The sequence below is a fragment of the Wolbachia endosymbiont (group A) of Anomoia purmunda genome (assembly GCF_947251545.1).
Classification (GTDB): Bacteria; Pseudomonadota; Alphaproteobacteria; order Rickettsiales; family Anaplasmataceae; genus Wolbachia.
In genome coordinates, this window is record NZ_OX366362.1 from 403,576 (window position 1) to 460,916 (window position 57,341).

Here is a 57,341-nt window from a genome sequence, read left to right on the forward strand (position 1 = left end):
AGTGCCCTGTTCTCTTTTTTTTGTTCTTTGCTTAACGGATTCTTTTTCGTTTTCCTGTGCGGTAATACAACATTTTTGTGTATCTTCTGCATTCCCCTGTAGCCGGCATCAGCTAAGATTTTAGTTTGCGGCAATACTGCTACCTTTGATTCTCTAAACATCCGTGTTTTCTACCATTCGAGAAAGATGTGCATATGACTTTTCTACTCTTCTTCTCTGTTACTATTTGTGTTTTTATAGTATGCCTTTTTTTCTTTCCAGAGTAGAAGGGCTTTTGCTTTTTTTTGGTCTCTCTACTGGCGTTTCAGTTCCGTCTATTACTAAAACTTCATATTCTACATCACTCTTTAATAGCTCTTTTTTTCCTGGTAATGCAAAATCTGGATGTTTTATTAATATGTCTTCTACCCATCTTATTATTTTAAAACTGTTACTTTCACTCATGCCATAGCTTTGCCCAATATGAAAATATGTACGATATTCTCTTATATATTCCAGTGCCATAAGTAGCCTGTCTTCTATGCAAAGTTTACTTTTTCTTCCACTTCTAGCTTTTTTTCTTTTATCCTCCACTTCTAGAATTTCTACCATTCGCTCAAATGTTGCTTTTTTTACCCCTGTTAAACGTCGAAACTTTTCTCCTTCTAACTTTTCTATTTCCTTATATTTCATGCTTTCAAATACTTCATCTTACACTCCCTCTAACAATTTTGAAAGAAGTCTAATGATAGCATTATTGTGATGAAAATGCAATATTATGAATATTTTAATACAATTTATATTGACAGTTACAATTCTAAATTGTTTTATTGCAGCGTTAGCTGATTAACATTTTTAAGATGAGGTCAACTCTCATAGAGAGAGGATTTTTTTATTTTCTCATTCTTCTCATTTTCCTCTCTAACAATTTTTTTTCCATTTAATATGTCCTTTATTTCATCTCCTGTTAAAGTTTCAAACTCCAGTAGATTTTCGGCAATGAGATCTAAGCCTTTCTTATGCTTGGTCAAAATCTCTTTTGCTTTTTCATAGCAAGAAGACACAACTTTCTTCACTTCTTCATCTATAAGTTTTAACGTATCTTCAGAAATTATGTCAGAACCATGCATGGTTTGTTCGCGATTGTGATAGATTGGACCTATTTTGTCGCTCATTCCCCATTTTGTTACCATAGAACGTGATAAATCTGATGCTTGTTTTATATCCGAAGATGCACCGCTTGTGACTTTATCATAGCCAAAAATTAGCTCTTCTGCCACTCTTCCACCCATAGCAACAGTTATATCTGCTAGCATCTTTTCTCTTGTGAGGGACACTCTATCTGTTTCTGGTAGTCTCATCACTAAACCGAGTGCCCTACCGCGTGGAATAATTGTTGCCTTGTGTATAGGATCAGAAGCAGGCATATTAACAGCAATTATCGCATGACCAGCTTCATGGTATGCAGTAAGTCTCTTTTCCTCTTCTGTCATAATTAGGGATCGTCTTTCTACGCCCATCATCACTTTATCACGTGCATATTCAAAATCGTCCATGGTAACAATCTTCTTGTTTCTTCTTGCAGCAATAAGTGCAGATTCGTTCACTAAATTTGCTAAATCAGCTCCAGAAAAGCCTGGTGTTCCTCTTGCAACTGTTTTCACGTTTACATCTGGTGCTATTGATATTTTCTTTATATGAGTATTTAATATCTTTTCACGCCCATTTATATCGGGTAAAGAAATAGTAATCTGTCGGTCAAAACGACCAGGTCTAAGCAGTGCTGGATCTAAGACATCCGGACGGTTAGTCGCAGCAATTATTATTACACCTTCATTAGACTCAAAGCCATCCATCTCAACTAATAACTGATTTAATGTTTGTTCTCTTTCATCATTGCCGCCACCAAGACCAATGCCACGATGTCTACCCACCGCATCTATTTCATCTATAAAAATTATACAAGGAGCATTTTTCTTGCCTTGATCAAACATATCACGAACACGACTTGCACCAACACCCACAAACATTTCAACAAAATCAGATCCAGAAATGCTAAAGAATGGCACATTAGCTTCTCCTGCAATTGCACGAGCAAGTAAAGTTTTACCAGTTCCAGGAGAGCCAATTAAAAGGCACCCTTTTGGTATTTTTCCACCTAATATTTGAAATTTTTGCCTTTGTTTAAGGAAATCAACAATCTCTACTAGCTCTTCTTTTGCTTCATCAATTCCGGCAACATCATCAAATGTTACTTTTTTTCCACTAGTCATGAGTCTAGCCCTTGACTTGCCAAAGCTTATAGTTCTGTTGCCCCCCGCTTGTGTTTGTTTAAGAAAGAATAGCAAAAAGCCAATAAAGATAAATGTTGGGACCCATGAGATAAGTAATCCACCAATTACGCTCATGGCAGAATCTCCAGTTGAAAAGGAGAATCTCACTTTTCTATCATGTAAATTTTTTATTAGGTCGCTATATATGACACCGTTTGAATTGAAACTTGAACCATCCCTGAACTTGCCTTCAATGCTCTGGTTTTTTATGACAATATTTTCTACATCATTGTCTTCTAGTCTAGTTAAAAATTCCGAAAAAGGTATAATTGTTTTACTTTTACCTACATTTCCGCTGAACTGAATATAAGCAACTGAAATAAGAACAATAATTACTAACCAGATCAATAAGCCTTCTAAAAATTTTTTCATTTCTATTTCTAACTAAATACTAATCAAGCTTACCAAATTTTGTTTTATCGTGCTATTAATAATGCATTGAACCTTATCGTCATTGGTATTTTTTCCGTTATAATTTACATCAGGATAAGCAAGCACCTTTCTATCTTTTTGTACTGTAGGCAAAGAATAGAAAACTTCAGAGCAGCAGTTGTAATCCTTCAGAAATTCAGGAACTTTTTGTGTTTTTTTTAATGGAGCGATGATAACTGAACACTCTTGATTTCCGAGTATTGTGCAGCTAAATCTGTTATCCCATTCAATAGGTTCATTTAAAGGTAGGTTTACGGTAATTTCTTGTATCCTTGACGATTCTCTAATTATTAAGATATTTTCTCCATGTTTTCTTATTTTACACCCAGAAAGTGTACAGTTAACATTACTATCCTTTTGCAATATTTTATTAGATATTACGATAAGGCTGTTGTACCTTGGTTTATAATGTTTACTGGCAATTGCCATTATAGAGTAAAGAAGAAGCCTCAAGGCTATTTCCTCTGGCAATTGATAAAATTCACTTAGTTTAATTTCAATATAACCAAGATCATGAACATTAACACAGTCATTAAACGCAAGGCGTGTGTAGTGCATCAATGCTTTTGCAGCTCTTTTCATATGAAGGGCTGTGAGGCATATTCGCTCTGTTAAAATCTCTTGATTGTCACTTGCTTTAAGTAAGTTACGGTATAAAGTTCGCCTGTATTTCAAGTCATAGTTGCTTCTATCTTCGATCCATTTTAACTGGTGAAGCTTAGCGTACTTTTCTATTTCACTACGACTAAAATTTAACAATGGCCTAAATATATAAATACCATTTAAGAAAGACTTGTAGTCCATTGATGATAATCCATCTACGCCGCTACCTCGCTCTAATCTTAATAAGAACGTTTCTGCTTGATCATCTTTGTGATGAGCGACGAGCAAACATTTAACATTATTGTTTTTACACCACTCTGCTAGTAACTTATACCGTGCTTTTCGTGCCTGTAACTGAATATTACCTTTAATGTTTTGCTTTTCCCAATTTAATATGAACGATTCCTTTGCTCCAAGTTCTTTTGCATAACTTATAACAAAATCAGCTTCTTTTTGAGACTCTGAACGTAATCCATGATTTACTGTTAATGCTATAGGAAGTGAAAGCTTGTTTTTTTTTGCCCAGTTAGTCATTAAGTGCAGTAAGACTATACTATCTACACCACCTGATACTGCAACTGCAACTTGATTGTTATAGAAAGGAAAACTATTAACCACATTTTGAAATAATAACTCTAATTCCATTATGTCTCTTGATGGCCAGATAGGTCAGATCTCTTACGTCATACCGCGACTTATTTGTGGTATATATAGATCCCGCTAACAAGCAAAGAAATATGACAAGTTTGTCCTTTTTTGTCTACCCGAGTGCCCTTTCTTTATGTCATCCCAGTGCTTGACACTGGGATCCAGGTTTTAATGCAAGAAACTATTTCTTTATTCCAGAAAATGAAAATTCCACTCTACGATTTTTAGCATGCTCTTTTTCATATTTAGAATTTCTAGAATCATCTTTTACATTAACCAAAGGCTCAGTTTCACCTTTAGAAGCAGTTTTTATTCTGTTTTCTATGTAGGGTGTACAACTAACCATAAATTTTTTAGCTGCATCTGCCCTTCTAGCGCCTAGCGCAAGATTATATTCATGAGAACCACGGTTGTCAGTGTGACCAGTTAAAGTAACCTTCGCGTCAGGGTTATCTTGTAACACCTCCATTACGTCAAGTAATGCATCTGCACTTACTTCAGTAATATTAGATTCATCATAACCAAAGAAAACTCTTTTATCACCTATCTGCTTAACAACAGAATTTATTTTATTTGTTGTATTTGCTCCTTTTTTTGGGCAAGAACTTACACCAGTAAGTAATAAACAAAAACAGCACATTATAACCAGTCTACTCCACATTACTAAACCTCCATAAATTTTAAATAGTGCGTAACTTTAATTTCAGTAGCTAATATCTCTCCATATTGTAATATAGTCAAGAGAAATAAAATACTAAATACTTTTTCTACAACCTTACAATTAATTTTCTTATAATATGCTGGACTCTGAGTAGAAAAATCCAATGAAGGAATAAAAAGTACAATTTTTTATTGTACTTTAAGCAAATATACTTTTAACTTTATTATTAATCTATCACGATGTTAAACAGATGTTTTCTAAAATAATGAACAAACATGAAATCTTATAAATTTTTAGAGGAAGTATTATATAGGGTAAAGAATATCGAAAATACGCTAAAAGTACTAAACCAAAGCCAATTGAATATAGAGGACAAAGTTGAACAAATGAGTCTTCTAGAAGAAATCAGACATGAAATTATCTCTCATGACGTAATAAAGGAATCATTAGCAGATGCTCTTGGTAACAAAAAAAGTGCAAATACTCAGCAGCTCAAGTTAATAGAGAGAATACATAAAAGCAACAGTGCTGTTCCTATTGATTTAGTAAAGTCTTTATCCAAAGCTAAAGTTGAATGCCAAAATTTATGGAAGCTATCTCATTCTGAAACCAGTAACTTAGAAAAACTAAAAGAACGTTTTACTGATTTAATCAAACTCATTCGCGAAGTAGCTTCTATAAAATCGCAGCAATTAAAATGCTCAAAATACGACTCACTGCTTGCTGACTCTGACTCTGATATCACAGAAAAGAATATAAAGGAAGTATTCCCCAAGGTAGGCAAATTTTTTAGCGAAAATGTAGATAAAATAATTGAAAAGCAGAAAAAGGATAAGGTTACTAATATACAAAAAATTGCTACTCAGAAACAGATTGAACTTGGCTCATTATGTTTACAGCAAATGGGTATTGCACTAAATGAGATTCGTACTTCTTATTACCACCATATAGATTACGATGAATCTGATTTTTGTTATGGTTTATTTTCACTTTTACGGCATAGTGGTTATGCAATTTATCAAAAATGTTTAGCGCAAAATTCTATAAGTAGTCCAATTACGAGACATGTTATGTATGAAACTCAAGGGTTATTCATGGAAAGGATGATTGGAACATCCAGAGAATTTATTGAGTTCATTCAACCACACATAAAAGAGAAATTTACTATAAAAGGCAAAACTAATAGCAGTGTTGAAAATTTGTGCTTGGTTTTCAATGAAATAAACCTTTCTTCTTTTTTAAAAAATGCAGATGAATTTAGTCTGTTAGCTCATATTATGTTGAGAACTAAGTTAGAACAGGATATAATAAATGGCACATTGGAAGTCAAAGACCTGCATGATGCGTGGTTGGAAGGTATGAAGCACTATAAAATTCCAGTAAAAGCTAAAAATGAGCTAAACACTTATTTTCAAGATGAATATTGGGCAAGCGGTGTTATGGGCTACTTTCCTATAAAAATTATTGCTTTAATTGCTGCTGTGCAGATTTTCTCTTTCGTTAAAAAGAATCATTACGAATCATTAAGTGCTATAATAAAAGGAGATTTTAGTTTACTTATCAGCTGGTTATCTCAAAATGTATACAGTGCAAAGTGTGGCCTGGAACTGCTAAAAAAAGTAACAGGTAAGGGTTTAGACGTTGAGTGTGTTACTTACTACTTATCTGAAAAGTATAATTTGTCTTAATAAATGGTTTTCTTGAGTTATGTATGAATTTTGTTCGAAAATTAACCGGAAAGTTTTATAGCCTTTTTACTTTCAAAGGTTTGTTTGCTAGCGATATTGCTATAGACCTTGGTACTGCAAACACTTTAGTTTATCAGAAAAATCAGGGAATAGTGCTTGATGAGCCTTCAGTTGTAGCAAGAATAAAGGAAAAAGGAAGCTACGTTCCTTATGCTTTTGGTAAAAAAGCTAAAATGATGCTCGGAAAAACGCCTGGAGAAATAGAGGCGATAAGGCCCTTAAAGGATGGAGTTATTGCTGATTTTAAAAGTGCGGAAGAAATGCTAAAATATTTCATACGCAGTGCAAACACAAGATTCACTGTTAATAAACCTAATATTATCATATGCGTTCCATCTGGATCCACGCCAGTTGAAAGGCGTGCTATACAAGATGCAGCAGAAAGTGCTGGTGCAAATGAAGTATTTTTAATTGAAGAACCAATGGCTGCAGCAATCGGAGCTGGGCTCCCGGTTACTGAACCTGAGGGTTCTATGATCGTTGATATAGGAGGCGGTACAACTGAAGTTGCAATTATTTCTTTAGGCGGAATTGTTTATTCACGTTCTGCCAGAGTAGGTGGTGATATTATGGATGAAGCAATAAAATCGTATATTCGTGAAAATCATAAGTTATTAATCGGTGAAACAACTGCTGAAAAAATTAAGAAAAACGTAGGTTCAGCCAGTCTGCCAAGCGAAAATAACAAAGAGGGAATGATAATTAAAGGCAGGGATTTAGTGAGTGGCATGCCAAAAGAAATGCTTTTATCAGAACACCAACTTGCAGAGAGTTTAATAGAGCCTGTACATCAGATAATTTCTGCTATTAAAACAGCATTGGAGAGCACTCCCCCCGAACTTTCTTCTGATATAGTCGATAGAGGAATAGTTTTGTCCGGTGGCGGCGGATTATTGCGTAACTTGGGCAAAGTTATCAGTGAAACAACAAAATTACCGGTTCGTGTTGCAGATGACCCACTTTGTTGTGTTGCCTTAGGTAGTGGAAAAGTGCTTGAAAACATGGACTACTTCAGTCATGTTTTATTTAAGCAAGATTAATCACGATAATTGTTTTTGTATCCGTTCAGCCAATGGCGTCAACTTAAGAGCCTCCATTAGCAAACTCTCCTATGGATTTTCTGAAAAGTTTTTGAGTATATTGTATTTTTAATTTGTAGAATAAGATTTTTTCCTTTCTGCACGTCTCGTCTAAAAAGGACACATTTTAAACTTTTTTGTTGCAATAAAATAGAAACAAAAGTGCTGTTTATTGCACTTTTTGGATAATTTAATGATAAAAAATTTAGAGAGAAATTTTACACACTATCGCTTATATTTTTCCTTAAGTTGACGCCATTGGCTGAACGGATACGAATTAAGTTTCTGGATCCCAGTGTCTGGGCACTGGGATGACACCTTTGTGTTTGCATAGCTGTACGAACATTGTGATTTGAGAGCAATTTCCACAAGGGAGGATGTCATTCCAGTGCTTGACACTGGCATCCAGCTTCTATACAACTTCATCAAAAACATTCATTTAGTGTAAGATCAGCTACTTTCCATGCTAGTTTGCTTGTTCACAAGCAAACTTTTCTGGATCCCAGTGGGCTTTGTTGCATAGCAACCGAAAAAACCTGGCAGTTACTGACAAAATTCATTATAAAATAGCCATTTAACCGCTTAAGGAAAAATATGCCACAGAAAATGAAAGTCTGTAACCAAAACGAATATAACAAATTCCTTGAAAAAAGAGGAAATATTTTTCGTTACATCGATGAAGCTATCGAAAATTGGTATGAAAATAGTCCAAAAATGCAGGGTGGCAACTATATTTATAGTGATAAAGTTGTGATTTTGGTGCATATAATCGTTAATCTTTTTAGAATTGGCTTAAGACAAACAGTCGGGTTTATAAAAGGATATTTGCAACAAATAGGAAGAGATTTGGCAGTTATCAGCTATTCACAAGCATCAAAAGAAACTTAATATTAAGATCAATGATTGCAGAGTTGATAAAAATAATATGGAAGATATCGAAATTGCTATAGACAGTACAGGAATTAGTATATACAACAACACACAGCAAGGAAAATAGATATAAAGACAAAAATTCCACCAATAAACAATGCGGCAGAACATCCAGAAATAGATTATATGTCTGACAGGAATGCTGCTATTAGGTTAATAAAATTATACGGTGAAGATGGCATGAAAGAATGGAAAAAAGAAGTAAATTATGGCTTATGTTGAAGGGTTTTTCTCAAGATTAAAGCAAATATTTGTTTAGCCGAAGTAAATCGTGAAAAAGAATTGCTGATTAAGTGCTATTTGCTTAATCAATTTACTGACATTGGTATAGCTAAATTCGAAATGGCTACATGAATTTATCGTAAATTACTACCGCATAAGGTGCGGTGCAACAAAGCCCACCGATTCATTCTACTGCAACGCAGAAAATTCGTACAATTGTGCATGATGTGGGGCTTCTGGCTACATTTTTCTATTAAACTCACCTTTCTTTATGTAACAGATTTCGTGCTGAATTTCAAATTTAATGCGCCTAGATATACAAGCATTCCTAGCAAAACCATAGGTATAGAAAGCAACTGCCCAATAGTTAAATTAAGCCACAAATAGCCAATTTGATAGTCTGGTTCGCGAAAAAACTCAACGAAAAAACGTGCTATTCCATACCACATAACTGCAATACCAGTTAACGCACCGTGATACAGTCTTATTCTAGTCAAGAAAAACAGTGAATTTGCAACTGCAAAAAGTAGCAGTCCTTCAAAAAGTGCCTCATAAAGCTGGCTTGGATGACGCAGCAAATTATCACCACTCTCTGGAAATACCATACCCCATGGCATAGTTGTAACTCTGCCAAATAACTCTCCGTTTATAAAATTGCCCATGCGCCCTAAAAATAAACCTATGGGAACTCCGCAAGAAACTAAGTCCAGTGCATAAAATGTAGGGATATTATGTCTTTTACACGAGATTATTACTGCAAGCAAAACTCCTATAGCACCACCATGAAATGACATCCCTCCTTCCCAGGTCTTCAATATCTCGATAGGGTTGCTTATATAAAGAACTGGATCATACATCAATACGTAGCCAAGTCTACCTCCAAGGATAATACCTACAATAGTGGCTGTTAATAACGAATCGTAAAAATTCTTAGTAAATATTTTTTGGTCATCTAGCTTATGTAAATACCAATATGCAAACACTATACCCAAAACGTAGGCTAAGGAATACCAATATATAGAAACAGGACCGATGCTGAAAATTACTGGATTTAAAGACATATTTTGCTATAAATTATTCTTAGACAATCTACTTTTTTCACGATCCCACTCTCTCTGTTTTATGGTTGCTCTCTTATCGTAGAGTTTTTTTCCTTTTACAATGGCAATTTTAGTTTTTGCCAATCCTTTATCGTTAAAATAGACCGAAAGCGGCACAACAGTTATCCCAGCAGTCTTGATTTGACCAATTAGTTTATTTATCTCCTTTTTATGCAAGAGTAATTTACGTTCCCTTTTTGGTTTATGATTTTTTCGGTTCGCAGCTTTATATTCTGCAATATGCATATTGTGCAGCCATACTTCGCTATTCTTTTCGACAACGTAGGCGTCGGAAATATTTACTTTTCTTTCTCTTAGCGATTTAACTTCACTGCTTAATAAGACCATACCCGCTTCAAATTCTTCTAAGATGAAATATTCAAACCTTGCTTTCCTATTTTCTGCAATAACTTCCATATCTAAAGATATCTTTAAGCTTCAATATATTACAGAGTTTTTGACTTAATTCATAATAAAACAGTTATCCCAATAAATATAAGGTGCCAGGCTAGTCTGATAGCAACAGGATAACAAAAATCAAGTAAGTGCTTTTTTTGTCTCTCTAGGCACAAGTTCCTGCTTTACTCCTTTCATTTTAGTTTTAGGCTTTGACATTATATATTGACCAGCACCAACTATGAGCACAGATCCTGCAGCTAGCCCAATTATTGCTGGTACAGATAGGGCAGTAGCAAATGCAAGTGCAACACCAACTATCACTGCAGTTACAAAACACACAACAACACCTTTTACAATTGCATTTTTTGCAGACTGTTCTTTTTCTTTCACAATTGCATTTTTTCCAACCTGTTTTTCTTCCTTTTTCTCTGGAAGCTGCATTACATCTTTATTTTCAGTAAGATCCTTTGGCGTTTTTTTATTCTCATTTTTTAACGTCTGTTTTTCTTCCGCTTCCTTTAAAAGCTGAACTATACCTTGATCTTTAGTAAGGTCTCTTGGCGTTTTTCCATCAACATCTTTTAATGAATGGTCTGCTCCAGCTTCTAGCAGAACTTTTACTATACCTTCGTGGCCATTTTTAGTAGCAAAATGTAAAGGAGCCCATCCTTTATCATTTTTTGCATTAACATTTGCTTTGTTTGCAATTAGAACTGTTACTACCCCTGTTTTGTTCGCTAGAACAGCAAGATGCAAAGGAGTATATCCACCATTTTTTGCATCAACGTTGATTCTTTCTGCTTTTGATAGAGCTCGTACTATCTCTTCGCGGTCATTTACAGCAGCACGATGTAAAGGAGTCCATCCTTTATCATCTTCTGCATTAACATTTGCTCCCTTTCCAATTAGAAAGTTTACTACATCTTTGTGGCCATTTACAGCAGCAATATATAAAGGAGTATATCCATCACTATTTTTTGCATCAACGTTGATTCCTTCTGCTTTTGATAGAGCTTGTACTATCTTTTCGCAGTTCTTTTCAGCAGCAAAATGTAAAGGAGCCCATCCTTTATCATTTTCTGCATTAACCTTTGCTCCTTTTCCAATTAGAGTGTTTACTACAGCCATACGCGTCAAGTTAAGGAAAAGTGTAAGTAAAATTGATAGAGTGAAGGAAAAGAATAAGGTATAAGTTCTCTTGGATATGTGAATGAGAGAACTTACAATGGACAGAATAGCTTGCTTATCAAAAGACCTCAATGAATTCTTTAATGAAAAAGCAGACGAAATATCAATTGCAGTAGGTTTTATAAAAAGAAAGAGAAAACTTAATGGCTCATCATTCATAAAAGCTATGGTTTTTGGTAACATAGGAGTTGGTGATTGCAGCATAGAAACAATGTGCCAATTGCTAAATGAAGACTCGATAGAAATTACAAAACAGGGTTTGGATTTTAGATTTACTGAAGAAGCAGTGGAATTTATGAAAAGAATGTATAATGAATCTTTAGTTTTATTTAAAAACAGCTTACAGGTTGATTGCAGAATTTTGAAGCAATTTAGAAGCATTAAGCTATTGGATAGTAGCTATATTAGCCTGCCCAGTAGCATGGAAGATATGTACAAAGGATATGGGAGTAGCTATAGAGATTGTGAGAGTAATACCAAATCAGGAATAAAGCTGCAGTTAGTCTTTGATTACCTGAACCAAGCGCTAGATAAGTTAAATTTAATAGAAGGAATAAGGTCGGATCAAGGTTATAGGGATTATCTGAACGGTTTATCAGCCAATGATTTGCTAATATTTGATTTGGGCTACTTTGTGCCTAGTTCTTTTAAACAGATTGATGAAGCAGGTGCATATTTTGTTAGTCGTTATAAGTCTGATACCAATATATATGATATAGAAACAAATCAAAAAATAGAGTTGTTGGAATGTTTAGAAGGTCAATCCCTTCTAGAGATGGAAGTGCTATTAGGAAAAGAAGTAAAAATTAAAGTGAGAATTATATGTCAAAAATTAACTGAAGAACAGTCTATAATTAGAAGAAGAAGGGCTAATAAGTTAGCAAAATCACATGGATATACATCTTCTCAAAAGAATCAAAAATTGCTGGATTGGTCGATATTCATAACTAACGTTCCAGAGAGTAAAATCAGCGCTGAACAAGTATTAACAGTTTACAGGGTAAGATGGCAGATTGAATTATTATTTAAATTGTATAAGAGTCACATCAGGCTTGACGAACTTAAAGGAAAACCATACAGAGTATTATGTGAACTATACGCTAAATTGTGCGCAATTCTTATATTTCATGGAATAGTTGGTTGTATAAAACTGAAAGAGAATACAGAGCTGAGTTTAACAAAGGCATTCATTGAATTAAAAAGAAGGATTAGGGAGTTGTTTTTAGCGTTAAGCAGTAAAATTAATAATTTGAGAATTTTCCTGAAAAAACTTACCACAGACTGGTCACAATTTTCTGTGAAAGATAGATATAGAAAAACTAGAGTATCCACCTTAAGTTCATTGAATTTTCTTACCCTTTTCCTTAACTTGACGCGTATGGCCCTGACAACCGTCATCCCGCTACTTGTTAGCTGATGAGATACCGCGAATGAATCGCGGTATGACGGTTCGCGGCGGTATAATGAAGCTTGAAAGCAGATCACCTTTCACGACCCGTGTTTACTTCATTCACTTTAGGAGTATTAACAGGCGTTATTGCCGGGTTCTCAAGCTTTGTTGCCTGCCTCAAACCCTCGCTTACACTTTTGTCCTTTAAAATTTCATCAAGCTGCTTACTCTTTTGTTGCTCTTCGTTATTTGACGTATCTCTTTGAGCATCTTCTTTCATGCCACGAGCATTCTCTACATCCTTTTCACCTTCACCTAAAAGTTTTTCTAATATTTTCTTAACAAAGCGCTTCAGAAGACTCAAAAATCCTTCTTCTTTTTGATTTTCTTGTGGTTGAGGTGTGTTATCTTTTTTGTCCAGCTCAGTATTGAGCTTCTCTTTTACAGAACTTTTGCTCACTGAGGGATTAACGGTTTGTGAATCGTGCTCTGATGCTGTTTGCACAGAAGCTTCAGTAGTTTGCGTGCCTTGCCTAACTTCTTGCGGTATTACACCTAATCTACTTCTTTTACTTGTACCAAACTCTTTCCTTAACTCCTGTGTTGATCGTCTAAGTTTATCTATTTCTTCGTCGTTCTGTTTTTGTCGTTTTTCAAGTTCTTTGTTTAACTTTGCAATATTTTCCATTTTATTCTCAAGCTCCTTATTTTTCACAGCTTTTAGAGCCTCTGTTCCTTTTGCGATATAATTAACCTTCTCTTCTAATGAGGTACCTTCTGGAAAAGCATCTGGAGAACGTTCAAAAACATCTTTAAACTTTTTTTCAACACTTTCTTTAGATGTCTGGGCCATACCTGTTACCTATTAAAACATATCATATAACCAGTATATTAGCTAATTATATAAAAAATAGTTAACATAACTTGTGGTAAAGAGTAAGAGCGTCCTATTTATATCTTTTTCATTAAAATGCTATTTACTTATTAAGTTAAAATGTATAATTATATAAGAAATGAAAGATAGCCCATTAGCAGTAGTATTCGATTGGGATAATACCTTAGTTGACACTCAAGATAACATTTTTAATGCTATTAAGCATACCATAAACTCAATGGGGTATAGTAATAAAGCTGCTGATAGAAATTCCCATGAGTCGAGAAAGAGCTATATGGTCAATTTGTTTGGCGATCAGTGGAAAAAAGCAAATCAGATATATCAACAATACTTAGATAATGCTCTATTACAAAACATTGCTCTGAATCAAGGAGTAGAGGAAATGTTGCAGACGTTGAAAAGCCACAATGTTTATCTAGCAATAGTAAGTAATAAGAAAAATACTAATTTACGTGAAGAAGTTACCTATTTTAAACTAGATTCTTACTTTGAAAGAGTGGTTGGGTCATGCGATACTGCAGAAGATAAACCATCTGCAACCCCACTGCTATTTGCACTAGAAGAGAGTACGTTGCCTATAAATAGAGAAAATGTGTTTTTCATTGGTGATAGCATCACAGATGTTCTGTGTGCACAAAATGCCAATTGTTTACCTATTATATACGGTCAATCAATAAGCGATTATGAAGATTTGTTATGTTTTCAACATTTTGATAAACTTACAGATTTTATAATAAAGTATTTAGAAGATAGGTAATGACCACTGTTACAGAGATTGCCAGTATAACAAGACGCTTTTGCGCGTATTTAATAGATGTAGCAATTTTATTAATTCCAACTTTATTAATTATACTGCTATTAGAGGATTCTCCGTTGATCTTACATCTATCATACATGTGTGTAAATTGTAGTTACTTCACATATTTTATATCTTCAAAGGCCCAAGCAACTCCCGGTCAACAGTTAATGAATATGTATACTATCAATTTAGATAATTCTAAAATAGACTTGAATTTAGCGTTTGACAGAAGCTCTTCCCAGTTTTTTCTTCCTTTGTTAAACAGTGTAGTAGTTGTCCTTACTGAATTTTTGCAAGATCAGGAAGTATTAGTGAATGTCTTGAGTGCATTGAAAGTAATTATAGTACTACTCACTCTCTGCTGTTATCTAGTTGCTTGTTTTTCTAAAAAGAAACAGACATACCACGACATGCTATTTAATACGGTTGTTATCAAAGGAACTATTAAATGAGTTGCTATAACTATCGTTATCATATAAATTATGCTGATAAATTGAACTAAGGGAAGATTATGAATGAAGAGATAGTAAAACATTTGAACAAATTATTGACCAATGAGCTGACTTCTGTACGCCAGTATCTTTTGCATTTTGCGATTCTCAAAAACAATGGAATTAATAGACTTGCAGAAAAGGTAAAAAATGAGCTTAACGAAGAACTTGAACATGCAAGCAAGTTGGCAGAAAGAATTTTGTTATTTAAAGGAGTCCCAAATTTTCAGGATACAAACGAAATATCAAAGTATGATGGAAAGTTTACAAAAGACATAATACGGAAAATCTTAGAAGCTAATTTGAAATTAGAGGGAAAAGGTATTAAGGATATCAAAGAAACGATTTCTATCGCTGAGAAAGAAAAAGATTTTGTTAGTGTAATGTTATTAGAAGAGATGTTAAAAAATGAAGAAGAGCACTTCCATTGGATTGAGAAACAGATCGATCTTATTGAACTAATGGGTGTTGAAAACTATTTAAGAACACAAATATAGAGTGTTAAAAAAAATAGTATTTATTTTAATTATACCTTGCTCACTTCTTTTTTTATTAGGATTATGGCAAGTATTCAGATTGAACTGGAAGAATAATATTATCAAAAATATGAGTCTTCCAGTTGTTCATCTATTGCCCAATAACGACCTTGAAAAATTTAACTATAGGCATGTCAAGATTGGTGGGATTCTAAGTAGCATAGAACTATATGTTTTTGCAGGGCAACACGGCTATCACGTGCTGTCTCCTATGTTGCTCACCACTGGACGTTACATGTTGGTGAATAAAGGAATAGTCAGAGAAAAAAAGGAGAAAAAAGTAAAAATTGAAAAAGTAGTTGCAGATGGAACTTTATATTGCGATAGCAATAAAAGCAAAAATTGGTTTATCAAGAACGATACTGCTTCGAATACATGGTTTACCCTGAGTACAGAGGAAATTTCCAATGAGTTAGGTATTAAGCTAGAGAAGTGTATATTGTGGCCGAACAATTTTGGCAGCAAATTAGCTATACAGCCAATGAAGCATTTGGAATATGCAATCACTTGGTTTGCACTTTCCTTAACTTGGTTGATTATGTGCGTAATTTACTATAGGCAAAACCTCAATGTATCTGTTCAGCAGGGTGGCAAAATAAGGTAGACGAAAAAAGACAACTATAGGAACAAATGGGTGTCATGCCAGTGCGTGACACTGGCATCCAGTCCTTTTGCACAGTTCCATCAAAAACGTTGTAAAGCGCTTTCGTGTTTACCAACTTAGTGCCCAATCTGGATCCCAGTGTCAAGCACTGGGATGACAAGAAAGGGAGCACTGGAATTTTTGTTTCAGTATTTATACATTAGCCATGCATCTGACCTCAACAAAGCTTGAAGCTTTTTGTACATAAAATTAAAGAAGTAGTTATTCATCTTTATCACTACCAAGGTCTTTTAACATACTGTAATTGCCTTTTCTGAATCTACTTTTTAAAGACGTAACTCCACTTTCGCTAATACCACTGAGGCTCAGTGCAGCTCCACCTAGCTGCAATCCTATCTCAGATGTTTCAGGAATAATTTTACTAGCTCCTAGATCTCTGTAAACCTCCACATTACTCAGATCTGGTAAGCGTATTACAATATTTACATGCGGAAAATTTGCAGCAACTAAAGAAACAACTTTTTTTATAGTAACTTCATTCTTTATTGAAATAACGAGAGCTTGAGCTCTTTCTATTCCTACCGATTTTAAAATTTCACATCTTGTAACATCTCCAAGATATATAGGAAAACTATCACTTTTTCCTTCTTTGACTATTTTCGATTGAATATCTACAACAACGTAACTTAAATGCTCTGCAGTAAGCATTTTTGTTACCATATATCCCACTCTACCAAATCCAGCAACTATCACATGGTTATAAAGATCTTGTGTATCTGTTTCAACAGCTTCATCATCTAATATTGTTTTCTCAGTGCTAAATGAGTTTGCTATCCAATCTCCAAGCCCCGATAAAAGAGGAGTGAAAGCCATGGTTACTGTAGTTACCATCATAAGTACTTGAGCGATTTCACTTGGTAGCACATTTAGCTCATCTGCTAAGCGAAATAAAATAAACGCAAATTCACCGCCTTGTGAAAGCAGTAACCCAGCTTGTATAGCAGGTGCACTCTTAAACCCAAAAAATCTACACAATATATATATGATAGATGTTTTTAAAACGATAAGGATAATCGATAATAAAGTAATTAGTGGTAACTTATTGAGTAAAAGTTCGGTATTGATGGACATACCAACAGTCATGAAAAATAAGCCAAGAAACAAATCTTTAAATGGCAATACCGCATGTTCCACTGAGTGTCTATATTCTGTTTCTGCAACTAACAATCCAGCAACAAATGCACCTAATGCCAACGATAAATGGAATTGCTCAGTAATAAATGCTGCTCCTAATACTATTAAAAGCGTTGTTGATATAAAGACCTCATTACTTTCCATTTTAGCAATAACCGAAAATAAAGGTCTAAGCAATAATCTACCAGTTATAAATATCAGCACTAATGCAATAGCTGCTTGCACTAATGAGCCTGCCAATGAGCTTATCAGGCTGTGCTCAGAATTGCCAGTAAGTAAAGGTACCAATACTATTAATGGTACCACTGCAAAATCTTGCATTAATAGCACTGCTATCGACAACCTACCAACCTGACTTGCTTGAGAACCTTTTTCTTGCAGAACCTGCAACACTATTGCTGTTGAGGATAGCGCAAGCCCACCACCAATAACTGTTGCTATATTCGTATTCACTCCGAAAGCAAGAGCGATGCACCATATTGCTACCATGGTAACTATAACTTGAAGAGAACCGAACCCAAATACATGAATACGCATAGCGATCAGGCGTTCAAATGTCAATTCAAGGCCTATAATGAATAATAGAAAAACTACACCAAATTCTGCAAGATTATCCATTGCTTCAGCTGAGTGTATCAGATTAAATCCATGAGAACCAATAACTGCACCTGCAACGAAGTAACCAAGCACTGGACTAATATTCATTTTCCAAAATGCTATGACTATAAACACAGCAGCAGAAAGTAAAATTATAATATCAAACAAATGCTGAGAGCCACTGTGCATGATATTTAACCTGTAGAATTAGACCATTTAATTGAGCAGCCAATACTTGATTTTTGGTCAATTGGAGAATTACCAGTTTCTGCAATAAATTTCATAGCTTGAAATAAGTCACTACTTCCTGCTTCATAGCTTTGAACCTTTTCTTTTTTTGTGTCGTTAAAACGTCCACGATAGCAAAGGTTTAAATTGGAATTAAAGCCGAAAAAGTCAGGAGTACAAACAGCCCCGTATTCTTTAGCTATTTTCTGTGTACTATCAATTAAATATGGAAATGTAAACTTATTTTCCTTGGCAAAATTAATCATATTTTCAAAGGAATCTTCTGGATATTCATTTACATCATTTGGCATTATTGCAATGGTGTTTATCTGATAATCTTTTTTCAATTGATCAACATCGCTTACCAGATTGCTAATAATTGACTGAACGTAAGGACAGTGATTGCATATAAACATTACAATAAGACCATTTTTTCCACAACAGTCACTTAATGTATAGTATTTATTGTCTACTCCCAAAAGATTAAAATCTTTTGCAGTAAAACTAAAATCGACTTTAGGAGTATTCAGAGCAACCATAGACTATTATTATACGATATGTAATTTACGGTCTTATTATTTAAATGTCAAACGGTTTCTATGTATACTGTTTGCATATTCTTTTTTAGTATTATAATTATAAAACTTATGTTCATAACTTTCGAAGGAATAGACGGCTCTGGTAAAACAACACAATCTAAGCTACTTGCAAATCATTTTAAGCAAATTCACGGCGAAAATAATGTGGTATTGACTCGAGAACCAGGTGGCACTAACTTTGCAGAAAAGATAAGAGGAGTGTTGTTAACGAATAATATTGATCCTATTTCTGAACTCTTGCTACTTATCTCGATGAGGCGCGAACATATGAAAAAATTAATATTACCAGCTCTTGCAGAAGGAAAAATAGTGATTTGTGATCGGTTTATTGATTCAACCATTGCATACCAAGGATATGGGTTTGGAGTTGACTTAGGGCTAATAAGGGACTTACATAAGCTAGTGGAAATTAAATATCCAGATATTACATTCATTCTAGATATTGATGTTAAAGTTGGGTTAAATAGAGCAAAAGACAAGAATAAATATGAAGAAATGGATGTTAATTTTTACAATAAGGTCAGAAAAGGGTTTCAGGAAATAGCCATAAAAGAGCCCGTTAGGTGCAGTGTTATCACTGAAATTGAAACAAAAAATGATAATCACGTACACAATGAAATTATTGATAAAATCACCTAGCTTGTGATAGAAAATTATCAATTTCAGGTAACATTATTTTATATGAATAACTTTTTGTTTGAGTAGCTAAAAAATCCTGTATTTTGTCTGGATCTTCTTCACTTATCATCTTATATGCCCTTGCGAGGTTCATTAATTCACTTCTACTTTTTTTATTACTTACTTCAGTCATGGTGAAAAATTGATCAAAATGGTCTAAGAGGTCTTTATTTTTTATTGAAGACACAATATCGTCAATTTCTTTCACATATAATGCAAGTTTGTGTGCTTTACTACGATCTTCAAAACAAAGATTAACAAGCACGTTGCAAAACCTATCTTTCGTAGTACTTCTCACTTCTGCTAATAAGGATTTAATATTTTCTTGGCAATGCACTCTCTTTACCGATTCAGCAGGTTCAACCATACCAAGAACATTCTTTACCAAAGATTTTTCTTCACAACTAAATATGAACATGTAATAACCCATAGATAGAGTAAAGAACAAGAATAAGGCTGGGAGCAAGAATGGCACTAGTACATTTTGTGATACAGGAAAGATAAACCAGACAGCAGTTGCTGCTGATACAACAAGAAATAGCCCTAATAAAGTTAATTGCGCTCTTTTTTTATACTTATGATCAATGACTGCATTTACACCAATAGAAACGACATCAACCATTATTCATACCTCATTAAACAGTAATACTAACTGAATAGACTTCTTTCAAAATTCATGTAGGGAGCTCAAAATTGTGAATTGCAGCAATCAAATTAAACCTTAAACCAAAACGTTTTCGTCGGTTTCTATACCTGTCCGAGATGATTTTAAACCTTTTCAATTACGTTTTCAACAATTGCCCTTTGGCTCATAAGTGCCCTGTTCTCTTTTTTTTGTTCTTTGCTTAACGGATTCTTTTTCGTTTTCCTGTGCGGTAATACAACATTTTTGTGTATCTTCTGCATTCCCCTGTAGCCGGCATCAGCTAAGATTTTAGTTTGCGGCAATACTGCTACCTTTGATTCTCTAAACATCCGTGTTTTCTACCATTCGAGAAAGATGTGCATATGACTTTTCTACTCTTCTTCTCTGTTACTATTTGTGTTTTTATAGTATGCCTTTTTTTCTTTCCAGAGTAGAAGGGCTTTTGCTTTTTTTTGGTCTCTCTACTGGCGTTTCAGTTCCGTCTATTACTAAAACTTCATATTCTACATCACTCTTTAATAGCTCTTTTTTTCCTGGTAATGCAAAATCTGGATGTTTTATTAATATGTCTTCTACCCATCTTATTATTTTAAAACTGTTACTTTCACTCATGCCATAGCTTTGCCCAATATGAAAATATGTACGATATTCTCTTATATATTCCAGTGCCATAAGTAGCCTGTCTTCTATGCAAAGTTTACTTTTTCTTCCACTTCTAGCTTTTTTTCTTTTATCCTCCACTTCTAGAATTTCTACCATTCGCTCAAATGTTGCTTTTTTTACCCCTGTTAAACGTCGAAACTTTTCTCCTTCTAACTTTTCTATTTCCTTATATTTCATGCTTTCAAATACTTCATCTTACACTCCCTCTAACAATTTTGAAAGAAGTCTATTCTTTTTTCTGGATTCCAGTGCTCCTTTTTTTGTCATCCCAGTCTGGGATCTATTTTGCATGTAACTCCAATTGTGTTTTGGCATAAAACGCGACGCGTATTAGACTTGTTTGCAAGCAAAGCTTGCTGGATCCCAGTGTCACGCACTGGGATGACAGGAGAAGGAGGCTACCTTCATGACATTATCATAAAGTAAAATGAGATCCCAGTGTCAGCTACTCGGATGACAAGAAGAGGGCACTGGGATCCAGTTTTCCATATAATCTCATCGAAAATGTTGTAACCACTTTCTGTGCTAGTTTGCTTGCTTACAAGCAAACTTTCCTGGATCCCAGTGTCAAGCACTGGGATGACGAGAAAGGAGCACTGGGATGACATCATAGGGACACTGGGATGACACCATTCTTTCTTCTGGATTCCAGTGTCAAGCACTGGAATGACACCATAGGGGCACTGCCGTCATAAAGGAATCAGTGTCAGCTACTTAGATGATACCTTTTTTCTACTTAGTTTTGGTTATGCAAGAAGTCTATTGCATTCCTGAGCAATTTGGTTCATTATTCTTTTTGTAAAAAATTTTCTTAACTTTCTCTCTACTTTTTTTGGGTAAGGTCACTTTAAAGGAAGTCTAATAGATGCTACATAGAAATCCAGATGAGTTTCTAAAGTCTATTCCAAAAGATAAGCGCATAATGTGCCTTGACATGGGAGAAAAGCAAATAGGCATAGCATTTAGCGATAAAACACATCTCATAGCCACAGCTCATAGTATGTATCACAGAAAAAATATGAGCAAAGATTTAGGTTATTTGCATAGAATATTCAAAGAAAATGAATCTGGATCAATGGTAATAGGACTACCATTAAAAATGGACGAGCAAGAAACTAAATGGTGTAAAACTATAATCCAATTCGCAAATAAAATAATAAAAAAATATGAAGTAAATATATACTTACAAGACGAAAGCTTCTCAACATCTATCGCAACTCATACACTAAAAATTACTGGAATATCAATCACAAAATCGAAAAAAATAGATGATAAAATCTCCGCATGTATTATTTTGCAACGAACGTTAGACAAGATAAATACAATCAAATAGTTTTTCCAGATCTGGAAATCTTCAAACTGAATCTCATATAAAAGTTACTCAACAAAACAAGAACCTTTCGTATAAGCATGACAAATTGCTACAGCAAGAGCGTCAGCAGCATGGTGGCATTTTATACTCAAATTTTTAACTATTTGCTTCACCATAAATATAATCTGATCCTTATCAGCATGGCCATTTCCGGTAATGCTTTTTTTTACATAGTTTGCATCATATTCATTCATAGTTAGCTTTGTTATTTTTAACGCTAAAATTACAACCCCTCTTGCATATCCTAAAGTTAGTGAAGATTTAGGATTTTTATTAACAAAAATTTTCTCCACCGCAGCTTCATTCGGAGAGTATAGGGAAATTACTTTCTTTAATTGTTCAAAAATTATATGTAGGCGTTCACCTGTACCCAATTTACCATCAGTTGATATGGTACCGTCGCCCAAAAATTCAATATTATTTTTTTCGTTCAGGCTGATAATGGCCCACCCAGTCTTGCTTATTCCTGGATCTAGACCTATTATTTTAACCACTTAATAAACGCTTAACCAATAGACAAACAAAAATAAAAATATCCAGACTACATCTACAAAGTGCCAATACCAGGAGGCAAACTCAAAGCACAAATGGTCCTGAAGTGTAAATTGGCCTTTCCGCGCTCTAAATAAACACACTGATAAAAATATTATTCCTATTATAACGTGTGCGCAGTGAAAACCGGTAATCATATAAAAATTGGATGTATAAATAAGCTTTTCTCCTGTTTCTTGTAGAGAAAAACTTGCTTCATGATACTCTATTGCTTGCACTATTATAAAAAAAACCCCAAGCAATATAGTTATGGACAGCATTTTAATCATGCTCTTCTTATCATTTTTAAGTAAAGAGTGATTTGCCCAAGTAATTGTTGTACCAGAAAGCAATAATATTAATGTATTCATGAATGGTAGTGACCACGGATCAGGTGGCAAAATTCCCTCAGGGGGCCATTCAACTTTTTTTGCAGGAGAAAACGCCTCAAATAAAAAAACTGGATCAAGCCAGGCTTTAAAGAATGAACAAAAGAACACTATAAAAAATATGACCTCCGAGAGAATAAATAAGTACATTGCAAATTTGAGTCCATGCTTTACAATGGCAGTGTGACATTTGTCATAAATGGCCTCCCTTATTACATCTCTCCACCAATAAAACAGCACCCCTGATACTGCGGAGGTTCCCAGAACTAAACAAAACATTCCGAAAATTTGTTTATGAAGCGCGCCAACTAATCCAAGTGCAAGAATAAGAATTGCTGCTGATATAGCAATTGGCCAAGGGCTTGGATCCACTAAATGAAAATCATGTTCTTTACTTTTCATAGCATTTTACAAAATACTTATTAAGGATACAAATTAGCTTAAAATTGTCAATGTTCCTTAGGAAATTGATTGAATCTTGAAAAATTATATGCACCGTTCAAAAAATCTAACACAAATTGTGCAGTTATTCTAAACAACTCAAGCATTTTGCTCTTTTCATTTTCTCTTGCTCTGCTGCAATATCCATCAATAATATTTTCCAAAATAATGCATCCAGACTTTACTGAATCACTGTAACAAAAATTAAACCAATCCCTATATCTATTATTTTTTTTGGATCTATTTTTCATGCTATCAACGACAGTCTTGTATATAAACATGCAAGAATACAAAACCGTCATAGCCTCATAGGTATTACTATACGAGATGGATAAAAGAAAATTAGTGAAATTAAAACACTCAAGAGATTTCTTTCCACGACTTATACCGTACATAGTAAAGTAGTAGTCATATAGCATTCTATTAACAGTCACTGCTCTTTGGGCTACTTCAGCAAGCGAGATAATACTACTATAATCTTCCATTCTGGATGCAGTAATTAAGGTGGTACGAATATAATCACCTAAGAAAAACGCCTCTTGTTGAGTATAGAATTTGAAGTTCTCTATATTTAGGGTGTTATTCGCTAACTCAACATTAAAAGGATGCTCAATTATATCCTTTAAAAGATTTGACCCGTAACAGCTCCTAATTATGCCACTGAACACTATAGTTACCGATAAAGATCAAGTCAAACGTAAATAATCCGCTGCTAATATTCTTTGCTAGATATATTAGAGTAATATGCCTCATCCCAAAACATTATTTCTAATTCCAGCCCTTTCTTAAAAAACTCATACATCCTCTTTTTTTCACAGTCACTAGCTTTTTTATATAGCTTATTTGTAATATCAGTAACCTCATCAATTACAGCATTTACTGTTTCGCTACTATAAATGTTGATCCACTCTTTGTATTTGTTATTTTTAACCCCTTTAGTTGTTATCTCATATACCATATGGCGTACAACGATTTGGTATATGTTAAAGCAAGAATAAGATGCTACTAAAGCTTCATTAACAGAATTGTGATATGCAACACTCATGAAAAAGTCAGTAAAGGCAGAACAAGCTCTTGACTTTTTGTGATCATCAGATAGATCATAATCTTCAAAATATTTTTTATACTGTTCTCGAACATAAAATGCTCCTTGTGCCAAATTGATTAAACTACTCATCATTTCAATATCATCAACTCTAGCTGCAACAATTAAAAAAGCACGAGCGCAATCTATACAATACAGAAAATCCTGCTGAAGGTAGAATTTGAATTTTTCATAATCTAATGTATTATTCATCAATTCAACATTAAAAGGGTGTTCTTTTCTTTTATCAATAAGATCAGACGATTCTTTTATAGCTATGCTACAAAATTCTTCTTTTATGTCATTATACATTACATGAGCCTCACAATAAAAACTGAATATAATAATTATCACTAATATAGTATAATTATTATGAAAAAGCAATTATACTTTAACAATAAGGTAGTATATAAATGTGGGGCTGTAAATCAAAAATTTTAGCAATCTAAAGAAATTTTACTATTACCTTCTATATTGAATTCTCTACAAAGATCAGCAGACAAGTTCATGTTTTCCCAAGAAAATCCACCGTCACTTTCTGACTCTTTACCAAAATGTCCATAACAGGCTGTACGTTTATATATAGGGCGATTAAGCGATAAATGCTTGATTATGCCTTTTGTTGATAAATCTATACTATTCTCGATAAACTCTTTAATTACTCTTTCCTCCACCGTATTCGTACCAAATGTATCAATATATAATGAAGTAGGTTTTGATATACCAATTGCATAAGAAAGCTGCACAAGACAACGTTCAGCCAAACCTGCAAAGACAATATTTTTAGCAATGTATCTTGCCATATAAGCTGCAGATCTATCAACTTTAGTTGCATCTTTTCCGGAAAATGCCCCTCCACCGTGTGGAATATAACCTCCATAAGTATCAACCATAATTTTTCGTCCGGTTAATCCACAGTCACCAACTGGTCCACCAATAACAAATCTACCAGTTGGATTGACTAAGAGACTTTCCTCAGGACACATCCATCCTTCAGGTAAAGATGAAACTATGTAAGGGTAAATTATTTCTTTTACTTTTGATTGATCCAAATCCTCAGGGTGCTGTATTGAGACAATAATACTTTCAGCACGTACCGGGAGGTTATTCTCATATGCCAAAGTGATTTGTGACTTTGCATCTGGACCAAGTTTTGCTTCTTTAACTGCGCTCATGATATTTTTCAGAATCGAGTGTGCATAAAAAATGGGTGCCGGCATAAGGTTTTCTGTCTCTATTGTTGCATAGCCATACATTATGCCCTGATCTCCAGCACCTTGATCCACCCCTATTGCAATGTCATTTGATTGCTCATGTAACAATATATTTACCTTCACTTTTCTCCAGTGGAAACCATCATGCTCATAACCAATATCTTTTATTGTATTCCGTACAATACTTTCAATCCTGCTATTCTCAATGTTAGGCCCAAACACTTCCCCAGCTATAATAACGTTATCTTTGGTGACTAAAGTCTCTATTGCAGCTCGCGCAAAAGGATCAGTGAAAAGGTATTCATCAAGTATTGCATCTGAAATTTGATCTGCTACTTTATCTGGATGACCAGCCGCAACTGATTCACTGGTTATTAAATTTTTATATAAACTCATGCTTTAGGTTTCTGCTTACACAATACCAAAACCGCTATAAAAAACACAGCTAGCAATTACTAAATGGTGTGGGTCTGGGAAGAGTTGAACCTCCGACCTCACGCTTATCAGGCGTGCGCTCTAACCACCTGAGCTACAGACCCATGATTTATTCAAGCTGAAGCTTTCATATTATCTGTAGGCACGATATCAATAAAAGTCTTTTTATTCCCTGACCTTCTAAAACTGACCCAGCCTTCTACTTTGGCAAAAATCGTATGATCTTTGCCTATACCAACATTCTTCCCAGGATGGAATTTTGTGCCTCTTTGGCGCACAATTATGTTACCAGGAATAACCTTCCCATTCTTCTTTATTCCTAACCTACGACCCGCTGAATCTCTACCATTACAGGAACTACCACCTGATTTTTTAGTTGCCATATCTTACCTCTTACTTTTGAAGACTAATTTCATTTATACGAAGAACAGTTATATACTGCCTATGACCAGTTTTCCTACGGTAATTTTTTCTTCTTTTCTTCTTAAAGATTATAATTTTTTCCCCCCTACACTGCTCCAACACTTCAGCTTTAACAGTAGCATTAGATGAATAAGATAAGCCATTATTTGAAATACAAATCACCTTATTGATTTCCACCTCTTTTTTTTCTTCAGCTTCTAACTTCTCTACCTTTATTATACTACCTTCTTTTACTAAATATTGCTTTCCACCAGTCTCAATTACTGCAAACATGATAAATATAAATTATTGTTATTAACTTTAATCGTAAACGATGTCATATACGCTGTCAATATAAATAAAAAGCATGACTTAACGTTCTTTTTGAGCTATTTAAACACTTCTATCTTTCTTCACCCTTTATCTACTTTTTCTCAGACAATAATTAATTCTCAAAAAATCTTCTATCATAATGTATGTTATATCAGTCCTGATTAACTCTACAAATAATCAAATCTTTAAGTAAATAAGGGTATATTTTATGCTTTTTCTCTTTAATACTAGTATTACATCTTTTTCTATAATATAGCACCGTAATTCCCATCTTTTTCATTATTCTCAAAACTTTCTTATGCCAGTCCATTTGCTCTCTGCTACGTATTAATTGTCTTCTGCTTCCAAGCATTATTTTAACCTGACAAGCTTTGTCTGATTTTACTAGTACCTCTTTAAATAGCCCAACTCTCATCATTTGTGCTATACCTCTTGCATCATTTTTATCATTCTTATTGATCCTTGCAGATAATGCTGCTGCCATATGTCTCGCATCTACACAAATTACTGGCAATCCAAGATTCCTTAACTCTTTGCACATTGGTATTGATAACCATACGCGTCAAGTTAAGGAAAAGGGTAAGAAAATTCAATGAACTTAAGGTGGATACTCTAGTTTTTCTATATCTATCTTTCACAGAAAATTGTGACCAGTCTGTGGTAAGTTTTTTCAGGAAAATTCTCAAATTATTAATTTTACTGCTTAACGCTAAAAACAACTCCCTAATCCTTCTTTTTAATTCAATGAATGCCTTTGTTAAACTCAGCTCTGTATTCTCTTTCAGTTTTATACAACCAACTATTCCATGAAATATAAGAATTGCGCACAATTTAGCGTATAGTTCACATAATACTCTGTATGGTTTTCCTTTAAGTTCGTCAAGCCTGATGTGACTCTTATACAATTTAAATAATAATTCAATCTGCCATCTTACCCTGTAAACTGTTAATACTTGTTCAGCGCTGATTTTACTCTCTGGAACGTTAGTTATGAATATCGACCAATCCAGCAATTTTTGATTCTTTTGAGAAGATGTATATCCATGTGATTTTGCTAACTTATTAGCCCTTCTTCTTCTAATTATAGACTGTTCTTCAGTTAATTTTTGACATATAATTCTCACTTTAATTTTTACTTCTTTTCCTAATAGCACTTCCATCTCTAGAAGGGATTGACCTTCTAAACATTCCAACAACTCTATTTTTTGATTTGTTTCTATATCATATATATTGGTATCAGACTTATAACGACTAACAAAATATGCACCTGCTTCATCAATCTGTTTAAAAGAACTAGGCACAAAGTAGCCCAAATCAAATATTAGCAAATCATTGGCTGATAAACCGTTCAGATAATCCCTATAACCTTGATCCGACCTTATTCCTTCTATTAAATTTAACTTATCTAGCGCTTGGTTCAGGTAATCAAAGACTAACTGCAGCTTTATTCCTGATTTGGTATTACTCTCACAATCTCTATAGCTACTCCCATATCCTTTGTACATATCTTCCATGCTACTGGGCAGGCTAATATAGCTACTATCCAATAGCTTAATGCTTCTAAATTGCTTCAAAATTCTGCAATCAACCTGTAAGCTGTTTTTAAATAAAACTAAAGATTCATTATACATTCTTTTCATAAATTCCACTGCTTCTTCAGTAAATCTAAAATCCAAACCCTGTTTTGTAATTTCTATCGAGTCTTCATTTAGCAATTGGCACATTGTTTCTATGCTGCAATCACCAACTCCTATGTTACCAAAAACCATAGCTTTTATGAATGATGAGCCATTAAGTTTTCTCTTTCTTTTTATAAAACCTACTGCAATTGATATTTCGTCTGCTTTTTCATTAAAGAATTCATTGAGGTCTTTTGATAAGCAAGCTATTCTGTCCATTGTAAGTTCTCTCATTCACATATCCAAGAGAACTTATACCTTATTCTTTTCCTTCACTCTATCAATTTTACTTACACTTTTCCTTAACTTGACGCGTATGGCTGTACGAACATTGTCTAGCAGGAGGGTGTCACCCGAGTAGCTAACACTGGTTCCTTTATGACGGTGTCATTCCAGTGTCCAGACACTGGAATGACACCCTCCTAATGGAAATTGCTCTCAAATCACAATGTTCGTACAGTTGTATATCAAGTACTGGAATGACACCACCTGCAAATTGCAATGTTCGTACAGTTGTGCGTCACGCGCTAGAATGACAATTAGATTTTTGCTTCGTACAAAATAGTTTCGAAAGAGATCTACTACATTTTCTTTATTTTGCTTATAATTTCCACAAGCAGTGCAAACATAAATGAAGAATACAAATATCCTTTTGGTAATTCTATATGAAATCCATGAAGTATGAGGTACACACCGACAAGTAAAATAAATAAGATAGCAATTACTTTTAAACCTGGATTAGATTTGATTAACTGGGCGGTGTAACTTGATAAAAACAGCATTGCTAGCATGGAAAATGTAAACGCTGTGGCAATTATTATCATGTTATAAGTGAATGCTATAGCAGTTAATATTGAATCAACTGAAAAAACTAAATCTATTAATATAATTTGTAGCACAACTAAAAAAAATTTTGATTTAACGTTTGCTTTCTTTTTATTTTTCTTACATACAAAGATGTCATCCCATAACTCTATAGAGCTTTTAACAATAAGGAATAATCCCCCTGCGATCATAAGTAAATCCCTTGCTGAAATATTTAGCGATGCAGTGTGAAATATGGGTTTTTGCATTGACAATATAGATGATGTAAAAAATAGTATTACAAAACGCATTAATAGTGCTAATCCAAGGCCCATAAGGCGCACTCTTTCTCTCAGCGCATTTGGTACCTTATCTATTGTTAGAGAAATAAAAATTAAATTGTCTACACTAAGTATAGTTTCAAGTAGTGTAAGTGTCAGTAAAGTCCAAGCATCAGCTAGCATTTTTGTTCCAAATTCGGCTCCTCTTACTCTACAATAGATGTGTAAAAATTAAGTGACTTCACTCAGAAGTTAGCTCTCCGGAAAAACAGGATATATAAAGTTCAGCAGCTTCTTCTATTTTCGTTTTTGAGCAAAATCAATAATAAGAGAGTTTCTTATTTTCATACACGCAAATAAGATAAAGCCTTATTTTCGTTTTTGACTTTATTTGAAAATAATACATATACTATGAACATTGTGTGCTGGGTTGAATGATAAGATAAAGCCTTATTTTCATTTTTGACTTTATTTGAAAATAATACATATACTATGAACATTGTGTGCCGGGTTGAATGAATGTATATTAAAGGATCACCATCAGGCAAAGTATTCGCTGGTTATCAGGCATTTCGCTTGCCACCAAAATTTGAATGGGACAATGATTTAGTTAATAGTCTTTCCAGAGCAGATCATATTTTGGGTATGTTATCCAGGGAAGGAGATAAATTGCCTAACCCTCATCTTCTCATGCGACCCTTTATAGTGCGTGAAGCAGTTCTTTCAAGCAGAATCGAGGGAACTCAAGCAACTCTTGGTGAAATTTTGGCTCAAGAAGCAGGTGCTAATGTAGATCGCAATCCCGATGATTTACAAGAAGTACGCAATTATATATCAGCGCTCGATTATGGACTAAAACGTTTATAGTCCCTTCCAGTGTCGCTCCGATTAATTAAGGAAATTCACGGGAGGCTGATGCAAAGAGCAAGGCCAGGGGAATTTCGTCTAGTACAAAACTGGATTGGAAGTCCAGGGTGTACAATAAATACGGCAAAATATGTCCCGCCAGCACCAAATGAATTGATAAGTTGCTTGCGCTCTTTTGAAAAGTTTCTACATGATAGAACATTACCCCCACTTATACATATAGCTCTATGTCATTATCAATTTGAAGCGATTCACCCATTCTTGGACGGCAATGGACGTATTGGGCGTTTATTAATAACATTACTTCTGATCGAAAGAAAATTATTATCATCACCTCTGTTATACTTAAGTGCATTTTTTGAAGCTACAAGAAGTGAGTATTATGACCAACTTTACAATATAAGCAACAGAGGCACGTGGCATGATTGGTTCTCTTATTTCTTAAATGGTGTTAGTACTGCAATCATTGGACGCGTTGTCAAGAGCAGAACGAATTAACATTTTGATTGCAAATTGGCAAACTGAAGTTAGTTCTAAAACTGAAGGAGTTGCAAGTGGTATTGTAAGGTATCTCGCTGTAAACCCTTACTTTACTATAAGGAAAGTAGTTGAAAACTTAGGTGTCGTATTTACAACAGCCCAAAGAGCAATCGTAAAGCTTGAAGATTTAGGCATCGTTTCACAAACTTCTCAAGGAAAGAGAGATCGGGTTTATTGTGCAACTGATATTTTGAATATTCTAGAAGAACCAACTAAGATTACAGAGAATTTCGATAGCACATTGTAGCTATTGTGATGAATAAATTCAGCAAACAGCAAACTTAAAGAGTCTGATCCAATGGACATGCTGAACAAAAAGTAAGGAGCTCCTTTTGGAGGATTATATTAACTTATTAATTAATTGCTTGACTTTTAGCAGGATTTATTATATTATTTATTAATGAGTAATGCAATCAAACCAAGGAGGATAGCATGATGAATAATTTGGATTCAATAATTCTTGGAATAAAAGATGGTGAAAAGGCGATTGAAGATTTAAGGGTTGTGCTTAAAAAAAGAAAAGAAGAAGTTATCACTACACAGACATTTAATTACGCTTTACAATGCCCACAAACTACAAAGAAAGCGATAGTACACGAAATTCTGCTTCATTTTATACAAAATTCTGGCGAGCAATCACTAGAACAAGTAATACAATGCTTAGATAAAGCAATACAATCTAGGATATATGCAAAAAACAACCCAATAAGAAATCTAGATGAAGAATTTCGTACTCATATAAACTTTAAAGATGAAAAGGGAAATACATTACTACATCATGCAGTTATAGGTAATAAAACTGAAGAAATAACCACCCTTCTTGTTACATATAGTGCAAATCCTTTGATACAAAATGCGGATAATAAAATTCCTTTAGATTTAGCTCAAGGAGAAACAAAAAAAGTGCTTATTAAAAGTATGAAAAAACAAGCTAATACGAAAAAAGGAAGCGCTATGATAGGCAGTTTGGTGCCTGGCATAATGATTGGTGGTTTTCTTGGTGTTGTACTTGGAGCTGGTGTGTGTGTTGCAGTAAGTCTTTCTGGTGGTATGATACTAGGTGTAATGATAGCACCTGTTCTTGTTGCTAGTATAGCTGTTGGGCTGGCCATGTATTTTTTGAGTCAAGACTATGAACAGGCTAAAGCGATAGAAAAAACTATTAGCACTGTTAGCTCTGAAATATCTGTTGATGATGCAACTGCTGCAAATGGTAAAATGATAAAGAAGGGCTACAACTTACATAGAAAAAGCTATAGTATTTTTCAAACTAAATAATAAATCTTGTAACTAGGATATTCTGGATTCCAGCGTCACGCGCTGGAATGACAACTGTGTTTTTGCTTTTTTGTCATCAAATACTCCTACTCTTTATATCATCCAAGTGTCCTGACTACTTGGATCCAAGAAATTTAATTGTTTTAAATTTTCCCCTCTATACACCTATTTAAAATTTATGTTATTCACATGTGCAATATAATCTATAATAACGTTTATCAATACAATATATTAAAAAATATTATGAGCTTCGTAAAAGAAAAAAACACCCCTGTGATGGAGCAGTATTTGAACCTGAAAGCTCAATACAAGGATCATCTGCTATTTTATAGGCTAGGAGATTTTTATGAATTGTTTTTCGATGACGCTATTAAAGCTGCGAAATTGCTGAATATAGTGCTCACTAAGAGAGGTAATTCGTGTGGGCAGGACATACCAATGTGTGGAGTGCCAGCACACAGTAGTGAATCTTACCTACACAAGCTAATAGATTTAGGATTCAAAGTAGCAATCTGTGACCAATTAGAAACTGCTGATGAAGCAAAAAAGAGGGGCTATAAATCCATAGTAAAACGTGATGTAGTGCGAGTTGTAACTCCAGGTACAATTATAGAAGATTCACTACTGGAGGATAAAAGCAATAATTATCTCGCGTCTATAGTTGAACAAAATGACGAATATGCTATTAGTTGGCTTGAATTATCGACGGGAAAATTTTTTCACACTTTAACGAGTTTGAAAGCTCTAGATAGTGATTTATTGCGTATATCACCAAGAGAATTATTAATTTCTGAAAAATTCACTGAGGACGAAAAAATTAGATCGATTTTAAAAAATTATAAAATATCAATTACGCAACACGCACAGAGCTTTTTTGAGTATAGTAAATCTCACAGAACATTATGCGAGTTTTATAAAATCAGGGAACTTGGGAGTATAGGAAATTTCAGCAAAGTAGAAATCATGGCGTGTGGTGCACTGCTTGAATATGTCAGAGTAACACAAAGGGGCTCCATTCCAAGGCTTGAATTCCCAAAAACCTATAAGCAACAAAATTTCATGCTTATTGATGCTTCAGCAAGGAGAAATCTTGAGTTGTTTTCAACTCAATTTGGTGAAAAGAAAGGTTCACTAATTTCAGTTATTGATCACACAGTTACAGCCTCTGGTGGACGCCTGCTCAAACAAATGCTCGCTTCACCACTTGCTTGCTCTAAGGCGATTAATTTGAGGCTCAGCACCGCTCAATTTTTTGTAAATAATCATGAGCCACGCAGAAAAATACGAGAGATATTATCTAACATTCCAGATATTGAGAGGTCTTTATCGCGCTTAATACTAGGGCGTGGTTCACCAAAGGATATGAACCTATTAAAAATAGGCCTAGGAAAGACTTTAGAATTGTCTGAGTTCTTATGTAAAATTGAATCAGGTGAAAATGGATCTCTCCCACAAAAATATGTCATCCAAACTGGGATCCAGCCAGCGTCACGCACTGGAATGACAGTAAAATCAGACGAGAGTGAACTAAGCACAATACATAAAAGCCTTGGCAATCATAAAGACCTATTTGAACTGTTAAATAGTGCTATACTCGATAATAACCTCAGTTCCGTGAAAGAAGGAGGATTTATTCACTCAAAATACAACTCAGAATTATCTGAGTTATCCTACATATTAAATAATAGTAATAAACTAATAACCAAACTCCGTGAATCTTATCGCGACCTCACTGGCATTGCCGCACTCAAAATATTACACAACAACATACTTGGTTATTACGTTGAAGTGTCGGCAAATCACAAAATAACTTCGGATATATTTATTCATAGGCAAAGCTTAGCAAATAGCATGCGCTACACTACTAATGAATTGAAAGAACTAGAAAATAAAATTCTTACGGCACGTGATACTGCAATCGGCTTAGAAATGAAAATTTTTAGTGAACTGTGTAGTGAAGTCGCTAAAGAATCTGAAAAAATTGCTCTTGCTGCAAATGCTTTGGCAAAACTTGATATTAGAACCGCATTTGCAGAGCTTGCAGTGCAAAATAATTACGTAAAACCCATTATTGATGACAGCAAAGAGTTCAATATCTGTAGCGGAAGACATCCAGTGGTTGAAGTTAACGATAAATTCATTGCAAATAGCATCAATTTAGCTGGTATACATCTAATTACTGGTCCTAATATGGCTGGAAAAAGCACTTTCTTGAGGCAAAACGCTCTCATTGCAGTTTTAGCTCATATGGGATCGTTTGTGCCAGCAAAGAGTGCACATATTGGAGTGATTGACAAGATATTCAGCAGGGTTGGCGCAACGGATAATATAACAGCTGGTTATTCTACCTTCATGGTAGAGATGATCGAAACAGCAACGATAGTAAATCAGGCAACGGACCGTTCCTTGGTGATACTTGATGAAATTGGTAGGGGCACAGGGGTGTATGATGGATTATCTATTGCACAGGCGGTGATTGAACATATTCACAATGTAAATAAGTGCCGCGCCATTTTTGCAACTCATTATCATGAATTAACTAAAGTAAGCAAATACTTGAAGAACGTGAAATGTTTTTGTGTAAAAATAAGAGAGTGGAACGGAGAGGTTATCTTTCTACATGAAGTAATTGAAGGCATTGCAGATGAGTCATATGGAATACATGTAGCAAAACTTGCTGGTTTTCCTGATTCTGTTTTAAATAGAGCAAGTGAAGTGTTTGAGGAGCTGAAGGCTTGAATCATTATTATAAGTGAAGAATTACCTATACAATCGTGGTAGTAGCTATAGAAACGAAAAACTTACTTGACACCCTTCGCCAGCGCCCTTATCATGATAGTGAAGCTATTGTATTTGCTTTCGCCAATCTGCAGATTAAAAGGTAAGGATTACTTAATGTATCAGCGTCTTACGTTCAATTTTTTGCAGTATATAGATACTGTATGTCTTTACAAAACTTCATCTACATCTAGATTTTTATCTAAATAAGCTGAACGCGCTTATAAAGCGTTCAAGACATCACCCAACGTCAAATTTTAAAATAGAGAGTGAATAACTAGCTACTGCGGGTTTTCTATGCCTTTTTTTTCTGCCTGGTAAATTTCTTAAATATTAAAGCTAAGGTTAGTTGCATTTAAAAGCAGCTAAATTGCAGCGTTTAAGACTTAAAAACGCCAAATTGACAATAGAGAGTAACCGGGGCTTCTTTTGCCTTTTTTTTCGTTTGGTAAGTTTCTTAATATTTATGGCTAAACGACAATCGTCATCCCGCTACGTGTTAGCGGGATCTAGAGATACCGCGGCGGTATGACGTAGGACTGCTGTCATTCCAGTGCTCCTTTTTTTGTTATCCCAGTGCCCAGACACTGGGATCTAGCCTTTATTATGCAGTCACTTGGTTGAAATTAAGTCTTCTGGATCCCAGTGTCAGCTACTTGGATGACATCATAGGGACACTGGGATGACAGGGGAGGGAGGCTACTTGAATGACACCATTCTTTTTCCTGGATCCAAGTAGTCAAGCTACTCGGATGACAGGCTAGCCTGACAATCGTCATCCCGCTACATGTTAGCGGGATCTAGAGATACCGCGGCGGTATGACGTAGGACTGCTGTCATCCCAGTGCTCCTTTTTTTGTCATCCCAGTCTGGGATCTATTTTGCATGTAACTCCAATTGTGTTTTGGCATAAAACGCGACGCGTATTAGACTTATTTGCAAGCAAAGCTTGCTAGATCCCAGTGTCAAGCACTGGGATGACATCATAGGGACACTGGGATGACAGGGGAGGGAGGCTACTTGAATGACACCATTCTTTTTCCTGGATCCAAGTAGTCAAGCTACTTGGATGACACTTTTGTACTTGATGCAAGATTATATCTTGAAAAAATTAAGTTTTAATGCTATAAAATAATTGTAAATTTTGTCTCCGTGGTAGCTTTATGAATGTTGAAAGTAAAAAAATACATGATGCTAAAATAAAATTACCAATATTTCTTGATTATCAATCTACTACTAAAGTGGATCCCCGTGTTTTAGAGGTGATGATACCTTACTTTGGTGAGTTCAGCAATGCACACTCTCGCAGCCATTCATTTGGTTGGACTGCTGAAGAAGCAGTGGAAAAAGCAAGGAAACACATCGCTGATCTGGTGAACGTAGATAGCAAAGAAATTATCTTTACCTCAGGTGCAACTGAGTCAAATAATACAGCAATCAAGGGCGTTGCTCACTTTTATAAAAATAAAGGAAATCATATAATAACTGTCTGCACGGAGCATAAGTGTGTTCTGGATTCTTGTCGGCATCTGGAAAATGAAGGCTTTAAAGTTACATATTTGCCTGTTAAGCAAAACGGAATTATAGATTTAACAAAGCTTGAGGAAGCAATTACTGATAAAACAATCCTGGTTTCAGTGATGATGGTAAATAATGAAATCGGAATAATTCAGCCTGTCAAAGAAATTGGTGCAATATGTAGAAAGTATAATATATTTTTCCACACAGATGCAGCTCAAAGCTTTGGAAAAGTTCCAATTGATGTTAATGAGATGTGCATTGATCTTATGAGTCTCTCTAGCCACAAAATTTATGGACCTATGGGAATAGGCGCATTATACGTTCGTAAAAAGGGCTCTCGTGTTAGATTGACACCATTGATCAGCGGTGGTGGACAAGAAAGAGGTATGCGTTCTGGAACAGTTCCAACTCCCCTTGCAGTTGGTTTTGGTGAAGCGGCACGTATTGCTAAAGAAGAAATGGAAACAGAGGCAAGCAAATTGGAAGGACTGAGGAATATTTTGTACAATAGGATAAAAGAAGCATTTCCTGATATCGTTTTAAATGGTGACTATGAAAATAGAATTCCTGGCAACCTAAACTTGAGCTTTCCCTATGTTGAGGGTGAGTCTCTCATCATGGCAATCAAGGATTTAGCAGTAAGTTCTGGTTCTGCGTGCACGTCTGCGTCTCTTGAGCCTTCCTATGTCATACGGTCGTTAAATAATGGCCATGACCTTGAGCATTCATCAATTAGATTTGGCCTAGGCCGATTTACAACCAAAGAAGAAGTTTTGTACGCAGCAGATCTTATTACTAAAAATGTTGGCCGACTGAGAGAAATGAGCCCACTTTGGGAGATGGTACAAGAAGGAGTAGATTTGAACACCGTGAAATGGGACTCTCATTAAATGTATCCGTTCAGGCAATGGCGTCAACTTAAGGAAAAATATAAGCGATAGTGTGTAAAATTTCTCTCTAAATTTTTTATCATTAAATTATCCAAAGAGTGCAAGAAACAGCACTTTTGTTTCTGTTTTATTTCAACAAGAAAGTTTAAAATGTGTCCTTTTTAGGTAAAACATGCAAAAAGGAAAAAATCTTATTCTACAAATTAAAAATACAATAGACTTCTTTCAAAATTGTTAGAGGGAGTGTAAGATGAAGTATTTGAAAGCATGAAATATAAGGAAATAGAAAAGTTAGAAGGAGAAAAGTTTCGACGTTTAACAGGGGTAAAAAAAGCAACATTTGAGCGAATGGTAGAAATTCTAGAAGTGGAGGATAAAAGAAAAAAAGCTAGAAGTGGAAGAAAAAGTAAACTTTGCATAGAAGACAGGCTACTTATGGCACTGGAATATATAAGAGAATATCGTACATATTTTCATATTGGGCAAAGCTATGGCATGAGTGAAAGTAACAGTTTTAAAATAATAAGATGGGTAGAAGACATATTAATAAAACATCCAGATTTTGCATTACCAGGAAAAAAAGAGCTATTAAAGAGTGATGTAGAATATGAAGTTTTAGTAATAGACGGAACTGAAACGCCAGTAGAGAGACCAAAAAAAAGCAAAAGCCCTTCTACTCTGGAAAGAAAAAAAGGCATACTATAAAAACACAAATAGTAACAGAGAAGAAGAGTAGAAAAGTCATATGCACATCTTTCTCGAATGGTAGAAAACACGGATGTTTAGAGAATCAAAGGTAGCAGTATTGCCGCAAACTAAAATCTTAGCTGATGCCGGCTACAGGGGAATGCAGAAGATACACAAAAATGTTGTATTACCGCACAGGAAAACGAAAAAGAATCCGTTAAGCAAAGAACAAAAAAAAGAGAACAGGGCACTTATGAGCCAAAGGGCAATTGTTGAAAACGTAATTGAAAAGGTTTAAAATCATCTCGGACAGGTATAGAAACCGACGAAAACGTTTTGGTTTAAGGTTTAATTTGATTGCTGCAATTCACAATTTTGAGCTCCCTACATGAATTTTGAAAGAAGTCTAATATACTCAAAAATTTTTCAGAAAATCCATAGGAGCTTTCATTAGCAAACCCTCCTAAAGACATGATGGCGTTTAGGCTTATCTACTTTATTGCGGTAATCCGCAATTGGGGTTTTGATGGTGGAGTCTTACATGTCAATGGCTCCATAAGTTCACATTCTATTCCCAAACTTTTTTTAACTAACTTTAAAATCATAGAAAATACTGTCGAAAAAGGAAGTTTTCTTGTTCGTGTAAAACTGTTTTTTCCAACACAATGGATTTTCTGAAAAGTTTTCGAGTATATTGCATTTTTAATTTGTAAGATAAGATCTTTTCCTTTTTGCATGCCTCACCTAAAAAAGGCACATTTTAAACTTTTTTGTTGAAATAAAATAGAAATAAAAGTGCTGTTTCTTGTAGTATTTTACTCCTTAACATCCCTTAAGTTGACGCCATTGGCTGAACGGATACCCGCTTCTGTCAGGGCATAGGATGACAGAAGTGGGCTTTAATAGCTGTAGTACTATAGCTGTTATACGCCAAAAGTAAGTATTAGATATAACAAATAGAAGAAATTAGATAGAATGATTAAAGGGGCAAGGATATAAAGGTTTAACTTGAAATAACCTGATAAAATTTGAATCACACTTCCAAGTGCTGGCACCCACGAAAGTAATGCAACTGCACAAATCAGTAGATTTCTTACGATTTTTGGTGTTTTATGCTCGTTCTCTAATTTGTGGTATGATTTTCGTATAGAGATTGTTATTCTACCTAAATACCAATTAACTATTCCACCAAGGCTTGATCCTAGTACTCCAAAAAATAACATCAGTAGTAAAGTGTGATACGACCTGAAATAAAGCATGGTATTGAACACAAAACCTTGGTGTACAGGCAAGATTAACGATGATAATAGGCTGTCTTTAAACAGCAGAAAGTAATCTTCCATATAAGTTACCAAGTTGTTGTACCATCTTCATTGTCAGAAATTGTAACCCCCATTTGTTTCAACTGATCCCTTATTTTGTCTGCATTATCGTAATTTTTATTTTTTTTTGCAATTTTTCTTAAGTCTATCAACCTCTCTATTTCTTGATGACTCACACCAGCAGTAAACCACTCTTGATAACTTGACTCAAGAAGACCAATAAATCTGGCACTCTTAACAAAACTCTCAGTTAATTTGAGCTTCTCACTTTCATTACTCATTTTGTTAATTTTTGTAGCCATTTCATGCAATATAGCTAGAGCTTCAGGGATGTTTAAGTCGTTTTTTAAAGCGTCTATAAAATCTTTAGAAATCTCTGCGTTACTTTCATCAATATTCGTTGTATCTAAACCACGTAATAACCGATAAAATTTGTTTAAGGTTTCCTGTGCATCAGAAATAACGTTTTCTGTCCAATCAAGTGCTTTTCTGTAGTAAGTTTTGAGCAGTGCATAGCGTATTACTTCACCCTTTATTCCACTATCTAGCAAATCTCTTACTTTGACTATATTAAATAAGGACTTGCTCATTTTTTCTTCATTTACTGTAAGAAAGCCGTTATGTATCCAGTATTTTGCAAACATTGATCCAGCAAATGCAGACTTACTCTGTGCAATTTCATTTTCATGGTGAGGAAATTGTAAATCTATGCCGCCACCATGAATATCAAAATCTTTGCCAAGGTAAGCATATGACATTGCTGAGCATTCTATATGCCATCCAGGCCTGCCCTCCCCCCATGGGCTATTCCAATAACTTGAAAGTTTGTAGTCAATATCATTTGCAGGCTTCCACAGCACAAAATCTCCCGGGTGCTTTTTATTTTCATTAACTTCAACTCTGCTACCTGGAACCAATTCATCAGTTTTTTTTCCTGATAAAGCACCATATTCATGGTAAGATTCTACACTAAAATATACATGTTTATTGGATTCATAAGCATGACCAGATCGCAGCAAATGTTCAATTAATTCTATAATATAATCTACGTTTTCCGTTGCTTTTGGTTCGTATGTTGGTTTTTTACAATTTATGCTTTCCATATCATCATGAAAAGCTTTAATGTAATATGTGGTTATACTTTCTATGTTGCTATTTTTCTCACTTGCTGCATTAATTATCTTATCATCAATGTCGGTTATATTACGTACATAGGTAACTTTGCCATAACAAAACTTAAGTAGCTGAAATAACACATCATAAACAACAACAGACCGTGCATTGCCTATATGTGCTGTGTCATATACTGTTGGTCCGCAAACATACATTTTCACATGATCTTTATCGATTGGTGTAAAAAGCTCCTTTTTTTTTGTTAAGGTGTTGTAAAGCCTAACCATATACGAAGCTTTTGAGAAAAGAAAATGCCCCAATGATAAGTTGTGGCCCTTTGACTACTACAACAAGAGTAAGCAATAGCCCACACAATGATATTAAAACTCCCAATATGGATAGAAACCCATCTTTACTCATAATGCCAAGCGAAATAAGAGTCGTACCAATTGCAGGAATGAAGTTAGTAAGAGGTAGTGGAAGAGCTATCGATAATGCACAAAGCAACATTACAAAAGCTAAAATCTTTTCACCGGGCCCATAGAAAATAAAAGACATTCTTGGTTTCATGAACTTTTCTATTTTTTTTAATGCTGGAGAAGTTTTTTCCACCACAAGAGCTAGTGTTGAACGCTGAAAAGATCTTCTTTCTAGCCAACTGGGCATCCAAGGAGAATCAAATCCAAATAAAAGCTGCAGTGAGAATAAGATTAAAGGTATAGAAAGAATAGTTGTATAACCAGGTGGAACCGGTACAGGCACCGATAGCGGCAAGGAGAAGATGATTATTAAAATACCAAAACCGCGCTCATGCAAAGCTGCTTTAATGTCAAACAAAGTTACTTTATCGCTATCATTGTTATTGGTATCTGCAACCTCTTTTAGAATATCAGAAGCTAATTTTTTATTTTCGGTCAGTTTCTTACTTTTTTGCACAGTTACTCTTTAATACAACTATTCTTTCTAACTAACATAATTATTGCCATATTTCAATATGCATTATTCATTTTGCGCTAGTAATTCGTTCTTTTGTTAAAGTGTTACAAAGCTTTTAAGAAGAGAAAGTGCTCCAGTTATAAGTTGTGGTCCTTTGACTATTACAACAAGAGTAAGCAACAACGCACACAATGACACTAAAACTCCCAATATGGATAGAAACCCGTCTTTACTCATAATGCTAAGTGAAATAAGAGTTGTGCCAATTGCAGGAAGGAAGTGAGTAAAAGGTAATGGAAGAGCTATTATTATTGCACAAAGCAACATCATAAAAGCCAGAATCTTCTCACCAGGCCCATAGAAAATGAAAGACAGTCTTGGCTTCATGAATTTTTCTATTTTTTCTAATACAGGGGAAGTTTTTTCTACCACAAGAGCTAGTGTTGAACGCTGAAAAGACCTTCTTTCTAGCCAACTGGGCATCCAAGGAGAATCAAATCCAAATAGAAGCTGCAGTGAGAATAAGATTAAAGGTATAGAAAGAATAGTTGTATAACCAGGTGGAACCGGTATAGGCACCGATAGCGGCAAGGAGAAGATGATTATTAAAATACCAAAACCGCGCTCATGCAAAGCTGTTTTAATGTCAAACAAAGTTACTTTATCGCTATCATTGTTATTGGTATCTGCAACCTCTTTTAGAATATCAGAAGCTAGTTTTTTATCTTTAGTTAGTTTCTCACTTTTTTGCACAATTATCCTTTAATAAAATATTCCTCCTAAGCTAACATAGTTGTTGCTGTATTTCAATATTTGTTATTTATTTCATACCAACACTTCATCTTTTTTATTCTTTAACCTGACTAAGTTTTTAAACAGATGACATGCACCTTAGTGCATGTCACGAAGTATGAGGACGCTAACGATCTGGTTCGTTAGACGATAATTTTTCTGAGTCCTTAAGCTCCTGTTTAAGGTTTTTGATGCCTTTTCCTAGATCACCCATAACTTGCGGTAATCTGCCTGCACCAAACAGAACTAAAATTATTATTAAGACTAGAAACAATTGCCATGGTCCTAAACTCATTTTCACCTCCATTTAAAATATTGACCTTTAAATATTAAAACTTGACTGAAGTCAAGTAACACATAGATTATATCACCTTTATTTAATTATAAATCAAGGTTTTTTAATTATTTTATAACAATTCCAAACTAGATTATTTTCTTGCAGCGAATAAGTGGAAACTTTTCGCTTAACTGTAGAGTAGAAGAGAGCTCACTAAAAAACTTTGCTAGCGTATCGTCTTTAGGCTTATGGTATATATCGCTAGGAACTCCTGATTGAATAATTTTACCATTTTTCATTACGTAGATAAAATCTGCAACTTTCAATGCTTCTTGCGGGTCATGAGTTACCATTAGCACAGGGATATTTTTACTTCTAAAAAGGGACAATATATGTTGTCTTATTCGGCACTTGAGCAGTATATCTAAATTAGAAAATGGTTCATCTAACAACACAACATCAGGGTTTTGTGCCATCACTCTTGCTATTGCAACTAATTGTTGCTGTCCTCCAGATAAGGCGTTAGGGTACATATTTTCATATTTTTCTATATTGAGTAACTTCAAGATTTCCAATGCAATTAGGTGCTTTTCTCTCTTGGAAGAGCTGCGGATAGCAAAGGTTATATTTTCTACTACTGTTTTATGAGGAAATAATGCAGAATGTTGAAAAATCAATCCGATATTTCTATGTTCTATAGCGACTGATGCCTTATTGCTTGCAACTAACCTATCATTTATAAAAATAGTTCCAGATTTTGGATTTTCTATCCCCGCAATTAATTTCAAAATTGTTGACTTGCCACAGCCAGAATGCCCCAATAAACATGCAACATTTCCTTTCTTTACTTTAATGTTTATATTGCTTAAAGCAAAGTCGTTTTGATTGTTATAGAAATAACCAATGTTGTTAACTAGCATTAATCTTACTTAAACCATGTTATTAAATATAATAGCATTATACTCAAGAAGTACAGAAATGTTTTTTGTCTTCATAAATTGGTTATGCAAGAAATCTAGAAAAGAGAAGGATTTTTTGCTATAACTTTACATAAATGGTAGGAAACACGGGACTATAGCTCAGCAGGATAGAGCGTTGGACTCCTAATCCGAAGGTCGTGCGTTCGAATCGCACTAGTCCCACCACATTGCTTCACAAATACACACACCTTTTTTTGCGGTTTTAAGATATAAATTCCCTTTAAGTTAATGTGTAAAGTCTCTTAGGTATACCATACGCGTCAAGTTAAGGAAAAGTGTAAGTAAAATTGATAGAGTGAAGGAAAAGAATAAGGTATAAGTTCTTCTTGGATATGTGAATGAGAGAACTTACAATGGACAGAATAGCTTGCTTATCAAAAGACCTCAATGAATTCTTTAATGAAAAAGCAGACGAAATATCAATTGCAGTAGGTTTTATAAAAAGAAAGAGAAAACTTAATGGCTCATCATTCATAAAAGCTATGGTTTTTGGTAACATAGGAGTTGGTGATTGCAGCATAGAAACAATGTGCCAATTGCTAAATGAAGACTCGATAGAAATTACAAAACAGGGTTTGGATTATATTAGCCTGCCCAGTAGCATGGAAGATATGTACAAAGGATATGGGAGTAGCTATAGAGATTGTGAGAGTAATACCAAATCAGGAATAAAGCTGCAGTTAGTCTTTGATTACCTGAACCAAGCGCTAGATAAGTTAAATTTAATAGAAGGAATAAGGTCGGATCAAGGTTATAGGGATTATCTGAACGGTTTATCAGCCAATGATTTGCTAATATTTGATTTGTGCTACTTTGTGCCTAGTTCTTTTAAACAGATTGATGAAGCAGGTGCATATTTTGTTAGTCGTTATAAGTCTGATACCAATATATATGATATAGAAACAAATCAAAAAATAGAGTTGTTGGAATGTTTAGAAGGTCAATCCCTTCTAGAGATGGAAGTGCTATTAGGAAAAGAAGTAAAAATTAAAGTGAGAATTATATGTCAAAAATTAACTGAAGAACAGTCTATAATTAGAAGAAGGGCTAATAAGTTAGCAAAATCACATGGATATACATCTTCTCAAAAGAATCAAAAATTGCTGGATTGGTCGATATTCATAACTAACGTTCCAGAGAGTAAAATCAGCGCTGAACAAGTATTAACAGTTTACAGGGTAAGATGGCAGATTGAATTATTATTTAAATTGTATAAGAGTCACATCAGGCTTGACGAACTTAAAGGAAAACCATACAGAGTATTATGTGAACTATACGCTAAATTGTGCGCAATTCTTATATTTCATGGAATAGTTGGTTGTATAAAACTGAAAGAGAATACAGAGCTGAGTTTAACAAAGGCATTCATTGAATTAAAAAGAAGGATTAGGGAGTTGTTTTTAGCGTTAAGCAGTAAAATTAATAATTTGAGAATTTTCCTGAAAAAACTTACCACAGACTGGTCACAATTTTCTGTGAAAGACAGATATAGAAAAACTAGAGTATCCACCTTAAGTTCATTGAATTTTCTTACCCTTGCTTCTTAACTTGACACGTATGGTCATTCAAGTAGCCCCTCCCTGCCATCTAAGTAGCCTTCTTCTCCTATCATCCCAGCACCTTCTTCCTGTTATCTGAGTAGCTGACACTGTACGAACATTGTCTATCAGGAGGATGTCATCCAAGTAGCCCTGACTACTTGGATCCAGAAGACTTAATTTCAACCAAGTGGCTGCATAATAAAGGCTGGATTCCAGACTGGAATGACAGCAGTCCTACGTCATACCGCGATTCATTCGCGGTATCTCTAGATCCCGCTAACAAGTAGCGGGATGACGATTGTCAGGGTGTAATCCCAGTGCCCAGACACTGGGATTACACCACTTGCCACGCAAATTGCAATGTTCGTACAGTTAGTGCGACCCGAAAGTCGTGATTTTGTGATGGTTAAATTCCATCTTCCCTAGACATCAGGGATAATGTATGTCTCACATTTTAGAGAGTGGCAACCTCTAGGATGCAAGCATGAGATAAAAGCAGGTAACACTAAACCTTATAGTGAATCCCTGCAAACAGAGTTAGATATGGTTACGAGAGGAACCAATGCCTGAATTGTCGTAACGAACGATATGCGAAATAAGGTTGGTTAACGCATAGACCAAAAGGTACGGAGAAAATGGATAATTAGAACTTGACTGGTCTGATTAAGATGTTTCCCATCTCCCGGCAAAAAGTTGGAACCTAAGTCTAACATGAAACAATTTTATGGAACGGAGTAACATTATAGATGCTCTTATTCTTTAAGCAGGGAGCCACCCGTATGCACCTATAATGAGGGATTGTCTAAGAAGCCAAGGCCTAAAGTAATGTTTAGGATATGCTGACGTGGACACTGTAATTTGGAAGGTAAAGTTGTGAGTAGTGGTTAATATGTTATGAGCCAACATTAAGTGTTAGGTATGAATGAATACGACTTCTCTAGTAGTATAGAGAATGCTGTATTTAAGCTATAAAAACAAATTTACCAAGCTTTGAAATGTTAATTACATGGAGAAGTATGTATGACAAACACCAAGTTAGAGAGAAGCCGGATGTGGTGAAAGTCACAAGTCCGTTTTTGAAGTCGAGTGGGGAGAGGTGACTTTCCTCACTTAGATAACTGTGTCACGCTACTTGGATGACACCGTTGAAAGAAATGAACCGCCTTTTCAAAATTGTTTTGAATAGAGGAATAACATTCACAAGTAAAATTTCATATTACCATTTTTTAATTTATGTATTATAATAAGCTTAATTTATAAGAAAAACAAAGTTGGAAAAGTTGGAAGAACTAAGCAAAAACTGGGTGATAAGAACGGGAAGATTTTTATCTTCATTGTTTTTTTTACTGTTGATTGCGCTATCAATACGTAGTTTTTTATTCGAGCCATTTTATATACCTTCTGGTTCAATGAAAAGCACCCTACTTGAAGGGGATTACATTTTTACTAGTAAATATTCATACGGCTACAGTAAACACTCCTTTCCATTTTCTCCAAACATTTTTAGCGGCAGGATTTTTTACACCCCTCCAAAGCGTGGCGACATAGTAGTTTTCAAACCCACAAGAAACGACAGTATCAGGTTTGTTAAGCGAGTAATAGGAACACCGGGCGACAAAGTGCAAATGATAGAGGGAGAATTATACCTAAATGATCAGAAAGTAGAGCGAAGGCAAATTGAAAGTTTTTTTGATTATGAGTCAAATCGTAACATACCAAGATATATAGAAACGCTTTTAAGTGGCAAGGAACATGAGATTTTGGTAGATAACATTTCTAATAAGCTATCATATAACACTCCGGTTTATTATGTACCTAACGATCAATTTTTTGTTATGGGAGACAATAGAAATAATTCTTTGGATAGCAGGTTTCCTGAAGTTGGTTTTGTACCAATGGAAAATATCATTGGGCGTGTAAGCATAGTTGGTTTATCATTTAAATTAGGAAAGGTCGATTGGTTACCATTTAATTTCAGGTTACCTGTTGCTTTGAGGTTAAATAGGGTATTGCACAAGGTTGTGTAAGCTTTTTCTACCTATTTGTTAATTCACACAACTCTAAAGAGGAATTTTCTAACTCGGCAATAGCGTTGTTAATTTCATTTAAGTCATTGCCTTGTAAAGCGTTTTTTGCATTTTGTAATAGGTTTTTCAACTTTTGATCAGTGGAAAAGTTATTATTGTTTTCAACCAAGTGTATGAGTTTATTTCCATTAATTTTAGCACCTGCAAGGGAACGAGCCTTCATATCTTCATCAAAGCTGTTTATTGACTGGTTAACCATATTTTGAACATCAGCTTCACTCAAGCCAAAACTTGAATTTACTTCAACTGTCTGCTCGATTCCAGTAGTTTTTTCTCTTGCAGTAACAGTCAAGATTCCGTCAACGTTAACTGTGAATTCTATTTCAATTCTTGCAGAACCTGCAGGCAGTGGCGGTATACCTTTTAGTTCAAACTGCGCTAGAGATTTGTTATCCTCTATCATTTCACGTTCTCCCTGACAAACGTGAATTTTCATTGCTGTTTGCCTATCAACATAAGTTGTAAACTCTTTTATCTCTGAAACTGGTAGTGGCGTATTTCTTGGTATGATTTTTTCAACTATGCCTCCCATAGTTTCTATGCCAAGTGATAAAGGTAGAACATCCAGGAGAATATTCCTATCTTTTGAGCTCGAAGTTAAATCATGAGCCTGCAGAGCTGCCCCAATGGCAACTGCTTTATCTGGATCTACGTCATTCAGTACTTTATTTCCAAAGAGTTTGACTAGTGAATTTTGAACCAATGGTGTTCTAGTTGCACCACCAACTAAAATTACTCCTCTTATATCGTCAATTTTAAGATCTACGTCGCTTATAGTACGAGTAACTATATTGATAGTCCTATTAACTAAAGGACTTATTGCCTGTTCAAATTCTTCTCTGGTAATTTCACATTTAAATAATTCGCCACTAACAACTCGGTTAGATGTCATTTCAGCGCGTGACGCTGAAATCCACATATTTTTTTCTTCCTGGATCCCAGTGTCACGCACTGGGATGACAGGGTAAGGTCTAATGTTGAATTCAAAAATGCCTGAGGTGTTTTCGCTCAGATATTCTTTTACAATACGTGATTCAATAAGTGTTGTCATTCCAGTGCTTGACACTGGAATCCACATGTCTTTTTCTTCCTGGATCCCAGTGTCAGCTACTTGGATGACATCAAGGTAGGCTGATTCTTTACTTAAATATTGGTAGCCTATTTTTTCTCTATACTTATTAAGCACAATTGAACTCAGAAGATGATCAAAATCATCACCGCCGAGTTTGGTATCACCACCAACCGCAAGAACTTGAAACACTCCTTGATGCAATTTCAATATCGAAATATCAAATGTTCCTCCACCAAGGTCATAAACTGCATATATTCCACTGTTATTGTTCTTTTCAATGGAGTAAGAAAGCGCTGCAGCGGTTGGCTCGTTAACGAGGCGAAGAACTTCTATGCCAGCTAATCTTGCTGCATATTTGGTTGCGTTACGTGCTGAATCGTCAAAGTAAGCTGGCACAGTAATCACTGCTTTTTTTACTTCCAGCCCCTTAGACTTTTTTACCCTCTCACGTAAAGCTTTTAATATCTCAGCAGAAATCTCAACAGGAGTAAGATACTTTTCCTCTGCGCATTTTATTCTAATAACTTTTTCGCTTTCATGATCTATTTCAAAATTGACGCCTTCTTTATTTAATTCTTCAACACTTTTACCCATTAAACGCTTTATTGAGTAGATTGCATTTTGACCGACATCGTAGCCAGTTTTCAATGTATTATTTTCATATGAAAGAGCAGAAGGCAGCAGTTCTCTTCCTTGTTCATCTTTAAATATCTCCACATTGCCAGCTTTATTTACCATGGCAATCAAAGAATTGGTAGTACCAAGATCTATACCAAAAACTACTTCATTTGAATTTGGTTCAGAAATTTGAATTGGTTGCATTCTTTTTCACCTCCTCAAATGACTTATATAAATATTTCAATCTTAAGACTTGTGTAGCAGCTCCATCAAAATTCTTTACAGCAAAAGTGTTAATTAGGTTTTTAACGCAATCTTTTATTTTTTCATCAATCATCCTGCTTGCAAATTGTAGATCGTCGCATTCCAGCAAATATTCTCTTATTTCCATTGATTCATTTAATATTTCAGAATTCGGATGATCCTTTGCCACACCAAAAAGATTCAACAAATGCTCGGCACGTTCTAGTGGTGACTTTAGCACTTGATAAGCTTTGTTGATATTTTCCATGTTTTTGGACTGTCTTTCATTTATATCAGTCTTGCTTAGCTCAATATATTTTTTCTCTAGCCCATCAAAGCTGATATTGAAAGTTGGTTCAATTTCAAACAATGCAAAATAGTTGCTAGACATGAAAACTCTCTCCACAACCACATTTTCCTTTCTCATTAGGATTTTTGAAAACAAAACCCGATGAAAATTTTTCTTCTACATAATCCATTTCAGAGCCAAGAATAAACATGACGGATTTTGGATCAATCAACACTTTAATTTTTTGGCCATCACTACAGTTTTCTTCAATTATCGACTCTAAAGGACGAGTATCATATGCATATTCAATATCATATTTTAAACCAGAACATCCTTTTTGCTTAATTAGCACTCTTATTCCTATTGCTTCTTCTGATTTCTCAAGGTTAGCATGCTTTTTTTGATCCAATAAATACCTTATCCTTTCTACTGCTTTCGCAGTTATAGTGATAAGTTTTTTATTCTTTTTTACAGTTTCACCTCCGCCTACTTCTTTCATGCTTTAGTTCTCAATGTCCACCTTTATTTTGTTTACTTTGATAATCATGAATAGCGGCCTTTATAGCATCTTCAGCAAGCACCGAACAGTGTATCTTCACTGGAGGTAAAGACAACTCTTCCACTATTTGAGTATTCTTTATCTGTGTTACATCTTGAATAGCTTTTCCTTTTATCATCTCTGTTAACAAAGAACTTGAAGCAATGGCAGAACCACAACCAAAAGTTTTAAATTTTGCATCTTCAATAACACCTTTGTCATTGACCTTTATCTGCAATTTCATTACATCACCGCACGACGGTGCACCAACTAAACCAGTACCAACATTTGGATCATTTTTATCCAGAGAGCCAACATTCCTTGGATTTTCGTAATGATCTAAAATTTTCTCATTATAACTCATAAAATTACCTATAAACTGCTATTTTACATTATAACACATTTAGGTTGAAAACTAAAGTAAATACAACGTTTTACGTGTATTTTACTTTCAGAATGCATGTAAAACGAGTGTTTAACTTTACAAATACACATAATACGTGTATTTCTTTACAACCAGCGTCTCTATGTTGTCATTAAGTTTATAATTTTAAAAGGAGCATTCCCTTGAGTTTATTTGGTAACCTTTATAAAGGCCTGTTAAAAACTTCTTCTCGCTTTAGCGACGGGGTGAAAAGTATTTTTTCTGGCAAAAAAAAATTAGATCAGTCGCTTTTAGATGAGCTAGAAGAATTGCTAATTAGCATGGATATTGGTCATAAGACTTCTAAGTTGATTATCGATAGGCTCACAAGCATCAAATTTGACAAGGAAGTTGAGTATAATATTATCACGCAGCAGTTAATGAACGAGATAGAAGCCATATTAAACCCTGTCGTGCAACCGTTAATTTTGAACAAAAAACCACATATAATAATGGTATGCGGAGTAAACGGTAACGGTAAAACCACAACTATAGGTAAGCTCGCATATAAATATAAGGAAATGGGAAAATCCGTTATGCTTGTTGCATGCGACACATTTAGAGCTGCTGCTAGTGAACAATTAAACATTTGGGCAGAACGTTCTGATTGCTTGATTGTTACTGGAGAGTATGGTAGCGACTCTGCAAGTGTGGCATATAGAGCTGTAAGTCAAGCTATAAAAGATAACGTTGATGTTGTTCTAATTGACACAGCAGGAAGGCTGCAAAATAATGTGAACCTTATGGAGGAGTTATCAAAAATATATAGAACGATAAAGAAATTGGATGACACTGCCCCTCATGACGTTATTTTAGTTCTTGATGCAACTACCGGCCAAAATGCTTATAGCCAATTAGAGGCATTTAGTAAGATAGTTAATGTTACCGGGCTAATCGTAACAAAGCTAGATGGCACCGCTAAGGGAGGAGTGGTAATTGGACTTGCAGAAGCTTATAAGATAAAGTTACATGCTGTAGGAATTGGCGAAAATATAGAGGACTTGAGGGAGTTTACTAGTAAAGAATTTGCTGAAGCATTATTTAATTGTAATTAAAGACTTCTCTTAATTCCCTTACGTGACCAAGCTTGATTATCTCAATATCGTGAGAAGAGTAATTACCATTTTTAGGCATAATTGCTTTTTTGAATCCTAACTTTTGTGCTTCTTTTAGTCTGAGATCAGCATGCGAGATGTTCCTAATTTCTCCTGAAAGTGCAACTTCACCGCAGATTATTGAAGAAGTTGGCAGCGGTAAATTTACTACACTTGAAATAAGGGAAGCAGCAACAGCAAGATCAGCCGATGGTTCCTGTATTTTGAGTCCCCCTGCAATGTTTAGGTATACCTCTTTATCATGCAAAAACATTTTGCAACGAGCATTTAGCACCGCGATGATCATAGCCAATCTATTAATATCCCACCCAACTACTGCCCTTCTTGGGGTTGCCATATTAGTCCCTGCTATTAATGCTTGCACTTCCATTAAAATTGTTCTTGAACCTTCAATTCCTGCAAATACGGCGCTGCCAACTACTTCTCTGTCATGGGCCATCAGAAACAATGATGATGGGTTATCAACAGGTACAAGTCCTGCTTCAGACATCTCAAAAACACCAATTTCATTTGCAGGGCCAAATCTATTTTTGATAGTACGTAAAATGCGGTATTGATTGCTATTTTCACCTTCAAAATATAATACCGTATCCACCATATGCTCCAAAGTTTTAGGTCCAGCTATTTGTCCATCCTTAGTTATATGACCAACTATTAAGAGAGAAATACCATATTGTTTCGCAAGAATGGTTAATTCATGAGCGCAAGTGCGGACCTGAGTTACAGTTCCTGGTGCTGATGTAATTCTGCTATCATAGATTGTTTGTATAGAGTCGATTACTAAGAATTTAATACTTTTATTTTCCTTTATTGTTGCTACTACATCAGTTAAAGACACTGTAGATAAAAGCTTAATTTTAGGTTCATTTATCTTAAGACGCTTTGCTCTGAGACTCACTTGCTCTAAAGATTCCTCGCCGGATACATAAAGACATTCAAAAGAGGAAAGTTGCACAACATTAGCTGCAATTCTAAGCAAAAGGGTGGATTTCCCAATTCCAGGTTCGCCTCCAATTAAAATGCTAGCACCTTGAACGATACCCCCACCAAAAACTCTATCTAATTCTTCTATGCCTGTTAAAAAACGATTTGGAATGATAATTTCGCTACCCGATAACGTCTTTATTAAAATTGGTGCAGATATACTTCTTTTGCCCGTTTTTACTGCTATTTCTTCAACAACTGTATCCCAATTGTCACATGCGATGCACTTCCCTACCCATCTACCAGTGCTATGACCACAGGATTGACATACATATACAGTTTTCATCAAAGCCAAAATTATTTTGTTGTGATTGTAATAAAAATTAGCTGAATAGGCGAGGTGAATCTATAGCTAACCCAAGAAAGGTTTTCCTACGTCATACCGCGATTCATTCCACAACTGTATGAACATTCATTTTTGAAGGTAAATTGCACAGCAAATGGTGTCATTCCAGTGCTTGGCACTGGAATCCAGCCTTTATTATGCAGCCACTTGGTTGAAATTAAGTTTTCTGGATCCCAGTGGGCCTTGTTGCATCACACTTTATGAGATGGTGATTTATGGTAAATTCATGTAATTATCTCAAATTTAGCCATACCAATATCAGTGAATTTATTGAGCAAATAGCATTTGATTAGCAGTTCTTTTTCTTGATTTATCTCAGATTTATTCCTAAAACTAAATCCAAATATTTGCTTTAATCTTGAGAAAAACCCTTCAACATAAGCCATAATTTACTTCTTTTTTCCATTCTTTCATGCCATCTTCACCGTATAATTTTATTAACCTAATGGCAGCATTCCTGTCAGACATATAATCTATTTCTGGATGTTCTGCCGCATTGTTTATTGGTGGAATTTTTGCCTTTATATCATATTCATTACACAACTTTGTGCCTATCATATGCCCTATCTGCATATAGTGCTTTTATGGCATGAACTTCTTTTAGCAAATCACAAGCTCCATAGTGATCAGACCGTTACTGTATTTTGCAGCTATGGCTTTTTTGCTGCTTATATTCAACATTACGTGTAGTTTCTTTACTTGCTCATAGCCACGATATTTATCTGTCAGTGCTATTTTCCTTGCTGTGGCCAGGAGTGTTGTTATAAATGCTGATGCTTGTGCTATCTATAGCAATTTCGATATCTTCCATGTTATTTTTATCAACTCTGCAATCATTGATCTTAATATCAAGTTTCTTTTGATGCTTGTGAATAGCTGATAACTGCCAAATCTCTTCCTATTTGTTGCAAATATCCTTTTATAAACCCCACCGTTTGTCTTAAGCCAATTCTAAAGAGACTGGTGATTATATGCACCAAAATCACAACTTTATCACTATAAATATAGTTGCCGCCTTGCATTTTTGGACTATTTTCATACCAATTTTCGATAGCTTCATCGATGTAACGAAAAATATTTCCCCTTTTTTCAAGGAATTTGTTATATTCGTTTTGGTTGCTGACTTTCATTTTGACTGACATATTTTTCCTTTGTCGGTTAAATGGCTATTTTATAATGAATTTTGTCAGTAGCCACCAGATTTTTTCGGTTGCTATGCAACAAACCCATCCCAGTGTCAAGCACTGGGATGATAAGAAGAGGGTACTTGGATAAGAGGCATTGCCCTCCTGGTAGGCCCAAATTGCAATGTCCGTACAGTTATGGATTCATTCGCGGTATAGATTCCGCTAACGAGTAGCGGAATGACGAATTTGTTGTTTTTCAAATTGTAGGTAAACCTAAGCCACTTTAGCTATATATAATAGAATTTCGCTTTCTACTATCTTTCCAGTTGTTTTATACATAATTCTCGAATTTTGAAAATTTGCTCCATATCTAATTTCTCACTTGTATAAAATTTGTTTTCTTACTTCGAGACCTAATCTACCATAACTTTAATATGGCGTTTCTTTCCTGCAGATAATTTTATAAATGACCGACCTTTGAAGCTCTCGAAATTTATTACATGATCAATATTGTTTACAACATTATCATTAATCTTGCATCCGTTGCCCTGTATTAAACGCTTTGCAGCGCCTTTTGAAGGTTCAAAACCGGTGTCATGTAGTAGGTCTACTAAGGATATGCCGCTTGCAACTTGTTCTTTTTTTATGATGTAATCAGGAAGTAGTGAGCTATCTTCATTCTCAAAAGCAGAAATTGCAGCAAATTGTGCAAGTTCCGCTTCTTTGTCACCATGACATATTTTTGTCACTTCTGTTGCCAAGACCTTTTTTGCTTCATTTGTTTCCTGATCTTTTAAAGACTCTAATTTTCTAATCTCATCAATTGGCACATCAGTGAGTAATCTTAAAAAACGTCCAACATCTTGATCATCAACGTTGCGAAAATATTGCCAGTAGTCGTAAGGCTTTAGCATATTATCATCAAGCCACACTGCTCCACTTTCAGTTTTGCCCATTTTTACCCCTTGAGCATTCAATAAAAGAGGGGCAGTAAGGCCAAACAGCTCAGGTAAATTCAACTTTTTTCCAAGTTCAATTCCGTTTACTATATTTCCCCACTGGTCTGAACCTCCAATCTGCAGACGACAATCATATTTTTTGTTTAATTCAGTAAAGTCGTAAGCTTGCAATAGCATGTAATTAAATTCCAAAAAGCTTAAGGTTTGCTCTCTATCTAGCCTGGTTTTCACACTATCAAAACTTAGCATACGATTTACAGAAAAATAAGCTCCTATATCACGCAAAAAATCTATGTATTTTATGTTATCCAACCAATCTGCGTTATTTACTATCATTGCACCAGTCTTGCTGTCATTAAAAGACACCATTTTCTCTAATATTCTTCTTATACTGGATGTATTTTGATTGATGTTCTCTACGGGCAAGATGCTTCTTGTTTTATCTTTGAAGGATGGGTCACCAATTTTTGTTGTGCCACCTCCAAGTAGGACTATCGGCTTATAACCAAATTTTTGCAGGTGAAGGAGCATCATAATCTGAATTAGGTGACCAGCATGAAGACTTGGTGCTGTGCAATCAAACCCAATGTATGCAACTATATAATTGCTCTGCAATAATAACTGATCTAGTCCTTCAATGTTTGTGCATTGGTATAGGTACCCTCTTTCTTGGATAAAATTTAAAAATTCAGATTTGTGTTTCATTTTATAAACCCCAGCCTATCCTGTCATTAATGCCGAAGGTAACCCTAATAGAGAAGGATGTCATCCCAGTGCCCAGACACTGGGATCCAGAAAACTTAATTATAAACAAGCACACTATACAACGTTTTCGATGAAATTGCATGAAAAACTGGATTCCAGTGTCAAGCACTGGAATGACACCACCTGTGCAGGAGTTGCCTTCAAAATTACAACGTTTGTGCAGTTGTGCACCAGCTATCCAGGCAATCAGTTCCATAACTCTTCTATTTTATAATACTCCCTTACTTCTGGCCTGAATATGTGAACCATTATGCCTTGAAAATTTAAAACCACCCAATTGCCTTCATCCATACCTTCTACATCTATTTTATCATGTGGCTTGAGGCTTTTTATTACGTGCTCAGCTAAAGCTTTAACGTGACGGCTTGAATCACCAGATGCAATAATCATATATTTTGCAATAACGGTTTTATTCTGCACATCAAAAGTTACTATATCATAACCTTTATTTTGATCTATTATCTCTTCAATTGTACTTCTTATCGATTCCATATCGCTAAGCATTGTTTACAGGTTATATGACTCATTTATAATTATATACTCAAAATTTCTAAATATGAACTATTTTCAACGCAACTGCTTGTTAAAGGTATTACCTGCATCTATTTTATCATCATGTTTTTAGCATGTACAATGTATATACTTTTATATATAATTGAAAATAGCTTTTTACTAGTATTCATTACGGGCAAGACTCTCATCTACTTAATCGGCTTTCCAGGTAGTGGTAAGTTTACTACTGCAAAGGAACTGTGTAAAATCATTGGTGCAGTAATAGTAAGCAATAATCTATTCAATAATATTATATTTGATATTGTTAAATTACAGAATACTGAAGTTCCAGATGATCTGTGGGAAAAAATTTTTGCAGTTAGGGAAAATGTATTAGCAATACTGGAAAAACACTACGTAAAATCAAAACATTATATATTTACAAATGAATTGATAGAGGGTGATCCCTATGACCAAAGATTATATAACTCAGTGGTAAATTTAAGTAAAAAAATGGGCATGGAAGTTTTTTCTGTAGTATTACATTGTAATAATGAAAAACTAGTGAGACGTGTCCAATCAGAAGAGAGATATCAGGAAAATAAAATTACTGATCCGGATTTTGCTATAAAGAAAATTGAAGGGAAAAGGCTATTTATACCTGAGGGTTCGCTTGAAATTGACAACTCAAACTTAAGTGCAAAGGAAGTTGCAAAGAAAATTGTTGAAGAGATGAAGAAAGAAAAAAATGGAAAATTAATTAAAACTTCTGTAACAAATCATTTAAAAACAGAGCGTACTCGTGGTTGAGCAGAAAGATAAGTATCGTTCCTGTGTTGGCATAATGCTATTTAACGAACAAGGACATGTCTTCATTGGAAAACGCTTTGATAGCGACTCTTACTGGCAGATGCCACAAGGAGGTGTTGATGATGGTGAGGAACTGGAACAAGCAGCGTTACGTGAGTTGCTAGAGGAAGTTGGCACTAATAAAGTAAAGGTTATAACTAAAAGCAAGGATTGGATATACTACAACTTGCCTGAAGAAGTTATACCAATATGCTGGAATGGAAAATATTCTGGTCAAAAGCAAAGGTGGTTCTTAATGAAGTTTTGCGGAGAGGATGAGGATATTGATATTAATTATACTGAT

Annotated in this window: 60 protein-coding genes, 2 tRNA genes and 9 pseudogenes (2 of these 71 only partly in view); 25 read left to right on the top strand and 46 right to left on the bottom strand. The window is 34.9% G+C overall.

What is annotated here, in order from left to right; genetic code table 11:
* From OPR57_RS02020 to OPR57_RS02035, 4 genes and pseudogenes are all read right to left on the bottom strand, one after another.
* A pseudogene (locus OPR57_RS02020) lies at positions 1–672 on the bottom strand (IS5 family transposase); it reaches 140 nt to the left of the window's first position.
* 173 nt (positions 673–845) lie between these two features.
* Positions 846–2,684: an ATP-dependent zinc metalloprotease FtsH gene (gene ftsH, locus OPR57_RS02025; protein WP_265037055.1), complete on the bottom strand. Its 1,839-nt coding sequence runs from the start codon at positions 2,682–2,684 to the stop codon at positions 846–848.
* A gap of 12 nt (positions 2,685–2,696) precedes the next feature.
* Entirely contained in the window at positions 2,697–3,992 is a 1,296-nt protein-coding gene (tilS, locus tag OPR57_RS02030) for a tRNA lysidine(34) synthetase TilS (protein WP_265037056.1), read from the bottom strand.
* A gap of 184 nt (positions 3,993–4,176) precedes the next feature.
* Entirely contained in the window at positions 4,177–4,656 is a 480-nt protein-coding gene (locus tag OPR57_RS02035; protein WP_182319815.1) for an OmpA family protein, read from the bottom strand.
* Between the two features lie 275 nt (positions 4,657–4,931).
* Here OPR57_RS02035 and OPR57_RS02040 point away from each other — a divergent pair, with 275 nt between their 5' ends.
* The gene (locus tag OPR57_RS02040; RefSeq protein WP_265037057.1) at positions 4,932–6,344 is read left to right on the top strand and encodes a gluzincin family metallopeptidase; all 1,413 of its coding nucleotides are present in this window, start codon (positions 4,932–4,934) and stop codon (positions 6,342–6,344) included.
* A gap of 23 nt (positions 6,345–6,367) precedes the next feature.
* Positions 6,368–7,444 carry a rod shape-determining protein gene (locus OPR57_RS02045; RefSeq protein WP_265037059.1) on the top strand — a complete coding sequence of 359 codons (1,077 nt, stop codon included), beginning with the start codon at positions 6,368–6,370 and terminating at the stop codon, positions 7,442–7,444.
* 264 nt (positions 7,445–7,708) lie between these two features.
* Here the strand turns inward: OPR57_RS02045 and OPR57_RS02050 are convergent, their stop codons facing one another.
* On the bottom strand, positions 7,709–7,867 hold the full coding sequence (locus OPR57_RS02050; RefSeq protein WP_265037060.1) for a hypothetical protein: 159 nt from the start codon (positions 7,865–7,867) through the stop codon (positions 7,709–7,711).
* A gap of 210 nt (positions 7,868–8,077) precedes the next feature.
* On the opposite strand from OPR57_RS02050, the pseudogene OPR57_RS08140 reads away from it, so the two are divergent.
* Positions 8,078–8,767: pseudogene (locus OPR57_RS08140) on the top strand (transposase).
* A gap of 137 nt (positions 8,768–8,904) precedes the next feature.
* Here the strand turns inward: OPR57_RS08140 and lgt are convergent.
* The 3 genes from lgt to OPR57_RS02070 form a co-directional block, all read right to left on the bottom strand.
* Complete coding sequence (gene lgt, locus OPR57_RS02060) at positions 8,905–9,696, bottom strand: prolipoprotein diacylglyceryl transferase (protein ID WP_265037063.1); 792 nt, start codon at positions 9,694–9,696, stop codon at positions 8,905–8,907.
* A gap of 6 nt (positions 9,697–9,702) precedes the next feature.
* The gene (gene smpB, locus OPR57_RS02065) at positions 9,703–10,152 is read right to left on the bottom strand and encodes an SsrA-binding protein SmpB (protein ID WP_182319477.1); all 450 of its coding nucleotides are present in this window, start codon (positions 10,150–10,152) and stop codon (positions 9,703–9,705) included.
* A 120-nt stretch (positions 10,153–10,272) separates the two neighbouring features.
* Entirely contained in the window at positions 10,273–11,262 is a 990-nt protein-coding gene (locus OPR57_RS02070) for an ankyrin repeat domain-containing protein (protein ID WP_265037064.1), read from the bottom strand.
* Between the two features lie 97 nt (positions 11,263–11,359).
* Between OPR57_RS02070 and OPR57_RS02075 the strand changes: the two genes are divergently transcribed.
* A complete protein-coding gene (locus tag OPR57_RS02075; protein WP_406831632.1) occupies positions 11,360–12,739 on the top strand; it encodes an IS4 family transposase in 1,380 nt (459 codons plus the stop codon).
* 64 nt (positions 12,740–12,803) lie between these two features.
* Here OPR57_RS02075 and OPR57_RS02080 read toward each other — a convergent pair whose 3' ends face one another.
* The gene (locus tag OPR57_RS02080; protein WP_265037066.1) at positions 12,804–13,565 is read right to left on the bottom strand and encodes a hypothetical protein; all 762 of its coding nucleotides are present in this window, start codon (positions 13,563–13,565) and stop codon (positions 12,804–12,806) included.
* 160 nt (positions 13,566–13,725) lie between these two features.
* On the opposite strand from OPR57_RS02080, the gene OPR57_RS02085 reads away from it, so the two are divergent.
* The 4 genes from OPR57_RS02085 to OPR57_RS02100 are packed head-to-tail and all read left to right on the top strand — an operon-like array spanning position 13,726 to position 16,037.
* Positions 13,726–14,364 (top strand): HAD family hydrolase, encoded by a 639-nt coding sequence (locus OPR57_RS02085; RefSeq protein WP_265037068.1) that lies wholly within the window; start codon positions 13,726–13,728, stop codon positions 14,362–14,364.
* Positions 14,364–14,858, top strand: a complete 495-nt coding sequence (locus OPR57_RS02090; RefSeq protein ID WP_265037069.1) for an RDD family protein — start codon at positions 14,364–14,366, stop codon at positions 14,856–14,858. Before OPR57_RS02085 ends, OPR57_RS02090 begins: the two co-directional genes overlap by 1 nt.
* A 59-nt stretch (positions 14,859–14,917) precedes the next feature.
* Positions 14,918–15,394, top strand: a complete 477-nt coding sequence (gene bfr / locus OPR57_RS02095; protein WP_265037070.1) for a bacterioferritin — start codon at positions 14,918–14,920, stop codon at positions 15,392–15,394.
* A 1-nt stretch (position 15,395) separates the two neighbouring features.
* A complete protein-coding gene (locus tag OPR57_RS02100) occupies positions 15,396–16,037 on the top strand; it encodes an SURF1 family protein (RefSeq protein ID WP_265037071.1) in 642 nt (213 codons plus the stop codon).
* Here OPR57_RS02100 and OPR57_RS02105 read toward each other — a convergent pair.
* The 3 genes from OPR57_RS02105 to OPR57_RS02115 form a co-directional block, all read right to left on the bottom strand.
* Positions 16,000–16,209: a hypothetical protein gene (locus tag OPR57_RS02105; protein WP_265037072.1), complete on the bottom strand. Its 210-nt coding sequence runs from the start codon at positions 16,207–16,209 to the stop codon at positions 16,000–16,002. The two genes, OPR57_RS02100 and OPR57_RS02105, sit on opposite strands and share 38 nt — an antisense overlap.
* 89 nt (positions 16,210–16,298) lie before the next feature.
* The gene (locus tag OPR57_RS02110) at positions 16,299–18,017 is read right to left on the bottom strand and encodes a monovalent cation:proton antiporter-2 (CPA2) family protein (protein WP_077190578.1); all 1,719 of its coding nucleotides are present in this window, start codon (positions 18,015–18,017) and stop codon (positions 16,299–16,301) included.
* 5 nt (positions 18,018–18,022) lie between these two features.
* The gene (locus OPR57_RS02115; protein ID WP_265037073.1) at positions 18,023–18,595 is read right to left on the bottom strand and encodes a thioredoxin family protein; all 573 of its coding nucleotides are present in this window, start codon (positions 18,593–18,595) and stop codon (positions 18,023–18,025) included.
* A 108-nt stretch (positions 18,596–18,703) separates the two neighbouring features.
* Here OPR57_RS02115 and tmk point away from each other — a divergent pair, with 108 nt between their 5' ends.
* Positions 18,704–19,294, top strand: coding sequence for a dTMP kinase (gene tmk / locus OPR57_RS02120; RefSeq protein WP_265037498.1), 591 nt, complete (start codon positions 18,704–18,706; stop codon positions 19,292–19,294).
* Here the strand turns inward: tmk and OPR57_RS02125 are convergent.
* From OPR57_RS02125 to OPR57_RS02135, 3 genes and pseudogenes are all read right to left on the bottom strand, one after another.
* A complete protein-coding gene (locus tag OPR57_RS02125; RefSeq protein WP_265037074.1) occupies positions 19,287–19,955 on the bottom strand; it encodes a hypothetical protein in 669 nt (222 codons plus the stop codon). The genes tmk and OPR57_RS02125 overlap by 8 nt on opposite strands.
* A 52-nt stretch (positions 19,956–20,007) precedes the next feature.
* Positions 20,008–20,819, bottom strand: a pseudogene (locus tag OPR57_RS02130) (IS5 family transposase).
* A 227-nt stretch (positions 20,820–21,046) separates the two neighbouring features.
* The gene (locus OPR57_RS02135) at positions 21,047–21,304 is read right to left on the bottom strand and encodes a hypothetical protein (RefSeq protein WP_265037075.1); all 258 of its coding nucleotides are present in this window, start codon (positions 21,302–21,304) and stop codon (positions 21,047–21,049) included.
* A 203-nt stretch (positions 21,305–21,507) separates the two neighbouring features.
* On the opposite strand from OPR57_RS02135, the gene ruvX reads away from it, so the two are divergent.
* Entirely contained in the window at positions 21,508–21,975 is a 468-nt protein-coding gene (ruvX, locus tag OPR57_RS02140; protein WP_265037076.1) for a Holliday junction resolvase RuvX, read from the top strand.
* A gap of 44 nt (positions 21,976–22,019) precedes the next feature.
* Here the strand turns inward: ruvX and ruvC are convergent, their stop codons facing one another.
* From ruvC to OPR57_RS02195, 11 genes and pseudogenes are all read right to left on the bottom strand, one after another.
* On the bottom strand, positions 22,020–22,508 hold the full coding sequence (gene ruvC, locus OPR57_RS02145) for a crossover junction endodeoxyribonuclease RuvC (protein WP_265037077.1): 489 nt from the start codon (positions 22,506–22,508) through the stop codon (positions 22,020–22,022).
* A complete protein-coding gene (locus tag OPR57_RS02150; protein WP_265037078.1) occupies positions 22,509–23,336 on the bottom strand; it encodes a cytochrome c oxidase subunit 3 in 828 nt (275 codons plus the stop codon).
* A 47-nt stretch (positions 23,337–23,383) separates the two neighbouring features.
* Entirely contained in the window at positions 23,384–24,043 is a 660-nt protein-coding gene (locus OPR57_RS02155) for a TenA family protein (protein ID WP_265037079.1), read from the bottom strand.
* 44 nt (positions 24,044–24,087) lie between these two features.
* A complete protein-coding gene (locus tag OPR57_RS02160; RefSeq protein WP_265037080.1) occupies positions 24,088–24,771 on the bottom strand; it encodes a TenA family protein in 684 nt (227 codons plus the stop codon).
* Between the two features lie 125 nt (positions 24,772–24,896).
* Positions 24,897–26,069, bottom strand: a complete 1,173-nt coding sequence (gene metK, locus OPR57_RS02165) for a methionine adenosyltransferase (protein ID WP_265037081.1) — start codon at positions 26,067–26,069, stop codon at positions 24,897–24,899.
* A 69-nt stretch (positions 26,070–26,138) separates the two neighbouring features.
* Positions 26,139–26,212 (bottom strand) — tRNA-Ile (locus tag OPR57_RS02170).
* A 9-nt stretch (positions 26,213–26,221) separates the two neighbouring features.
* Positions 26,222–26,491, bottom strand: coding sequence for a 50S ribosomal protein L27 (rpmA, locus tag OPR57_RS02175; protein ID WP_265037082.1), 270 nt, complete (start codon positions 26,489–26,491; stop codon positions 26,222–26,224).
* Positions 26,492–26,501: 10 nt separating this feature from the next.
* The gene (gene rplU, locus OPR57_RS02180; RefSeq protein WP_006279565.1) at positions 26,502–26,804 is read right to left on the bottom strand and encodes a 50S ribosomal protein L21; all 303 of its coding nucleotides are present in this window, start codon (positions 26,802–26,804) and stop codon (positions 26,502–26,504) included.
* A gap of 168 nt (positions 26,805–26,972) precedes the next feature.
* Positions 26,973–27,144: pseudogene (locus tag OPR57_RS02185) on the bottom strand (IS3-like element ISWpi17 family transposase); the annotation flags it as partial.
* Positions 27,145–27,165: 21 nt separating this feature from the next.
* Positions 27,166–27,372, bottom strand: a pseudogene (locus OPR57_RS02190) (IS110 family transposase); the annotation flags it as partial.
* Between the two features lie 46 nt (positions 27,373–27,418).
* A pseudogene (locus OPR57_RS02195) lies at positions 27,419–28,741 on the bottom strand (IS4 family transposase); the annotation flags it as partial.
* A 176-nt stretch (positions 28,742–28,917) separates the two neighbouring features.
* Between OPR57_RS02195 and OPR57_RS02200 the strand changes: the two are divergent.
* On the top strand, positions 28,918–29,058 hold the full coding sequence (locus tag OPR57_RS02200; protein WP_265037083.1) for a hypothetical protein: 141 nt from the start codon (positions 28,918–28,920) through the stop codon (positions 29,056–29,058).
* A 45-nt stretch (positions 29,059–29,103) separates the two neighbouring features.
* On the opposite strand, the gene OPR57_RS02205 is transcribed toward OPR57_RS02200, so the two are convergent.
* Positions 29,104–29,790, bottom strand: a complete 687-nt coding sequence (locus OPR57_RS02205; protein WP_265037084.1) for a TerC family protein — start codon at positions 29,788–29,790, stop codon at positions 29,104–29,106.
* Between the two features lie 336 nt (positions 29,791–30,126).
* Here OPR57_RS02205 and OPR57_RS02210 point away from each other — a divergent pair, with 336 nt between their 5' ends.
* The 5 genes from OPR57_RS02210 (at position 30,127) to mutS (ending at position 35,031) form a co-directional block, all read left to right on the top strand.
* Entirely contained in the window at positions 30,127–30,474 is a 348-nt protein-coding gene (locus tag OPR57_RS02210) for a Fic/DOC family N-terminal domain-containing protein (RefSeq protein WP_265037085.1), read from the top strand.
* 48 nt (positions 30,475–30,522) lie between these two features.
* The gene (locus OPR57_RS07765) at positions 30,523–30,972 is read left to right on the top strand and encodes a Fic family protein (RefSeq protein WP_406831550.1); all 450 of its coding nucleotides are present in this window, start codon (positions 30,523–30,525) and stop codon (positions 30,970–30,972) included.
* A complete protein-coding gene (locus OPR57_RS02215; protein ID WP_265037086.1) occupies positions 30,920–31,261 on the top strand; it encodes a helix-turn-helix domain-containing protein in 342 nt (113 codons plus the stop codon). The genes OPR57_RS07765 and OPR57_RS02215 overlap by 53 nt, the downstream gene beginning before the upstream one ends.
* A 185-nt stretch (positions 31,262–31,446) precedes the next feature.
* Positions 31,447–32,292, top strand: coding sequence for an ankyrin repeat domain-containing protein (locus OPR57_RS02220; protein WP_265037087.1), 846 nt, complete (start codon positions 31,447–31,449; stop codon positions 32,290–32,292).
* Between the two features lie 243 nt (positions 32,293–32,535).
* Complete coding sequence (gene mutS, locus OPR57_RS02225; RefSeq protein WP_265037501.1) at positions 32,536–35,031, top strand: DNA mismatch repair protein MutS; 2,496 nt, start codon at positions 32,536–32,538, stop codon at positions 35,029–35,031.
* A 665-nt stretch (positions 35,032–35,696) separates the two neighbouring features.
* Here mutS and OPR57_RS02230 read toward each other — a convergent pair.
* Together OPR57_RS02230 and OPR57_RS02235 are read right to left on the bottom strand one after the other, a co-directional pair.
* Positions 35,697–35,849: a hypothetical protein gene (locus OPR57_RS02230; protein ID WP_265037088.1), complete on the bottom strand. Its 153-nt coding sequence runs from the start codon at positions 35,847–35,849 to the stop codon at positions 35,697–35,699.
* A 173-nt stretch (positions 35,850–36,022) separates the two neighbouring features.
* A complete protein-coding gene (locus tag OPR57_RS02235) occupies positions 36,023–36,163 on the bottom strand; it encodes a hypothetical protein (protein WP_265037089.1) in 141 nt (46 codons plus the stop codon).
* 70 nt (positions 36,164–36,233) lie between these two features.
* Here OPR57_RS02235 and OPR57_RS02240 point away from each other — a divergent pair, with 70 nt between their 5' ends.
* Both OPR57_RS02240 and OPR57_RS02245 read left to right on the top strand, forming a co-directional pair.
* Positions 36,234–37,481 carry an IscS subfamily cysteine desulfurase gene (locus OPR57_RS02240; protein WP_265037090.1) on the top strand — a complete coding sequence of 416 codons (1,248 nt, stop codon included), beginning with the start codon at positions 36,234–36,236 and terminating at the stop codon, positions 37,479–37,481.
* A gap of 267 nt (positions 37,482–37,748) precedes the next feature.
* Positions 37,749–38,560 (top strand): annotated as a pseudogene (locus OPR57_RS02245) (IS5 family transposase).
* Positions 38,561–38,689: 129 nt separating this feature from the next.
* Here OPR57_RS02245 and OPR57_RS02250 read toward each other — a convergent pair.
* The 7 genes and pseudogenes from OPR57_RS02250 to OPR57_RS02275 form a co-directional block, all read right to left on the bottom strand.
* Positions 38,690–38,905 (bottom strand): annotated as a pseudogene (locus OPR57_RS02250) (IS4-like element ISWosp8 family transposase); the annotation flags it as partial.
* Between the two features lie 186 nt (positions 38,906–39,091).
* A complete protein-coding gene (locus OPR57_RS07770; protein ID WP_406831553.1) occupies positions 39,092–39,511 on the bottom strand; it encodes a YqaA family protein in 420 nt (139 codons plus the stop codon).
* A 5-nt stretch (positions 39,512–39,516) separates the two neighbouring features.
* A complete protein-coding gene (gene cysS / locus OPR57_RS02255) occupies positions 39,517–40,890 on the bottom strand; it encodes a cysteine--tRNA ligase (protein WP_265037091.1) in 1,374 nt (457 codons plus the stop codon).
* Complete coding sequence (locus OPR57_RS02260; RefSeq protein WP_265037092.1) at positions 40,883–41,539, bottom strand: exopolysaccharide biosynthesis protein; 657 nt, start codon at positions 41,537–41,539, stop codon at positions 40,883–40,885. Before OPR57_RS02260 ends, cysS begins: the two co-directional genes overlap by 8 nt.
* A gap of 96 nt (positions 41,540–41,635) precedes the next feature.
* Entirely contained in the window at positions 41,636–42,292 is a 657-nt protein-coding gene (locus OPR57_RS02265; protein ID WP_265037093.1) for an exopolysaccharide biosynthesis protein, read from the bottom strand.
* Positions 42,293–42,458: 166 nt separating this feature from the next.
* Positions 42,459–42,626, bottom strand: coding sequence for a twin-arginine translocase TatA (gene tatA / locus OPR57_RS02270; protein WP_006013840.1), 168 nt, complete (start codon positions 42,624–42,626; stop codon positions 42,459–42,461).
* A 128-nt stretch (positions 42,627–42,754) separates the two neighbouring features.
* A complete protein-coding gene (locus OPR57_RS02275; RefSeq protein WP_265013949.1) occupies positions 42,755–43,528 on the bottom strand; it encodes an ABC transporter ATP-binding protein in 774 nt (257 codons plus the stop codon).
* A gap of 148 nt (positions 43,529–43,676) precedes the next feature.
* Between OPR57_RS02275 and OPR57_RS02280 the strand changes: the two genes are divergently transcribed.
* Positions 43,677–43,753: transfer RNA gene (locus OPR57_RS02280), tRNA-Arg, on the top strand.
* 188 nt (positions 43,754–43,941) lie between these two features.
* Positions 43,942–45,135 (top strand): IS4 family transposase, encoded by a 1,194-nt coding sequence (locus OPR57_RS02285; protein ID WP_406831635.1) that lies wholly within the window; start codon positions 43,942–43,944, stop codon positions 45,133–45,135.
* Between the two features lie 18 nt (positions 45,136–45,153).
* On the opposite strand, the gene OPR57_RS02290 is transcribed toward OPR57_RS02285, so the two are convergent.
* The gene (locus tag OPR57_RS02290; protein ID WP_265036891.1) at positions 45,154–45,312 is read right to left on the bottom strand and encodes a hypothetical protein; all 159 of its coding nucleotides are present in this window, start codon (positions 45,310–45,312) and stop codon (positions 45,154–45,156) included.
* Between the two features lie 1,097 nt (positions 45,313–46,409).
* On the opposite strand from OPR57_RS02290, the gene lepB reads away from it, so the two are divergent.
* Positions 46,410–47,156: a signal peptidase I gene (lepB, locus tag OPR57_RS02295; RefSeq protein ID WP_320157503.1), complete on the top strand. Its 747-nt coding sequence runs from the start codon at positions 46,410–46,412 to the stop codon at positions 47,154–47,156.
* A gap of 7 nt (positions 47,157–47,163) precedes the next feature.
* Here lepB and OPR57_RS02300 read toward each other — a convergent pair whose 3' ends face one another.
* From OPR57_RS02300 to iscU, 4 genes are read right to left on the bottom strand one after another with little or no spacing between them, the layout of a single operon-like run.
* Entirely contained in the window at positions 47,164–49,110 is a 1,947-nt protein-coding gene (locus tag OPR57_RS02300; protein WP_265037094.1) for an Hsp70 family protein, read from the bottom strand.
* Positions 49,088–49,540: an iron-sulfur cluster co-chaperone HscB C-terminal domain-containing protein gene (locus OPR57_RS02305; protein WP_265037095.1), complete on the bottom strand. Its 453-nt coding sequence runs from the start codon at positions 49,538–49,540 to the stop codon at positions 49,088–49,090. The genes OPR57_RS02300 and OPR57_RS02305 overlap by 23 nt, the downstream gene beginning before the upstream one ends.
* Positions 49,533–49,937: a HesB/IscA family protein gene (locus tag OPR57_RS02310; RefSeq protein WP_265037096.1), complete on the bottom strand. Its 405-nt coding sequence runs from the start codon at positions 49,935–49,937 to the stop codon at positions 49,533–49,535. The genes OPR57_RS02305 and OPR57_RS02310 overlap by 8 nt, the downstream gene beginning before the upstream one ends.
* A 10-nt stretch (positions 49,938–49,947) precedes the next feature.
* Positions 49,948–50,340, bottom strand: coding sequence for a Fe-S cluster assembly scaffold IscU (iscU, locus tag OPR57_RS02315; RefSeq protein ID WP_265037097.1), 393 nt, complete (start codon positions 50,338–50,340; stop codon positions 49,948–49,950).
* A gap of 203 nt (positions 50,341–50,543) precedes the next feature.
* Between iscU and ftsY the strand changes: the two genes are divergently transcribed.
* Positions 50,544–51,455 (top strand): signal recognition particle-docking protein FtsY, encoded by a 912-nt coding sequence (gene ftsY, locus OPR57_RS02320; protein WP_265037098.1) that lies wholly within the window; start codon positions 50,544–50,546, stop codon positions 51,453–51,455.
* Here the strand turns inward: ftsY and radA are convergent.
* Positions 51,442–52,785 carry a DNA repair protein RadA gene (radA, locus tag OPR57_RS02325; RefSeq protein ID WP_265037099.1) on the bottom strand — a complete coding sequence of 448 codons (1,344 nt, stop codon included), beginning with the start codon at positions 52,783–52,785 and terminating at the stop codon, positions 51,442–51,444. The two genes, ftsY and radA, sit on opposite strands and share 14 nt — an antisense overlap.
* 132 nt (positions 52,786–52,917) lie before the next feature.
* Between radA and OPR57_RS08000 the strand changes: the two genes are divergently transcribed.
* Positions 52,918–53,049 carry a hypothetical protein gene (locus tag OPR57_RS08000; RefSeq protein WP_410541104.1) on the top strand — a complete coding sequence of 44 codons (132 nt, stop codon included), beginning with the start codon at positions 52,918–52,920 and terminating at the stop codon, positions 53,047–53,049.
* Positions 53,050–53,069: 20 nt separating this feature from the next.
* On the opposite strand, the pseudogene OPR57_RS08145 reads toward OPR57_RS08000, so the two are convergent.
* From OPR57_RS08145 to rsfS, 4 genes and pseudogenes are all read right to left on the bottom strand, one after another.
* Positions 53,070–53,987, bottom strand: a pseudogene (locus OPR57_RS08145) (IS5 family transposase).
* Positions 53,988–54,385: 398 nt separating this feature from the next.
* Entirely contained in the window at positions 54,386–55,636 is a 1,251-nt protein-coding gene (gene tyrS, locus OPR57_RS02350; RefSeq protein WP_265037103.1) for a tyrosine--tRNA ligase, read from the bottom strand.
* Position 55,637: 1 nt separating this feature from the next.
* On the bottom strand, positions 55,638–55,892 hold the full coding sequence (locus OPR57_RS08005) for a hypothetical protein (RefSeq protein WP_410541106.1): 255 nt from the start codon (positions 55,890–55,892) through the stop codon (positions 55,638–55,640).
* Positions 55,883–56,200: a ribosome silencing factor gene (gene rsfS / locus OPR57_RS02360; RefSeq protein ID WP_320157504.1), complete on the bottom strand. Its 318-nt coding sequence runs from the start codon at positions 56,198–56,200 to the stop codon at positions 55,883–55,885. The genes OPR57_RS08005 and rsfS overlap by 10 nt, the downstream gene beginning before the upstream one ends.
* Before the next feature lie 129 nt (positions 56,201–56,329).
* Here rsfS and OPR57_RS02365 point away from each other — a divergent pair, with 129 nt between their 5' ends.
* Both OPR57_RS02365 and OPR57_RS02370 read left to right on the top strand, forming a co-directional pair.
* Positions 56,330–56,998 carry an AAA family ATPase gene (locus tag OPR57_RS02365; RefSeq protein ID WP_265037108.1) on the top strand — a complete coding sequence of 223 codons (669 nt, stop codon included), beginning with the start codon at positions 56,330–56,332 and terminating at the stop codon, positions 56,996–56,998.
* Between the two features lie 34 nt (positions 56,999–57,032).
* On the top strand, positions 57,033–57,341 hold the 5' portion of the coding sequence (locus OPR57_RS02370) for an RNA pyrophosphohydrolase (protein WP_406831637.1). Its footprint extends 138 nt past the window's final position; only the first 309 of its 447 coding nucleotides appear in the window; it begins with the start codon at positions 57,033–57,035; its stop codon lies beyond the right edge, outside the window.

Bases quoted from the DNA above. Each gene is read 5' to 3' on its own strand.
- OPR57_RS02090 (WP_265037069.1), top strand. From the start codon at position 14,364: ATGACCACTGTTACAGAGATTGCCAGTATAACAAGACGCTTTTGCGCG.
- mutS (WP_265037501.1), top strand. From the start codon at position 32,536: ATGAGCTTCGTAAAAGAAAAAAACACCCCTGTGATGGAGCAGTATTTG.
- rpmA (WP_265037082.1), bottom strand. From the start codon at position 26,491: ATGGCAACTAAAAAATCAGGTGGTAGTTCCTGTAATGGTAGAGATTCA.
- iscU (WP_265037097.1), bottom strand. From the start codon at position 50,340: ATGAGTTATAATGAGAAAATTTTAGATCATTACGAAAATCCAAGGAAT.
- OPR57_RS02045 (WP_265037059.1), top strand. From the start codon at position 6,368: ATGAATTTTGTTCGAAAATTAACCGGAAAGTTTTATAGCCTTTTTACT.
- OPR57_RS02275 (WP_265013949.1), bottom strand. From the start codon at position 43,528: ATGCTAGTTAACAACATTGGTTATTTCTATAACAATCAAAACGACTTT.
- OPR57_RS02285 (WP_406831635.1), top strand. From the start codon at position 43,942: ATGGACAGAATAGCTTGCTTATCAAAAGACCTCAATGAATTCTTTAAT.
- OPR57_RS02115 (WP_265037073.1), bottom strand. From the start codon at position 18,595: ATGGTTGCTCTGAATACTCCTAAAGTCGATTTTAGTTTTACTGCAAAA.
- radA (WP_265037099.1), bottom strand. From the start codon at position 52,785: ATGAAAACTGTATATGTATGTCAATCCTGTGGTCATAGCACTGGTAGA.
- tatA (WP_006013840.1), bottom strand. From the start codon at position 42,626: ATGAGTTTAGGACCATGGCAATTGTTTCTAGTCTTAATAATAATTTTA.
- rsfS (WP_320157504.1), bottom strand. From the start codon at position 56,200: ATGCTTAGCGATATGGAATCGATAAGAAGTACAATTGAAGAGATAATA.
- OPR57_RS02305 (WP_265037095.1), bottom strand. From the start codon at position 49,540: ATGTCTAGCAACTATTTTGCATTGTTTGAAATTGAACCAACTTTCAAT.
- OPR57_RS02300 (WP_265037094.1), bottom strand. From the start codon at position 49,110: ATGCAACCAATTCAAATTTCTGAACCAAATTCAAATGAAGTAGTTTTT.
- OPR57_RS02220 (WP_265037087.1), top strand. From the start codon at position 31,447: ATGATGAATAATTTGGATTCAATAATTCTTGGAATAAAAGATGGTGAA.
- OPR57_RS02205 (WP_265037084.1), bottom strand. From the start codon at position 29,790: ATGCTAGCTGATGCTTGGACTTTACTGACACTTACACTACTTGAAACT.
- OPR57_RS02110 (WP_077190578.1), bottom strand. From the start codon at position 18,017: ATGCACAGTGGCTCTCAGCATTTGTTTGATATTATAATTTTACTTTCT.
- OPR57_RS02080 (WP_265037066.1), bottom strand. From the start codon at position 13,565: ATGGCCCAGACATCTAAAGAAAGTGTTGAAAAAAAGTTTAAAGATGTT.
- OPR57_RS02240 (WP_265037090.1), top strand. From the start codon at position 36,234: ATGAATGTTGAAAGTAAAAAAATACATGATGCTAAAATAAAATTACCA.
- cysS (WP_265037091.1), bottom strand. From the start codon at position 40,890: ATGGTTAGGCTTTACAACACCTTAACAAAAAAAAAGGAGCTTTTTACA.
- OPR57_RS02310 (WP_265037096.1), bottom strand. From the start codon at position 49,937: ATGAAAGAAGTAGGCGGAGGTGAAACTGTAAAAAAGAATAAAAAACTT.
- rplU (WP_006279565.1), bottom strand. From the start codon at position 26,804: ATGTTTGCAGTAATTGAGACTGGTGGAAAGCAATATTTAGTAAAAGAA.
- OPR57_RS02075 (WP_406831632.1), top strand. From the start codon at position 11,360: ATGGACAGAATAGCTTGCTTATCAAAAGACCTCAATGAATTCTTTAAT.
- OPR57_RS02210 (WP_265037085.1), top strand. From the start codon at position 30,127: ATGTATATTAAAGGATCACCATCAGGCAAAGTATTCGCTGGTTATCAG.
- OPR57_RS02125 (WP_265037074.1), bottom strand. From the start codon at position 19,955: ATGGTTGATGTCGTTTCTATTGGTGTAAATGCAGTCATTGATCATAAG.
- tmk (WP_265037498.1), top strand. From the start codon at position 18,704: ATGTTCATAACTTTCGAAGGAATAGACGGCTCTGGTAAAACAACACAA.
- ftsH (WP_265037055.1), bottom strand. From the start codon at position 2,684: ATGAAAAAATTTTTAGAAGGCTTATTGATCTGGTTAGTAATTATTGTT.
- OPR57_RS07770 (WP_406831553.1), bottom strand. From the start codon at position 39,511: ATGGAAGATTACTTTCTGCTGTTTAAAGACAGCCTATTATCATCGTTA.
- OPR57_RS08005 (WP_410541106.1), bottom strand. From the start codon at position 55,892: ATGGAACTGATTGCCTGGATAGCTGGTGCACAACTGCACAAACGTTGT.
- smpB (WP_182319477.1), bottom strand. From the start codon at position 10,152: ATGGAAGTTATTGCAGAAAATAGGAAAGCAAGGTTTGAATATTTCATC.
- OPR57_RS02085 (WP_265037068.1), top strand. From the start codon at position 13,726: ATGAAAGATAGCCCATTAGCAGTAGTATTCGATTGGGATAATACCTTA.
- OPR57_RS02365 (WP_265037108.1), top strand. From the start codon at position 56,330: ATGTATATACTTTTATATATAATTGAAAATAGCTTTTTACTAGTATTC.
- OPR57_RS02215 (WP_265037086.1), top strand. From the start codon at position 30,920: ATGGTGTTAGTACTGCAATCATTGGACGCGTTGTCAAGAGCAGAACGA.
- OPR57_RS02230 (WP_265037088.1), bottom strand. From the start codon at position 35,849: ATGACGATTGTCAGGCTAGCCTGTCATCCGAGTAGCTTGACTACTTGG.
- OPR57_RS02150 (WP_265037078.1), bottom strand. From the start codon at position 23,336: ATGAAAAGTAAAGAACATGATTTTCATTTAGTGGATCCAAGCCCTTGG.
- OPR57_RS02070 (WP_265037064.1), bottom strand. From the start codon at position 11,262: ATGGCTGTAGTAAACACTCTAATTGGAAAAGGAGCAAAGGTTAATGCA.
- OPR57_RS07765 (WP_406831550.1), top strand. From the start codon at position 30,523: ATGCAAAGAGCAAGGCCAGGGGAATTTCGTCTAGTACAAAACTGGATT.
- OPR57_RS02035 (WP_182319815.1), bottom strand. From the start codon at position 4,656: ATGTGGAGTAGACTGGTTATAATGTGCTGTTTTTGTTTATTACTTACT.
- tyrS (WP_265037103.1), bottom strand. From the start codon at position 55,636: ATGAAACACAAATCTGAATTTTTAAATTTTATCCAAGAAAGAGGGTAC.
- tilS (WP_265037056.1), bottom strand. From the start codon at position 3,992: ATGGAATTAGAGTTATTATTTCAAAATGTGGTTAATAGTTTTCCTTTC.
- bfr (WP_265037070.1), top strand. From the start codon at position 14,918: ATGAATGAAGAGATAGTAAAACATTTGAACAAATTATTGACCAATGAG.
- OPR57_RS02050 (WP_265037060.1), bottom strand. From the start codon at position 7,867: ATGACATCCTCCCTTGTGGAAATTGCTCTCAAATCACAATGTTCGTAC.
- OPR57_RS02160 (WP_265037080.1), bottom strand. From the start codon at position 24,771: ATGTATAATGACATAAAAGAAGAATTTTGTAGCATAGCTATAAAAGAA.
- ruvX (WP_265037076.1), top strand. From the start codon at position 21,508: ATGCTACATAGAAATCCAGATGAGTTTCTAAAGTCTATTCCAAAAGAT.
- metK (WP_265037081.1), bottom strand. From the start codon at position 26,069: ATGAGTTTATATAAAAATTTAATAACCAGTGAATCAGTTGCGGCTGGT.
- lgt (WP_265037063.1), bottom strand. From the start codon at position 9,696: ATGTCTTTAAATCCAGTAATTTTCAGCATCGGTCCTGTTTCTATATAT.
- OPR57_RS02040 (WP_265037057.1), top strand. From the start codon at position 4,932: ATGAAATCTTATAAATTTTTAGAGGAAGTATTATATAGGGTAAAGAAT.